Consider the following 55,969-nt stretch of genomic DNA (forward strand, 5'->3'; position numbering starts at 1 on the left):
CGGCAGCGTTCTGGCAACGGGCACGAACCTTCTTCGCAGCCGCCGGGATCGTGGTCACCGGGGTGATGACTGATAACGGCAGCTGCTACCGGTCCGGGCTCTTCAAAGAATCGCTCGGGAAACATGTGACACATCGATTCACTCGTCCGTATCGTCCCCAAACAAACGGCAAGGTCGAACGCTTCAACCGCACACTGGCTGAGGAATGGGCATATGCCGACACCTATGGCACTGATGAAGCCAGGGCCGCAACCTACGACGCCTGGCTTCATCACTACAATCATCACAGACCCCATACCGGCATCGGTGGTCTTACTCCATCAGAACGCGTTCACAACCTCACGGGGAACTACAACTAGCGCGATCGAAAATAGGTAGATAGGCTATCAAACATTCTAACTAGGTAATGTCGTCGAAAGGGGAGGCGCTGTGGAAGAGGTCGTACTTCTTGACGACTCTGGGTTGGCTATCGGATCGGCGCCGAAAGACCGTGTCCACACTCGTGAGACTCCGCTTCATTTGGCGTTCAGCTGTTATGTCCTGGATCGGGCCGGGAGGCTCCTGCTGTCACGACGGGCGGTGACAAAGCAGACGTGGCCCGGCGTGTGGACCAACAGCTTTTGCGGGCATCCCGCACCGGGCGAAGCCCTTGAGGCAGCGGTTCAGCGTCGCGCCGAGACCGAACTCGGATTTGACGTGACCGGTATCGAGATGGCTTTGCCGGACTTTCGCTACCGCGCAGTCGACCACAGCGGAGTCGTCGAAAACGAACTGTGCCCGGTACTGATCGCTGCGACCTCTTGCGAGGTGACGCCGAATCCGGACGAGGTGGGCCAGGTTGCCTGGGTCGAGCTGGAGAATTTCGAGTCGGCATTGTCCCTCGTGCCCTTCGCCTTCAGCCCATGGTCGACGATGCAGTTTCCGAAGATTGCAGATCGGCTACGAGTTAGACGCCGAAGCTTGCTCGAATCGAGCGAGAGCCCGCCATCGTGACCTCCCCGGCCCAAGCGACGCTGAGCGGTTCGCTCCTGGCCCCCTTCCGTGAGGAACTGGGCTCGCAGCTGCGCGACCTCACGAGGGCAGCAGAGCCCTACGGCCCAGCATTCACCGAGCTTTGGATTCTCACAGAGCAGCAGATTCTCGGTGGGAAACTGATCCGACCACAACTCTTCCTTGATGCGTACGGGGCGCTCGAGCAGCCTGCGGACCCTGTCCTGACAGAGCGCGACATCGTGAAGCTCGCGGTGGCCATCGAGCTCCTCCATTTCTCTTACCTTCTGCACGATGACGTCATTGATGGCGATCTGAAGCGCCGTGGTCACCCGAACTTGGTTGCGGTGCTTAGCGACAGACTCGAGGCACGCGGCGTGCCTCGCCGTCATCGCGATATGGGGCATCTCGACGCACTGCACTGGGGTCGTACCGGCGCGATTCTCATGGGGGACCTTCTGCTGTCCGCGGTGCACCAGATCTTTGCTCGGATCTGCGCTCCGGAACACATTCGTATCGCGCTCCTCGACCTCCTCGACCACACCATTCGAGAGACGGTGGCGGGCGAATACCTCGATGTCGGCCTCAGCGACGGTGCGATCCAGCCCCACCTGCCCACGGTTTTGAGCATGTCCGCCTATAAGACCGCCTCCTATACCTTCCAACTTCCGTTGAGGGCGGCGGCGATAGTGGCGCAGCAGCCGTCGGAGCTTGAACGTGAGACGGCTGCCATCGGACACCACCTCGGATTGGCCTACCAACTGCAAGACGATCTGCTCTCGGTTTTTGGTCAGCCCCAGGATCACGGAAAGGACGCCTTTTCCGACCTGCGCGAAGGGAAACAAACGGCCATCATCTGCTACGCACGCCACACATCCTGCTGGCCGCAGATCGAACAGGACTTTGGTGACCCGCATTTAGCGGTGGAGCAGGGCGAGAACCTGCGGGAACTGCTCAGCGAATGCGGCGCGAGGGAGTTTGTTGAAGGGCTCATCGCAGTCGAGATCGCAGGAGTTGAACACAAGATTGCTGCGGACGGGCCGCACAGCTTGCCTGAGGAACTTCGCGACGTCATCCATCGATACGGCGAAGGTCTGAAGGGGCGAGCCGCATGAAAAGTGCGCTACGGATGTTCACGGCGGTAGCGAGCAAAGTCGCTGATCAGGTCATCACGGACTACTCCACGTCCTTCGGAGCTGCGACCCGGCTGCTCGGAGCGCGGCACCGTCAACATATCCGCAATGTCTACGCACTCGTTCGAGTCGCCGACGAAATTGTCGACGGCGTCGCTGCCGAAGCCGGTCTTTCCATCGATGATCAAATGGCGACGCTCCAGCGATACATCGACGAGGTGGAGAGAGCACTAGCATCGGGGTACTCGCCCGATCTCGTGATTCACGCCTTTGCGACGACGGCTCGCCAATGCGATATTTCCACCGAACTGACCACGCCATTCTTCGAATCCATGGCATCCGACATCATCCGCAACAGCAACCCCGACGGTGGGGCGAGCCTCAGTCGGGAAGAGCATGCCGAATATGTCTACGGATCCGCGGAGGTCGTTGGGCTGATGTGCCTGCGCGTCTTCACCCGAGGCATACCCATGGCGCCAGAGACCCGAGCTCGCCTCGAGCGCGGCGCACGCCAACTTGGCGCAGCGTTCCAAAACGTCAACTTCCTGCGGGATCTGGCTGACGACAGCGAGCGGCTTGGGCGCCACTATCTCACCCACGATGCAGAATTAACGGACGAGACTCGTAGCCAGTGGGTCGCAACGATTCGCGCGCAACTCTCCGACGCCGAGGCCGTCATACCGATGCTGCCGCGAGATTGCCGGGCCGCGGTGCGCACGGCGCACGCCATCTTTTCCGATCTCACCGACCGGATCGCACACGTTCCCGCAGCCGAGCTGTATCAGCGCCGTATCCGGGTACCAAATCCTCGCAAAACTGTGATGGCTGGAAGCGCCATCCTCGCGACCGCTGTGGAGCGTCGATCATGACAAGAACAGTAATTATCGGAGCCGGTCTCGGCGGACTGGCGACCGCAGCGCTCTTGGCACGTGAAGGGCGCGAAGTCGTCGTGCTAGAGAAAAACGCGGACATTGGCGGCCGAATCGGAAACCTTGAGACAGCTGGCTTCCGATTCGATACCGGGCCCTCGTGGTACCTCATGCCCGAAGTGATGGAGCACTTTTTCAATCTCCTTGGCACCTCGACAGATCACGAGCTTCGACTCCGCCCACTGCAGCCGGCATACCAGGTTGTCAGCGAACCGGGCGCATCGCGCGTTCCGCCGGTGACGATCCCGCGCGGAGTCGAGCACGTCGCGCGCACTTTTGAAGCGTTGGAGCGTGGCGGCGGCGCCAAACTCCGCCGCTATCTGTCATCGGCCCGCCGTACCTATGACATGGCGCTGCGCTACTTCTTGTACAACCCCTTCACGCGGTATCGCACGCTAATTTCTCCGGAGATTCTGCGCGGCAGTCCGACTCTGGTGCGACTGCTGGGTCAGTCGCTCGAACGCTACATCAATTCCCGGTTCTCGCACCCGGTGCTGCGCCAAATCCTCGGATTTCACGCGGTCTTCATTGGCACGAGCCCGATGGCAGCGCCGGCAATGTACCACCTCATGAGTTACATGGATCTGGACCAGGGAGTGTTTTATCCCGAAGGGGGCTTCACCACTCTCACGGATCGGATAGCCCACCATGCTCGTGCCGCCGGCGCGAGAATCGTGACGGGGGCGGAAGTTACCGGAATTGATACCGTTCCGGGCCGTGGCCGCAAGCACCGCGTCCGCCAGGTTCGGTGGTGCGATGAGGCGGGGGAGATCCACCATGAACCGGCTGATGTCGTCGTCTCCAATGCAGACCTCCACCACACCGAAACACAACTGCTCAAACCGCAGCAGCAAACCTATCCCGAACGTTGGTGGCGGCGACGCACGAGCGGCCCAAGCGCGGTCATCGCGTACCTGGGAGTGCGCGGCGAGCTGCCTCAGCTGCAGCACCACAACCTGTTCTTTACGCGAGACTGGCACACCAACTTCGAAGCGATCTTCGGCAACAACCAGCGTTTTGTCGACCCGGCATCGCTCTATGTCTGTAAGGCGAGCGCCACCGACCCTAGCGTCGCGCCCCCAGGCCACGAGAACCTCTTCATCCTGATTCCTGGGCCACCGGATCTCACGGTCGGGAGCGGCGGAGCCGATGGTGGTGGCGATGAGCAGGTAGAGCTCATTGCCGATCGCGCGATCGACCAGATCGCCCAGTGGTCCGACATCCCCGACCTGCGGGAGCGTATCGTGATGCGGCAAACCCTCGGGCCGTGCGACTACCAGCGAGACTTCCACTCGTGGCAGGGCAGCATGCTCGGCCCGGCACATATCTTGAGTCAGAGCGCGATGTTCCGTGCCCAGAACCAGTCTACGAAGGTCGACGGCCTGTATTACGTCGGCGCCACAACCGCGCCCGGGATTGGGGTGCCGATGTGCTTGATTAGCGCGGAAGTCGTACTGAAGCGCATCCGCGGTGATCACAGCGCTGGCCCGATCCCGGTGGTGGAGGACTGATGCCCGGCCTGTATCTCGCCGCGTTGCTCGTCAGCATTGCGGGCATGGCGCTCATTGACCGACGCTTCCGACTGTTTTTCTGGCGTGACCCCATCGCCGCCACGATCGTCACGGTTATTGGGGTTGGACTGTTCGTCGTGTGGGATCTGGTGGGCATTTCTCACGGCATCTTCGTGCGCGGTCAAGGAGCCATCGCAACGGGGGCGCTCTTAGCTCCCGAGCTCCCGATCGAAGAGCCCGTATTTCTGGTGCTGCTCGTCATGTGCATCATGATTGCGTTCACCGGCAGCGCGCGGATGCTGGCCTACGTCCGTCGCCGGAGGGGGCCATGACGTATCCAGCTCTCGCGATGCTCGGCCTCGCTGTCGCGATCCTGATTGCCCTTCTTGCTTGGGGATACGTGAGGCTGCGTGGAAGGCGCCTGCCCTCAAACGCCGCTGCCGCAATGATTGCAGCCTTCGTTATCGTCGCAGCGCTCACGGCGATCTTCGATAACCTCATGATCCGGCTCGATCTGTTTTCCTATCCACCTGAACTGCTGGCGGGCTGGCGGATCGGGCTCGCCCCTATCGAGGACTTTTCCTACCCATTGGCAGGCGTCATTGCTCTGCCGGTCATCTGGAGCGCGATCGAGCGGGCAAGTGCGCAGCGGCGCGCGGATTTCCAGCAGGTGGTGTGGGCCTCACGTCCGGTGAGCTGGATCAATACTGCCTTCCCCTTCGGCGCGACCTATCTGCTCACGACACGGGAGATCGATTGGGTTCTCGTCGTCGGGGTGCTGTACTTCCTCATTCCCTACAATCTGGCGATGTATGGCATCAACGATGTCTTTGACTACGCCTCGGACATCGCGAACCCGCGGAAAGGTGGCATCGAGGGTGCGCTGCTCGCGCCGCGATTGCACCGGCCGCTGCTCATCGCCGTTGCGATCACGAATATTCCGTTACTTGTGTGGCTCGCGACCGCCGGAGGTCCGGCTGCGTGGGGCGCGGTGGCCGTGAGCGCATTCGCGGTCGTCGCTTATTCCGCCCCAAGGCTGCGGTTCAAGGAACGTCCGGTCCTCGACTCGGTCACCTCAAGTGCGCACTTCGTGAGTCCAGCCGTCGTCGGCTTGGCGCTCGCGGACGCGCAGGTGGGGCTGGGCGCACTCGTGACGTTGGTGGCCTTCTTCCTGTGGGGCATGGCGGCGCACGCGTTTGGAGCGATTCAGGATGTTTTGCCCGATCGGAAGGCGGGCATCGGCTCGATTGCTACCGCGCTCGGGGCCCGGCGTACCGCGAGGTTCGCGCTGACGCTCTGGGTGATTGCAGGCCTCGCAATGCTTCTGACGCCGTGGCCAGGACCACTGGCAGCGGTGCTGGCTGTGCCGTATGTGCTTAATGGCGCGTCCTACTGGAACGTCACAGACGAGTCATCCGCGCGCGTGAATGTCGCCTGGCGACGCTTCATCTGGATGAACTATGTCTCGGGCTTCCTCTCCACGCTCATTCTCATCCTTGTATGGACGTCGAGCTAACCGACGCCCTGTCGCGCGCAGAGTACTCATCGCCCTTTTGGTCGGTGGTTGGTTACTGGCCCGGCTGGCGCGGAAGTATCCGCTGCTTCGCCGCCCCTTGGCCATCATGTACGCAGGCCTTGCGCTCGGTTACCTCATTTGGCGTATCGCGTACACGATCCCCACGGCGGCGACGTCCAATATCGTCTTTGGCTGGCTGCTTTTGGCGGTCGAACTCATCGGCATCGTTCAGACTTTGGGCTTCGCGGTGCTGTTCTGGACGCCCGCGCCTAAGCGCCTTGGGACACCTTTGACGTCGCACCCGAGCGTGGACGTACTCATCATGACCTACAACGAACCGATTGACATTCACCATGGCGAACTCGCCCGGGGTGAACTCAATAATGGGAAGTCCGCGCTCGGCCTTGGCGGCAACGTGGTGGATCGTATCCGGCTTGCCCTTGCAGTAGACGTTAGCGGGGGCAAAGTCCGTGACGTTTCCGCCGAGATCGATGCTCACCTTGGACTCCGCGGCCGGGGCGGGAGCCTCGGTCGTTTCTTCCGGGCTTGCTCTCCGTCGCGTCCTCAGTTTCCTCGGGGGAGCTATCCGTGGTCTCGGTCGCGGCCGGGGACGTTACAGGAGAGCTAGGAGACTCGGCGGGAGTATCCGACGAGCAAGCGGCCAGCGACAGGCCGAGGGTCAAGCACGGCAAGAGCGGTGACGCGGCGAGTGTTTTTCATATCTCCGGTTTGGCGCGACCTGCCCACCCCCGCGCGCCGTATCTCCATCATCACAGGCACTAGGGCTGAGGTGGCCGGGCGGCAAAGCTCTGGCCAGCGTCTCCAGTTCGTGCCATACTTCAACGTGCGCACACTCGTGCGCACGTGATTTGAGAGGTCCAACCATGGCAGCCATGCAGCTCCGACGCGAATTCGCGTCGCGCGAGCCACGCCTGGCTTTTGCCTACCTACTCAAGCAAGGACTTGGCGACCAACGCTAAGCCTTGGGGTAGTGGACCACCATTCTTATCGACTTATAGCTTCGCGAATTCCGTCGACGACGACGGTGGTCGCTGCCCCTGTGTCACCACAACAGGAGGAAGAAACATGAGCATGTTCCCGGTGCCCCTGTCGGGCACCGACAACACGATGATGTGGGCGAAGGAAGCCGACATTGAGCCCCAGACCCAAGACCAGCTGCGAAACGTCGCTCGCCTGCCCTGGACGCATGGCGTGCGCGTCATGCCCGATGTCCATTTCGGGCTCGGCGCGACGGTCGGCTCCGTGATCGCCATGAACCAAGCGGTCGCCCCGGCGGCGGTTGGCGTCGATATCGGCTGCGGCATGACAGCCGTGCGCACCAATCTGCGCCCGGACCAGCTGCCCGATTCGCTTGCCAAGCTGCGCCAAGGAATCGAGCGGGCGGTGCCAGTGGGATTCAGTTCTCACCGCGACGAGCCCCGCACGGTGGGCAAGCATCGCGAGCTCGGCGACCGCTACCGCGCTGCGATGGCGAGCTTTGCCGACCTCAAGGTGCACGAGATCGCTTCGATTCGGCGTGGCAAGGCGGAAGCCAAGGCGATGGCCCAGGTTGGGACGCTCGGCGGCGGTAACCACTTCATCGAGTTGTGTGCCGGTGACGATGGCAGAGTGTGGATCACCCTGCACTCCGGCTCGCGGGGGACCGGCAACCAGCTGGCCCGCGTCCACATCGAAGCGGCGCAGGAACTTGCCCATAACCAGAACCTCGTCGACCGGGACCTCGCGGTCTTCCTTGCAGGAACGCCCCAGATGGAGGCCTACCTGCACGATCTGTACTGGGCGCAATCCTACGCGCTGCTCAACCGGGACGTCATGCTCCAGGCGGTCTGCGACGAACTCTCGCATCAGATCGACGGCATCGCCTTTGAGGACCCGATCCGCTGCCACCACAACTATGTGGCAGTAGAGCACTACGACGGCGAGGAGCTCATCGTCACCCGCAAGGGTGCGATTCGGGCGGGCGCCGGAGATATGGGAGTCATCCCAGGCTCGATGGGGACGGGCTCCTATATCGTGCGAGGCCTCGGCAATCCCGAGTCCTACCAGTCGGCCTCCCATGGTGCTGGGCGCAAGATGTCACGGAATGCGGCGCGCAAGCGCTACACCGCGGCCGATCTTGCTGCTCAGACCGAAGGTATCGAGTGCCGGAAGGACGCCGGCGTCGTGGACGAGATTCCGGCCGCATATAAGGACATCAACGACGTGATCGACGCGCAGCGTGACCTCGTTGACGTCGTCGCGCGGCTGCAGACGGTCCTCTGCGTCAAGGGCTAGCTCAAGCGCTGGGATCGGGCGTGATCCAAAAGATATCACGCCCGGTCCCTTTTTCTATGGGTAAAACCATAGAAAAAGGTTTATGCTTGAGACTGACATAGCTACCCGGTCACCTTTCGTTGATCAAAGGAGATAGCGATGAAGATCGCACTCGGTGCACCTTGCAATGGAACCATCCTAAAAGACGCCATCAAGTCCTACCTCGAAAACGACCCACGAGTGGAAAGCGTCATCGACCTTTCTGCCGAGGACGTCACCTATCCAGCCGTTTCCATCGATGCCGCGCAGCGGGTCGTCTCCGGAGAGGTCGATCGCGCCATCCTCGTGTGCGGTACGGGACTCGGCACCGCGATCGCCGCGAACAAAGTCGCCGGGGCACGCGCGGCTACCGCCCATGACCTCGTTACCGTCCGCGGCGCAGTCGAGAACTACGACGCGCAGATCCTGTGCATGGGCCAAAACATCATCGCCCCCATCTACGCGACGGCGCTCGTCGATGCGTGGCTCGATGTCAGGCACGATGCGGCAGGCTTCTACGGCCCCAAGGTCGCGGAGATCTCGGCGTTTGAGGCGCAGCGCCAGTAGGCGAGATCGTCATGAGTGACTCGCACTCGATTCTGACGCCATCACAGATGGCGCGGGCGGCCGAAGACGCCGCTTTCGGCAAAGCCACGAGCCACCCGCTCAAGTCCTTCCTCCTCGCGCTCACCGCGGGTGGATACATCGCCCTCGGGTTCGTCTTTTACATCACGAGCCAAGTCGGTGCGGCAGCGATGCCCTACGGCATGGCCAAGGTCGTCGGTGGAATCGTCTTCGCCACCGGCCTCACGCTCGTCGTCCTCACCGGTGCCGAACTGTTCACCTCCTCGACCCTCACCCTCACGGCTCGAGCCTCCGGGCGGATCACCACCTGGCAGCTCGTGCGTAACTGGCTGGTCGTCTACCTCGGTAACTTCATCGGCGCCCTGACAATCGTTGCCCTCATCTACGCCGGAAAGGTCTGGCAGCAGGCCGATGGCGGGTGGGCCAAGGTCGTCCTGGAGGTGTCGTTGAAAAAGGTTCACCACGATTTCTTGACTGCCTTCGTCCTTGGCATCTTGTGCAACCTCATGGTGTGCCTGGCGATCTGGGCGGCTTACTCGGGCCGGACGACGATGGACAAGGTCATCGCCGTGACGATGCCCATCGCCCTGTTCGTCGCGACCGGTTTTGAGCACTCCGTCGCGAACATGTTCATGATCCCCCTCGGCCTCATCATCTACCAGGGTGCGCCCAGCAGCTTCTGGGAGTCCTCCGGCCTGAACCCCGCCTACTATGCGGACCTCAGCTGGTCGGCCTTCTTCCTCAACAACCTTGCGCCCGTCACCCTCGGCAACATCGTCGGCGGTGGCCTCATGATCGGTATCCTGTACTGGACGATCTTCCACTTCCTGGACAAGCCGGGAAAGTCCCTGCCCGCGACCCCCCTTCCCTGTCCCACTGCCTAACCCTGCGCGATCCGGCCCTAATCGAAAAGGAACCCAATGATGGATGCCATCGGATCTGATTTCCCCCTCTGGCTGCGAGCCCAGCACCTTTTGAACTTTATCCTCATGGGTATGCTCATCCGTTCTGGAGTTGAGATGCTCTCCTCCCTGCCCCGACTGTGGTGGCGAAACGACTGTGCGCCCGGCACCGAATGGCTGAAGTTCACGAAACGAGAACTGCCGAAGGAGGAAGGCGTCTACACCTCCCTCATGGACGAAAAATCCGTCCACCCCGCGCTCTCACTGCCCGGTCGTGAAAATATCGGTCTGGGCCGACACTGGCATGGCGTCTCGGTCATGCTTTGGGTACTCAACGGACTGATCTACGTCATCTTGCTCTTTGCGACCGGCCTGTGGCGGCGCATCATCCCGACTTCCTGGGACGTCTTTCCCGAGGCATTCGAATCGCTCAAGATGTACCTCAGCCTTCAGGTCCCCGACCTCAGTCACTTCTCGCCCTATGATTCGCTGCAAATGCTGGGCTACACCTTCGTGATCTTCATCCTTGCCCCGTTCATGATGATCACGGGCGTGGCCATGGCGCCGGCGATCCGCGCGCGTTTTCCCCGCTTCGTCAAGATGCTCGGCGGTCACCAGGGTGCCCGCTCCCTACACTTCATCGGGCTCGTGATGTTCACCGGGTTCATCATCGTGCACGTCGCCCTCGTCTTCTTGGTTCACCGCGAGCACAACGTCATCCACATGGTCTTTGGTGGGGGAGAGGTCGCGACCGCGCGCGTCGCGCAGGCCACGGTCATCATCGTCTCGACGATCGTCGCGGTGACGGTCTTTTGGATTGCGCTGTCCTACTGGTCGCTCGCAGACCGGGCCCGCGCCCAGCGCTTCACTGCGGGCTTCACCGAGATCGGGCGCAAGATCTTCCTAAATAAGTTGCGCCCGCTCGGGAAGAAAAATGCCGTGTACACGGCAGAGGATATTTCCGAGTTCCACTGGACTAACGGCCTGCCGCCGACCGACGAAGAGTCTCCGGAGTGGCTCGCCGCGCGCGAACGCAACTGGGACGGTCTGACGATCACCGTGCGCGACGATATTAACGGCGTGGAAAAGCAGCTGAGCGTCGAGGACCTGAAGAAGCTGCCCAAGCACTCCTATATTGCGACCCACACCTGCATGCAGGGCTGGTCGGCGACGAGCGAGTGGGCTGGGGTGCGCCTGACCGATCTCATGGCAATCCTCGGGCCGCGGCCGGAGGGCGCACGCTACCTCCTCGCCGAGTCCTACGGCCTGGCGCAAAAGATGTATGACAACCGGCCACGCGAACCGTTCTATGCCGCGATCGATCTGGAGACCATGGAGGAAGAGGAATCGATCCTCGCCTACGAGCGCAACGGCAAGCCGCTGGATGACCACCTCGGGGCGCCGGCGCGACTGCGGGTGGAGTCCAACCATGGCTACAAGCACGTGAAGTGGGTATCGCGCATCATGTGGATTCATGATTACGCTGAGTACGGCGATGGCCGCGGCGGCACTCGCGAAGACTCGGCGCTGCAGGCGTTCAACGGAAGGATCTAGTGCGTATGCCACGGATTGAATCAACGTGTTTCCTCGTCGAAGGCGTCACGAGCGATGACGACACGAAAAAGGCGCTGCAATCGCTCTACGACATTTTCGCGGCTCACGATATGGGCCAGGCGACCTTCGAGATCGTCAGCGGCGAGCCGACCCGACTGTGGATCAAACACAAGGAAAGCGCCGAGCCGGATCCGGAACTCATCGGCGAGGCGCTTGCAGGCGCGGGCCACTACCGGCTGATCGGGCGCGAAAGCTAGCAACCGGCAAGGCGGCGGGCAGGAGACGTCCTGCCCGCCGTTTTTTCTGCTAGGTGGCACGTCACATTTTTGATGGCGCCTTAGGTGCGCACTATGGTCTCGCGGATTTCGATAGCGCACGCTTATCGCAAACAGCGCATTCGCCTAGATCGGGCGCCCGAAAAGCGCGTAATGCCGCGCCTGGGGCAGGGGTGTTGAACCCTATTTTCGAAACGATATGGTTGCTTAATGGTGGTGACGCCCATAAAGTTAGGCTCGGCTAAGCTAACCAGCGCAGCCGTGGTGGAAGGGATCAGGACCTTCCGCTGCTAGACCTACTGGAGTCTTTCACTATGTCACTTCGTCGCTTCAAGACGATCGCCGCCGCTGCGGCCTCGGGCGCTCTCGCCCTGAGTCTCGCCGCCTGCGGTGGATCCGGTCCCACCACCGCGACTTCCACCGCACCGAGCGGCTCCGCCAGCGCGAGCACCATCGAGGTGGAATCTAACCTCGGCAAGCACTCGATCACCGCGCCACCGCAAAACGTCGTCGCCTTGGATAACCGCACCTTCTCGCTGCTCGACTCCTGGGGAGTCAAGGTCAAGGCCGGCGCGGTCAAGCTCATGCGCCCGGACCTGTCCTACAAGAAGGACGGCACGACCGATATCGGCAACCACCGCGAGCCGAACCTCGAACTCATCGTCGCCGCGCAGCCGGACGTCGTGATTTCCGGCCAGCGCTTCACCCAGTTCAACGACGAGATCAAGAAGCTCCTCCCGAACGCCCAGGTCGTGGATCTCTCGCCGCGCGATGGCGAGGACTTCGCGGCCGAGCTCAAGCGCCAGGTCACCGAGATGGGCCGGATTTTTGCGAAGGAGGCCGAGGCGACCAAGCTCGTCGAGGACTTTGACGCGGCCGTCGCGCGCGCCAAGGCCGCATACGACCCGGGCCAGAAGGTCCTCGGTGTCATCACCTCCGGTGGCGAGATCAATTTCGCGGCTCCGACGCAGGGCCGCAGCGTGGGCCCGGCCTTCGACGTCCTGGGATTGACCCCGGCGCTGAAGGTTGATGGCTCCTCGACCAACCACGAGGGCGATGACGTCTCCGTCGAGGCCATTGCCGATGCCAACCCGGACTGGATCCTCGTGCTCGACCGTGACGCGGCCGTCGCCGCCAACAATGGGGAGACCTACAAGCCGGCCAACGAACTGCTCAAGAGCTCTGCGGCGCTGCAAAACGTCACCGCCGTGAAGAAGGACCAGATCGTCTACATGCCGCAGTACACCTACATCGATGAGGGGCTCACGACGTACACCGAGTTCTTCAACGCGATCGCCGACGCCATGGAGAAGGCGAAGGCGTGAGCCTAGCGACCGCGCCTGCGCAGGCTCCCGGGAGATCCCGGGGGCCTGCCCGGCCGTGGCCGCTCATCGGCGCGGTGGTGCTGACGCTCGGCCTCATCGCGCTGTCCCTGTCCGTTGGGGTCTATGACATCCTCGGCTCCGATGATGGCGCGCAGATGTTTGCCATCACGCGCATCCCGCGCACTGTCACGCTCGTGCTGTCCGGCGCCGTGATGGCGATGTGTGGGCTCGTCATGCAGATGATTACGCAAAACCGGTTCGTCGAGCCGACGACGACCGGGACGACCGAGTGGGCGGGACTCGGACTGTTGATTGTGCTCATCGTCGCGCCGGGTGCCTCACTGCTGACCAAGATGATCGTCGCCGTGGCGGCGGCCTTCATCGGCACGCTCGTCTTTTTCGTCTTCCTGCAGCGGGTGACGCTGAAGTCCTCCGTCATCGTGCCGATCGTTGGGATGATGCTCGCCGCGGTCGTCGGGGCGCTGTCGACGTATATCGCGCTCGAAACCAACATGCTGCAGTCGATGGGCGTATGGTTCCAAGGCTCGTTCACCTCCGCGATTAAGGGCCAGTACGAGCCCATGTGGGCGGTCCTCATCGTCGTCGTCATCGTCTTCATCGCGGCCGACCGCTTCACCGCTGCCGGGTTGGGCGAGGAGTTCGCGACCAATATCGGGCTGAACTACCGCATGGTCGTGCTGCTGGGTACCGGACTCATCGCACTCGCGACGGGCATCGTTACCGTCGTCGTCGGCCAGCTGCCGTTCCTCGGCCTCATCGTGCCGAACGTCGTCTCGCTGTTTCGCGGCGATAACCTGCGCTCGAACCTGCCGTGGGTGGCGTTTACCGGGATTTGGATCGTCACGATCTGCGACATCATCGCGCGCGTGGTCATCATGCCTTTCGAGGTTCCGGTCTCGATCATTCTCGCGTTCGTGGGCGCGGTGGTCTTCGTCGTCTTGCTGCTAAGGATTCGTCGCCGTGGCTAGTGTGAAATTCGCCGAACCGGCAAGGAGCGAGGTTGAACGCGTGACGCCCCCGATCGCCCCCGAGCTGTACGCCAGCCACGATCCGGGCCGGGAGCGCTCCTCCGGTCCGTTGCCGAACCGGCTGGTCACCTCGCGCTACTTCGCGATCCTCGGGGTGCTCATCGTTCTTGCGATCGCGGGCGCCGGCCTGACGCTGGCCTATGACAACCCGATGCCGGTTGGCTCCGAGGGCTTCTGGACGATCGCGCAGTTGCGAGTCAAGACGCTCGTCGTCATCGCGATCGTCACGGCAGCGCAGTCGATCGCGACCGTGAGTTTCCAAACCGTCACGCACAACCGGATTCTGACGCCCGGCATTATGGGCTTCGAATCGCTCTACCGGCTCATCCAGACCGCGGCGGTCTTCTTCCTTGGCGCCGCGGGGATCACGTTTGTCACGGGGCTGACGCAATTCCTGGCGCAGATCGCGCTGATGGTCGGCTTTGCTGCGCTGCTGTACGGCTGGCTCTTTGGCGGTAAGCGGGGAAACCTGCAGGTCACGCTGCTCATCGGCATCGTCATCGGTGGGGGACTGGGGGCGCTCGCCACCTTCCTGCAACGCCTACTGACCCCGAGCGAGTTCGATCTGCTGACCGCGCGGCTCATCGGATCGGTCGCGCAGGCTCGCGACGAGTACATCGTTCCCTCGATCATCATCGTCGCGCTCGCCGGTGGCGCGCTGTGGTGGCATTCGCGCCAGCTGAACGTGCTCTCGCTCGGCAAGGATGCGGCGGTCAACCTCGGCATCAATCACCGTCGCCAAACGCTTTATGTCCTCGTCTTGACCGCCGTGCTCATGGCAGTCTCGACCGCGCTTATCGGCCCGATGACCTTCCTCGGCTTTCTCGTGGCGATGATCGCCTACCAGCTCGCCGACACCTACGATCACCGCTATATCTTCCCGATGGCCTGGCTCGTCGGCTTTGTGCTCATGACGAGCGCCCACTTCGTGCTGCGCCACCTGTTCTATGCGCAGGGATCCGTCGGGATCATCATCGAACTCGTCGGCGGTGCATTCTTCCTGTTCTACATTCTTCGCAAGGGGAGGCTCTGACTTGATCACGCTCGATACCGTCACCCGGAACTACTCCGATGAGGTCTGCATCGGCCCGGTCGATCTCACGATCCCGCAGGGCGGTATTACCGCGCTGGTGGGACCCAATGGCGCCGGCAAGTCGACGATGCTCACGATGATCGGGCGCCTCATGGGAATGGATGAGGGGGCAATCGAAGTCGCCGGCAAGGACGTCTCGTGCACGTCGTCGAAGGAGCTCGCGCGGATCGTGTCGATCCTGCGGCAAGAAAACTCCTACGTCACGAGGCTGACCGTTCGTCAGCTCGTCGGCTTTGGTCGCTTCCCCTACAGCCAGGGGCGACTCACGCGCGAGGACGAGCAGATCATCTCGCGCTCGATCGACTTCCTTGAGCTCGGAGCGTTAGAAAACCGCTACCTCGATGAGCTCTCCGGTGGCCAGCGCCAGCGTGCCTACGTCGCGATGATTCTCGCGCAAGACACCGACTATGTCCTGCTCGATGAGCCGCTGAACAACCTCGATATGCAGCACTCGGTCCTCATGATGAAGCACCTGAAGCGCGCCGCGACCGAACTCAATCGCACCATCCTCATCGTCCTGCACGACATCAACTTCGCGGCCGCGTACTCCGATTGGATTTGTGCGATGAAGGAGGGCAAGGTCGTCGAGTTCGGCACCCCGGAAGCCATCATGCGTGAGGACGTCTTGACCCGAGTCTTCAACACCAAGGTCGATATCCTGCAGGGACCGAAGGGCCCGATGGCGTACTACTACTAAGAGGATCTCTCGTGCTCCTGGGAGACGTCCAGCTGAACCGTCCGACGCTCGAAGACGTGCCGAAGGTCCACGCAATCTACAGCGACCCGCGAACCTGGCGGCACTACCCGCGGGCGGGGCATCGCGAGCACGGTTGCCGCCTATGCGGTTCAGCGGGCGCTCGCGGCCGATCCCGATCGCCCAGTCGCCTCGCTCCTTGAGTACAATATCGGCTCCGCAAGAGTCGCCGAACGCGCGGGCCTGAAGGTGCGCTACCGCGGGCCCGACATCGGCAACCCCAACGGTCCAGCGGTCCGCCTCATCTATGCCGATCGCGGGCTGAGCCCAGGCCAGCTGGGAGCCGTCCTGGCTAATGGCGATCTTTCGCTGCTAAGGTAAGGCCATGCGCTTAGCCCAGGTCACGACGACGCCGGAAGCATCCGGCGTCTCGTTGCTGTCCTAGCACGCACCCAACCAGGCCCCGGAGCGATCCGGGGCTTTGCTGTAACTGAGCTACGGATCGACTCCTCACTACCTCAAGGACGATCCCATGTCAGAAAAGCTCAATTACCGCGACCTCAATCTCGACCTCGATATTTATGCGACTCACCCGCTCGCCGGTAGCGGGTTGCCGCTCTGGCTTCCCGCCGGCGCTGCTATTCGCGAGGAACTTCAGCGTCTTGCCAAGGAGGTCGCCCACGCCGACGGCTGTCTCGATGTCTTTACCCCGGTCCTTGGCAAGCGCTCGCTGTACGAACAATCTGGACATCTCGCGAAATTCGCCGACGATATGTTTGCGCCCATGCCCCTTGGCGAGGACGAGGTCATTTTGCGTCCCGCAAACTGTCCCCACCACGCGCTGGTCTATGCCTCCCGCCAGCACTCATACCGAGACTTGCCGATTCGCTTGAACGAGCTTGCTCCCATGTTCCGTGCCGAACGCTCCGGTGTCGTCTCCGGCCTCAGCCGGGTCCGGCAGATCAACCTCGACGACACCCACGTCTTTTGCCGCCCCGACCAGGTCGAAGACGAAGTGCGGCGCGCGCTCGCGGCCGCCATTCGCGCCCAAGAGATCCTCAGCCTGCCGATCGACTATGTCCGAATCTCGTTGCGTGACGATGGTGATGGTTGGCTCGGATCTCGCGAACAGTGGGAGATGAGCCAAGATGCGCTATGCGCCGCGGCCGCCGACATCCTCGAGGGCAGTGACGTGCCGTATCTCGAGGTCGCTGGCGAGGCTGCGTTCTACGGCCCGAAGCTGGATCTGCAAGTGCGAGACGGCCGCGGCCACGAGGAGACCATCGCGACGGTCCAGCTGGATTTCAACCAGCCCGAACGCTTCGACCTGACCTATCAGGGAGCCGACGGTAGCGCGCAGCGAGTCGTCATGATTCACCGAGGCACCGTGGGAGCGATGGAACGCGTCGTCGCCGCGCTCCTAGAGCGCTACCAAGGTCGGCTGCCGCTCTGGCTCGCCCCCATCCAGGTCAAAGTGCTGCCGGTAGGTGAGGCTCACGACGCACGAGCCCGAGAGGTCGTCGACTCACTACGGGCCGTGGGCCTGCGAGTCGAAGTCAAGCACGAGGGCAGCCTCGGCAAGCGTATCCGCGAAGCCTACCGACGCCGGGCCGCACTCATCGCTGTGGTGGGGGATAAGGAGATAGCGAGCGGAGGGGTTCACATCACCGATCCGAACGACGGATCTAAGCACGAGGTGAGCCTCGACGAGCTGATGCAGCGCGCGGTTGCGGCGCATCGTGATCGGATCGCCGTGCAGTGGTGAACTCGCCCGAGAACTTCGCCTTCGATAGCGTGACAAGCCAGAACCAAGAACGGAGGACGTGATGAGGCTATGGTCGCTGCATCCCAGCCTGCTCGACCGCCAGGGTTTGCTTGCCCTCTGGCGCGAGGGGCTGCTCGCCCAAAAAGTCCTCGCCGGCCAGACGCGTGGCTACCGCAACCATCCGCAGCTCGAACGGTTTCGCGACTGTCCCGAACCACTCAACGCGATCGCGACGTACCTGCATTTCGTGGCCGATGAGGCCGATCGGCGGGGCTACCACTTCGCGCGCGAACGGCTCCACCTGCCCGCCAACGAAATCCGCTTGACGGTAACCGACGGCCAACTCGCTTACGAGTGGCAGCACCTGTTAGCCAAGCTCACTGCTCGCAGCCCCGAGCTCTGGCAGCGTGTGTCAGCTTTGGAGCCTCGACCGCACGACATGTTTGACATCGTTGCCGGCCCGATCGCCTCCTGGGAGCGCCCAGCTTAGGCTGTGCCTATGCCCACCAGTGATACCCGTCCCTGCCCCTGCGGAGGCGAACGCTACGCCGAGTGCTGTGAACCCCTGCACGATGGTGCCCGCGCCGCCGAGACCGCCGAAGAGCTCATGCGCTCGCGTTACAGCGCCTACGCCAGGCGCGACCCCAACTACGTTTATCGCACCTGGCATCCGCGCACCCGGCCCGCCACGATTGACGAGGACGGCCCCACGTTCACGGGCCTTGAGATCCTCTCGACGAGCGATGGGGGAGCCGACGATGAGGAGGGCCTCGTGGAGTTCCGCGCGCACTTCACCGACCGCGGCCTACCCGGTGAGCTCCACGAGCTCTCGCACTTCGTTCGCCGGGGGCGCAACTGGGTGTATCTGGATGCCCATCCCATAAGGTAAACGTATGAGAGGTTTCGGTTTCTTAAGTTTTGGCCATTATGGCGGCCATGGCGGTCCGGACGCACGTGCAGCGCTGCACGAGGCGATTGAACTGTCCGTCGCAGCAGACGAGATTGGCGTCAATGGCGCCTATTTCCGCGTCCATCACTTCGCGCGACAGGCGGCCTCGCCCATGCCACTATTGGCGGCGATCGCAGCGCGCACCGAGCGCATCGAGGTCGGCACCGGCGTGATCGACTTGCGATACGAAAACCCGCTCTACCTCGCCGAAGAAGCTGCCGCTCTCGATCTCATCGCTGACCGTCGCGTCGCCCTTGGTGTGTCCCGAGGGTCTCCGGAGCCTGCGCTGCGGGGCTGGGAAGCATTCGGCTACACCGGTTCCACCGATCCCCGTGGCGCCGATATTGCGCGCCCAAAGTTCGATCTGTTCCTGCGCGCGATCAAGGGACAAGGTCTCGCCGACGCGGACCCGGCACAGTTTGGCCGGGTAGGAAAGCTGCGTATCGAACCGCATTCGCCAGGCCTGGCCGAACGCATCTGGTGGGGCGCCGGCACGCGCGAAACCGCCGAATGGGCAGCCGAGCAAGGCGTGAATCTCATGAGCTCCACGCTGCTGACCGAAGCCACCGGCGACGCCTTCGCAGACTTGCAAGCCGAGCAGATCGAGCGCTTCCGCACCGCATTCAAGGCGGCCGGCCACAAGCGCACGCCGCGAGTGTCGGTGAGTCGCTCCGTCTTCCCGGTCATGAACGAAACCGACCAGCGCTACTTTGGAGTGCGCGGCCAGGGCTCAAGTGACCAGATCGGTATCATCGACGGCTTTAAGTCCACCTTTGGTAAGACGCACGCCGCCGAACCCGACCAGCTGATCGAAGAACTGCAGGCCGACGCGGCCGTCATGAGCGCCGATACCCTCATGCTCACGATCCCGAACCAGCTCGGGGTCGATTACAACCTGCACATCCTGCAGTCCTTCGCCGAGCACGTGGCTCCGGCGCTGGGCTGGAAGCCGAACACCGAGGGGCCAGTCGAGGGATACGCAATCAACTGAACGTCTCTTTATGACGGAGGGTCGTTTACTGGGAAGTCATAGATCGTGACGATCTCGTCGTGTTGTTCCGCCCTCTCTAGGCAATTCGAGCTCCTGTGTTACGCTGTAACACAGGAGGGTTCATGGCTACTACAACCGTCACCCTGCGTCTTGCAGAGTCAGAGAAGCAAGTGCTCGCTGACTATGCAAAGACCTTCGGCATGAGCATTTCTGAGTTTGTGCGCACCGCGGCGCTCTCTCGCATCGAAGATGAGCTGGATCTGGTCGCGTGGGAAGATGCAAAGCGCGAATTCGACGCTGACCCCCAAACGTTGACAGCCGACGAGGTTGCGGCGAAATACCTGTAAATGTGGCGACTGTTCTATTCTCAACGAGCTGACAAACAGCTAAGCAAGCTGGATCCAGGTGTCCGCCGCGTCATCGTGGCATGGCTAAATAAGAACATCGACGGCTGCGACAACCCGCGCTCGCAGGGTAAGAGCCTTACTGCGGGTTTGTCGGGAAAATGGCGTTATCGCGTGGGCGATTACCGGGTGCTCTGTGAGATTCGCGAGTCTGAACTTATCGTGCTCGCGATCGAAATCGGGCATCGACGCGACATCTACAAGTGATGTTGTTGTACTTCAAGCAATCCCGAACTAGCTCGGGATCGATTGCAACCCGCACATTCTGCAGTCCTTCGCCGAGCGCGTGGCTCCGCCCCCGGGTTGGAAGCCGAACACCGAGGGTCCAGTCGAGGGATACGCGATGTGAACCCCTCTCGTGTTTCGAAGCTAAGATCAGCCCATGATCGCGTTGTCTCGCGGGCGTGATCGCCTCATCACCCTCGCCTGGCGAGGCGAGGAAGAGCTACTGTCTCCTCGCGTGCGTCGTGACTCGGAGCTTTTCCGTCAGTTTCTGGCGGATGACTTTCGCGAGATCGGACGGTCCGGTAGAAGGTGGAACCGAGACGAGATCATCGCCGAACTGGTGACTGAAGAAAGCTCGCTGACCGATGCTGTCCTGAGTGAGCCTGAGGCTCAGGTGATCGCCCACGGCATCGTGCTGCTCTCCTACCGCCTGCAGCTCGGACAGCAGCACAGCCGGCATTCATCGCTGTGGCGAGTCAGCGAGAACAGCGCTCAGTGCATCTTCCATCAGGGCACGCCTGCCTCAGACTGCTAGGCCGCCAAAAACACCTAGCGTGGCAACGAGGTCCTAGTTAGTCTTCGTAGGTGACCCTTCCCTCCGTTGCTCCCGTGATCCGAGCATGCAACCTCACCAAGACCTACGGCGATTTCACTGCGGTCGACGGCATCGATTTCGATGTCGCCGCCGGCGAATCTTTTGGCCTGCTTGGCCCTAATGGTGCCGGCAAGTCGACGACGATGCGCATGATCGGCGGCACACTGCAGCGCAGCGGTGGTGACCTAACCGTCATGGGCCTCGACCCGGAGACCCACGGGCCCGAGGTGCGCGCTCACCTCGGCGTCATTCCCCAGCAGGACAACCTCGATGAGGAGCTGCGGGTGGGGGAGAACATCGTGATCTATGGCCGCTACTTCGGCCTGCCGTATTCCTACCTGAAGCCGCGAGCCGAGGAGTTGCTGGACTTTGCGCAGCTGACCGACCGCAAGAACAAGAAGGTCTCCGAGTTGTCGGGCGGCATGAAGCGGCGCCTGACGATCGCCCGGTCGCTCATTAATGAGCCTCGCATGCTGCTGCTGGATGAGCCGACGACGGGCCTGGATCCGCAAGCGCGCCATATCCTGTGGGATCGCCTCTTTCGGCTCAAGGAAGAGGGCGTCACCCTTATCGTGACGACCCACTTCATGGACGAGGCCGAGCAGCTGTGCGACCGGCTGATCGTCATCGACCGCGGAGCCATCATGGCAGAAGGCTCCCCGCGTGAACTGATCCGCGCCTACGCCTCGCGCGAAGTCGCCGAACTGCGCTTCGGTGCGGGCCGCTCCGAGCAGATCATCGACCAGGTCGCCGGCATCGGCGAGCGCATCGAAGTACTGCCCGACCGCATCCTCATCTACGCCGACTCCGGTGACGATGTCCTCGAGGCGGTCTCGGCTCGCGGCCTGTCGCCCACGACATCGCTCGTGCGCCGCTCATCTCTCGAAGACGTCTTCTTGCGCCTGACCGGTCGGAGCCTCATTGACTGACACCGTGTACACGGGCCGGCCGCATTCCGCGATGGAGGCCGCGCGCCGCGCAAAGAGATTCGGCTGGTGGTACTTCACCGAGCACTACCTGCGGCAAATGCGTCGCTATGGTTGGCCGATCATCGTCTCCGACATCGGGCAGCCGCTGCTCTACCTCATCGCGATGGGGATCGGTCTTGGCAAACTCGTGGACGCCTCCTCCGGCACCGTCGAGAGCGTCGCGTACCTGACGTTCGTCGCGCCCGCGCTGCTCGTGTCGATTTCCGTACAATCCAGCGCTACCGAACTGACCTATCCCGTGATGTCGGGCTTTAACTGGCAGCGGTACTATTTTGCGCCGCACGCCGGGCCGTTGGCCGCTTGGCACGTCTCGTTTGGTCACCTGCTCGCGGTCGCGTTCCGCTTCGTGCTCCAGGCGGCGATCACGACGAGCCTCATGTGGCTCTTCGGCTACAACTTCGCCGCGACCTGGCCGCTGCTGCTCATCATTGGTCCGCTTGCTGGGCTCGCCTTCGGTGCGCCCCTGCAGGCCTATGCCGCGACGCTGAAGACCGAGGGAACCGAGTTCTCCACAATCCAGCGCTTCGTTGTCATGCCGCTGTTCCTGTTCTCCGGCACGTTCTTCCCGCTGTCGGTCATGCCGGCCTATCTGCAGTGGATCGGGTGGCTCTCGCCGATTTGGCATGGCGCCGAACTCGCGCGCTTCGCCGCCTACGGTAAGGAAATTTCCGGCTGGCTGCTCGCCGTCCACGTGGCGTTCTTGGCGGCCTGCATTGGCGTGGGGATTGTTGCCGCCGCCCGCTCGTATTCGAAACGACTCACCTCATGACGACGCCAACGAACCTCATCGTAAAACGACTGCAGCGCCCGCGCCCCCTGCGGGGGCTCTATTCCGGAAACGCCCGTGCCGTGCTGGAGCGCGGTTTCAAGGTCATCATGACCTCCAACTGGTTCATCTTGATCTCCGGATTCTTCGAGCCCGTGTTCTACCTGCTAGCCATGGGCTACGGACTGGGCTCGCTCGTCGGCACGGTCGATGGTCCCGGGGGAGTGCAGGTGCCTTACGTCGCCTATATCGCTCCGGCGCTCCTGGCCACGAGCGCGATGAATGGCGCGATATTCGACTCGACGTGGAACGTGTTCTTCAAACTCCACTACGCCAAGCTCTATCAGGCGATGGTCTCCACCTCGCTCGGGCCGCTCGACGGCGCCATCGGTGAAATCGTCATGGCACTGTTTCGCGGCTTCCTCTATTCGATCGGGTTCATGGGCGTGCTGTACGCGATGGGTATCGTTAGCGGCTTCTGGCCGCTGCTGATGATCCCCGCAGCGGTGCTGGTGGCCTTTGGGTTTGCCAGCTTCGGCATGGGCATCACCTCGTTCATGAAAACGTTCCAGCAGATGGATCTCATCAACTTCATCCTGCTGCCGATGTTCCTGCTGTCCGCAACGCTCTACCCGATTTCGGTCTACCCCGAGGGCGTGCAAACGGTCATCAAGCTGCTCCCGCTGTGGCACGGTGTCGAGCTCATGCGCCAGCTCTCGGTTGGCGCCTTTACTGCCCAAACGCCCCTGCACATCGGCTATTTCGTCATCATGACTCTCGCTGGCCTCGTGCTGACGACCTTCAGGCTTCGCCGACTTTTCCTACGCTAGGGGTATGGAAGCAAGCAAACTGATCCTCGTGCGCCACGCGAAATCCGATTGGGACCTCGTCGTGCCCGACATCGATCGGCCGCTGGCATCCAGGGGACGCCGGCAGGCTCCCCACACGGGGACGTGGCTCGCCGAGCAGGCGTTCGACGTCGACCTTGTCGCTCTCTCGCCAGCGCTGCGTGCGCAAGAAACGTGGAGACTCATCGCTACTCAGTGGGACATGCCAGCTCCGGTGCGCACCTGCGAAGAGCTCTACACGTTCTCGGGTGCGAGCCTTAAGCGCGCCATCGCAGGCATCGCCGAGGCGGGCTCGGTCCTTGTCGTTGGTCACAACCCGGCGCTGGAAGATCTTGCGACGCAGCTGACGGGGCAAGCTGTACGGATGGTGACCTCGGCCGTCGCGGTCATCGAATATGCCTCAAGTGACCGCTGGCTTAATGACGGGACACTTCAATTCTGTGGCCGCCCGGGCGAGTAGCAGTCACGCCAGATGCGCGAGGCGTTAACCTGCCGTTAACCTTTCGGTCATACATCGTTTGGCAATGTGGTGAATCCATTAAGCGATGAGGACGAACTTCCTGGCACCACCTCGGCGCGCTGCGTTAGTGTGCAAGAGACGACCAGCGGACCTTGCCAAGGAGTGACATGGCTAGTCGATCGCCCCGGCCGTTTTCGGCTGAAAAGGCGACCCAGATCGACGACGAGGGTTCCAACAGAGTTTGGAACCTATCGTTCGCGCTCATCGGTATCCTCACAGCGATCCTTTTCGTGTGGTGGGGCCTGGGGTACATCGGGGTGGAAGCAAGCCCCCCCATGCTGCTGCTCGCCACCGCCTTCGGCGTCTTCATGGCGTTCAATATCGGCGGTAACGATGTTGCCAACTCCTTCGGAACCTCCGTCGGCGCCGGAACACTCACGATCAAGCAGGCGCTGTTGGTGGCCGCGGTCTTCGAGGTCGGCGGTGCCGTTATTGCCGGCGGCTCCGTTACTGACACGGTGCGTAGCGGCATCGTGGACCTGTCGGTCATTGACGTAGCGCCGCACGATTTCATGCTCATCATGATGGCGGCGCTATTTGCTGCCGCCGTCTGGCTCATGTTTGCCTCGAAAATGGGCTACCCGGTCTCCACAACGCACTCGATCATTGGTGGCATCGTCGGGTCTGCGGTAGCCCTAGGGTTTGTCACCGGCCAGGACAATCCGCTTGAAATGGTGCAGTGGAGCCAGGTCGGCCAGATTGCCATCTCCTGGGTGCTCTCGCCTGCGCTGGGTGGCCTCGTGTCCTACCTGCTTTACCGGTGGGTGAAGAAGTCAATCCTGCAGTACAACGACGAAGCCGACGAGGCGCTCGCGCGGCTGCGGCAGGCGCGTAAGGATCACCGCAATCGACACAAGCAGGCCTTCGAGCGCCTGACGGAAATTCAGCAGGTGGCCTACACCGGCGCCCTCGCGCGCGACGCGGCTGTCGTGCGTCACGACGATTACGACATCGAGGATCTCGAGTCCGACTACTACCGTGAGCTGGAGCAGCTCGACCGTGAAGCCAAGAGCATCGACGCTCATCGCGCACTAGAAACCTGGGTGCCGGTTCTTGCGGCGGTCGGCGCGCTCGTCCTTGCGGCCATGCTGCTGTTCAAGGGACTGGAAAACATCGAGCTCGAGATTTCCTCGATGAACTACGTCCTCATCATGGGGATGGTCGGGGCCGCCGTGTGGATGGCGGTGCTGATCTTCGTGCGCTCGATGAAGCGCAAATCGCTCTCGCGCACGACGTTCCTCATCTTCTCCTGGATGCAGGTCTTCACCGCTGCGGGATTCGCCTTCTCGCACGGCTCGAATGACATCGCAAATGCGCTCGGCCCGTTCGCCGCAATCCTGGATGTCCTGCGCACTGGTCAGATTGAGTCAACTGCGGCCGTGCCGACGCCGGCTCTCGTGACCTTCGGCGTTGCGCTCGTCGTCGGACTGTGGTTTATCGGCCGAAACGTCATCCGCACCGTGGGGACGTCGCTGACCAAGATGCACCCCTCTTCCGGTTTTTCGGCCGAGCTGTCTGCGGCAGTGGTGGTCATGCTGGCATCGGTGCTGGGACTGCCCGTCTCCTCCACACACATCTTGATCGGAGCTGTCTTGGGCATCGGTCTGGCAAACAAGGCGACCAACTGGCGCCTCATGAAGCCGATCGGTATGGCCTGGGTCGTGACGCTTCCGGCGGCGGCAGCTGTTTCTGCACTCACCTTGGTATTGCTACGAATCCTCTTTTAACGAGGATTTTCCGACGAATGTTGGAACCAGCTACGGGCACGCGCGAATTGCGGGTAAGGTGACCACGTGATCGCAGCGGTTCATACCATGATTTATTCCGCCGACCCGCCCGCGACCCTGGCGTTCTTTCGAGACGTGCTTGAAATGCCGTTCGTTGTCGAAGGCGACGACTGGTTGATCTTCTCTACCGGCCCAAGCGAACTCGGTGTCCACCCGGGTCAGCCCTCCGAGGGCGACGGGCATCAAATCTGCTTCATGTGCGACGACATCCACCTGCCCATCGCCGAGCCGACCTCGAAGGGTGCCACCTTCATTGGGGAGGTTCGCGAGGCATCCTATGGGCGGGTGGCGATGGTCGACGTCCCAGGATCGCGCCCAATGGTGATCTACGAGCCACACCACAGCTGGCATACGGGCTGGACGACTAACAGCAGTTTCCACGGGTCATAGCGCGGCACGACGCTAGCGCATTTATACCCCCTGGGGTATCGTGAGGGGTGTTGAGCTACCCCAAGGAGAAGTCATGCTGTTGGAACGTCTCTACGATGAGGATCTCGCGCAGGCAAGCTACTTCATTGGCTGCCAAGCCAAGGGCGAGGCCCTTGTCATTGATCCCCGCCGCGATATCGCGGACTACCTCGAGCTCGCTGAAAGCAATGGCATGCGCATCACGCATGTCACCGAAACCCACATCCATGCCGACTATTTGTCCGGCACTCGTGAGCTCGCCGCGGCGACCGGTGCGCAGGTGCTGGTTTCGGGGGAGGGCGGTGAGGACTGGCAGTACGAGTTCGAGGGCACCCGGATTTTCGATGGCGATGAGATTTCCATCGGCAACCTCACGCTCAAGGCTGTCCACACCCCGGGGCACACTCCCGAACACCTATCGTTCCTTCTTACCGACGGCGCGTTCGCTGATGAGCCGGCCTACTTCTTTACGGGTGACTTCGTCTTTGCTGGAGACCTCGGTCGTCCCGATTTGCTGGATGAAGCTGCCGGGGGCATCGACACGAGGTTTGCCGGCGCCCGGCAGGTCTTTGCCTCGCTGCAGCGCTCGTTTGTGACCCTGCCTGACTACGTGCAGGTCTATCCCGCCCACGGGTCAGGCTCCGCTTGCGGCAAGGCGCTCGGCTCCGTGCCCTTCACCACCGTCGGCTACGAAAAGACGTTCGCCTGGTGGGCGCACTACGTGAAGAAGGGCGACGAAGCGGGTTTCGTTGCCGAGCTGCTCGAGGGACAACCCGATGCCCACGCCTATTTTGGCCGGATGAAGCGGCAGAACCGGTCTGGTCCTGCAATCCTCGGACAGCGTGCGCCACTTCGGGAGTTTGGTTCTCGAGAGGCCGCCGACGCGCTGGAGGACGGCAGCCATGTCTTAGTCGACACGCGAAGCGCCGATGCCGTGCATCAGGCAACGGTGAAAGGCTCCCTCAATATCCCGGCCACAAAACCTGCCACCTACGCAGGCTGGGCCTTCGACCCGGAAGCCGATGACGCAGCGCTCATTCTCCTTGCCGCCGACCAGGAGGAGGCCCAGCGGTTGTGGAACCACACGGTGCGAGTCGGAGTGGATAACGTCGCAGGATATGTGACAAGCCTTGCGGGACTGCCACAGGTGACGCCTGAGGTTCTTGACCCCGAGGACCTGGACAGCGCTTCTTATGACCTGCTGTTGGATGTGCGAAATAAAACGGAATACGCCGCAGGGCATATTCCCGGCGCCAAGCAGCTCAGTGCCGCGCGGGTGTTGTGGCAGACGGCGGAACTCTCGCGCACCGGCCGCATTGTGACCTACTGTCAAACCGGCGTGCGTAACGCAGTCGCTGCCGCGGCCCTGCGCCGGGCGGGCTTTGACGTGACTGAGTTGAAGGGCAGCTACCGTGCCTGGGAGGCATTGAAAGACTGAAGGAGGGTGCGGGCGGCGCGCCAACCGCGCTCGACGGCCACCTCGTCGCTCCCGCGCAGCATGAGCGTGAGGGTTCCGCAGTAGGCGACCTCGATGAGCTCGGCGAGATCGGCGGCGTTATCACCCGCGATCGGCTGGGCGAGCTCGCATAGCCGTCCGGTCAAGAGCGCGTCTTCGGCGGCCAGGACCTCATCGAGGTCGGCGCCGGGGTGTGGGTAGGTTGCCGTCGTGGCGCAAAAGGCGCACCAGCGTTCACGCAGGTACTCGCGCTGATACGTCGCGAGCGCGGGAAAGATCGCGAGGAGCTTGTCCTCTGGGGTGGGCGCCGCAATGATCGCTTCGCTCCACGCGCGATCCCAGACCTCCAGCCGCCGCTGCAGTGCCGCGACGATGAGTCCATCCTTGGAACCAAAATGGGCATAAAGGCTCGCGGGTGATGCCGCTGCCTCCTGCAAAATCTCCTCGACCCGGGTAGAGACGGGGCCGTTGATGAACAGAATGGAATCGGCCGCATCCAACAGGCGCGTGCTTACAGGGTCCCGGCTCGTCATACCTCAACCATAAACGCGCCCGGACCTCGCTTAAAGGCCCGGGCGCGTAACGGGTGCGCGGTTACGGTTGCAGCGACACCCGCGTCGCGGAGCCGAAGATTCCGCCCTTCAGATCGATGGCGACAGGCTTGGCGTCGGTCGGGATATCGAAGAGCATGACACCTTCAGCCGTGTTTCCGGGGTTGATCTCGGTGAACAGCAGGTGCGATTCGTCCAGGTAGATGGATGAGGAAGAGGTCGAGTGCTGGCGGTCGGAATCATCGATGAGCTTTTGTTCGCCTTCGACGAAGTACTCCGCCTCGTTGGAGGTGTTCTTCACGCTTGCGAAGACCTTGACGAATTGTCCTTGGGCCTTTTCTTCAAAGCCGGAGGGCCCGACCTTGCTGATGCCCGGCTCGATCTTGGTAATCGTGATCTCGAAGGCGCCGGTCGTGATCGTATCGCCGATTCCGGGTGCGGCCTCGGCTTCGGCGGGCTCGTCGGTCGTTTCCTGCGAGTTATCCGACGAGCCCGCCTCACCACCCGCGCTCGTTTCCGCCGGGGCGGTCGTGCTCGCGGGAGTCGTGGCGGCCTCGTTTGTACCGGTCAGCTGGCTGCCGATGATCGCGAGGACAATGACGGCGAGGATCGCCGTGAGGATCTTGTGCCGCGCGAACCAGTTCTGCTTCTTCGGTTCGGTCGCGGGGGCGGGGGCTTGTGGCGTGCTCATGGAGCGCTCCTTTGGTTTCGCAGGAATTGACGCTTCTCATCATTGGCTGCCGACAACGCTGGGGGATCAGCCGAGTGGACATAACCGGTTGGCCAATCGGCCGATGGGGCTCGCCGCACCTCGCGATACCCTCTCGGTATGTCGATGGTTGCCGAGTTGCCTGCCCGCTCCCGCACGAATGCGGTGATGTGGTCCGTTGCCGTGACCGCGGGCACCGTCGTGACGACCGTTCTTGCGGTGAGCGCGGCGCAGGGCCGGTGGGAAGCAACCGCCTGGCCTGCGAGTATCCAGTGGCTCGCGACGATCAGCTTCGTGTGTGCCTTCGCCCTCGTCTTCGTGCTGCCGGTCATGGTGTGGTGGCGGCACCGCAGCGATCGCGTGGTCTGGCTTATCGGCCTGTTCCAGCTCGTGCTTCCCGTTGGCCCGGTGATGGCTTTTGTGCTGCCCGCATATCTGCGCCGCACGAGCCGCTCCGATGGCCTGAAGGCCGCAGCGCTTCACGTTGTTGGAACGCTTGGCTGGATCGTGCGTGATTCGCTTGGCACCCTGCACGGATCGTCGGTGATCCGGATGCTCGCCACATCATCGCCTGATTTCGCGCCGACGGATCCGGTGCCGTTCTCGCTCGCCTCCGCAGTCCTGATCTTCGCGCTCTTCACGTTCACCCCGATCGCACTCGGACACAACGCCGCGACCACCCGAGAGCTTGCCGCGCGCTCGGGCGAACTGCGCCAAGAGCGGGCTCACGCCGAGCGGGTGGTATCCGAACTTGAGCTGAAGGATGAACGCGAAGCGATCGCCCGCGAGGTTCATGACGCGATCGGTCATCGGCTGTCCATGATCCACCTGTACGCAAGCGGTTTGGAACTGGCAGCTAAGGACGCGGATCCGGAGCTCGCGGACAATGCGACGCTGGTACGGACCGAGACGCAGAAAACGGTCGACGATTTGCGCTCGCTCGTGCGCCTGATGCGACAGCCCGGCTCCTTCGCTGCCAACTCGGCAGCCACCGCGCCTCGCTCCCTTTCAGACATTGCGCACCTGGCCGATGACTTGCTGGCCGCGTCACAGCAGTGCAGTTCCTCGGTCAGCATCTCGGACCCGGACAAGGCAAGCGCCACCCTCGTGCGCGCCGCCTACCGGATCGTGCAAGAACTCCTCACCAACGCCGCACGCCACGCACCCGGCTCCCGAGTCTGGCTGAGCGTCAAGGGCGGGCCGGGCCAGGGCGTGACAATCGACGTCACGAATGATGTCGTCAAGAGCGCCGCGCCCGCAGGTCCCGGCTCGGGCCTGCGCGGGGTGGCCGAACGCGCCGAGCTACTGGGCGGCTGGGCCACCATGGACCGAGGCGACAAGCGCTTTGCGGTGCGGGTATTCCTGCCGTGGCAGGGGTAGCCTATGCGGTATGCGTGCCCCGATCCGAGTCCTCATTGTCGACGACGATCCGGCCGTCTGCAGCGGCCTCGCCTTCATCTTGAAACACGCCGCCCGCGACGAGATCGAGGTCGTTGCCACCGCTCATAACGGGGCCGAGGCAATTACCGCCGTCCAGTCTCACCGCGTCGACGTTGTCCTCATGGATATCCAAATGCCGCAGATGGATGGCATCACCGCAACCACGAACATTCGAGCCCTGCCCGATCCGCCGCAGGTCCTCATTCTCACGACGGTGGAAACCGCTGACGAGCCCGTGCGGGCCGCGGCCGCCGGTGCCATCGGCTTCTTGCTGAAATCCGAGGATCCGGAGCGCTACATCCAGGGCATTCGGGACGTCGCGGCTGGCGAGGGGACCCTGTCCCCGCGCACGTCCCGGCAACTCATGCACTACATCGGTGCGGACGAAACGGGCGCCCGGCGCCAGGCCGCCCAGCGTGCCCTGGCTCAGTTGACCGACCGCGAACTGGACGTCGCCAAACTCGTCGCCGGCGGACTCTCGAACGCCGAGATTGCGGGCGAGCTCTACCTCAGCGCCTCGACGGTCAAGACGCACCTGTCGGCAATCCAGGACAAGCTCCAGGTCGATAACCGCGTCCTCATCGCCGTCGAGGTCACGCGCGCGCTAGGGTAGGCGCTCGCGGACGTAGACCTCTTTGTTCACCCGCGCGATGAGCTCGCCGCTCGCGGAGCGAATGTCGGTGGTAAACCAGCGCAGGTGCTTCGCGCCATCGCGCGTTTCCTCCCGGATCTCGGCCAGGGTCTGCTCGCTGAGGCGAAACTCCGCGTAGACGTTGCCCCTGCCCTTGGCAATGAATTCGATCTGCGCCGACTTATCCCACACCTGGTAGCCGCGCCCAAGGTTGCGAGCCAGCATCATGACCCACCAGGGATCCGTCATCGACAGCAGCGAGGCGCCATACAGCGTCCCGAGGTAGTTCGCGGTGAGCTTGCGCAGCGCGAGCCGCACCCTGACGTGGCGAAAGTCCTCGGAGATATGGCGAATCGAGATCGAGGCGCCCGCAAACGGCGGCCACAGGTTCATCACGCGCCGGGTGATCGAGGGGCGCTTAATCAACTCGTCGAGGTCCTGATAGGTGGGAAAGCGCATTAGACGTATCCCTTGACGAGGTCATCGAGGCCGGTGGGGGAAAGCAGGTAGGGCGGGATTTCCAGCACGGTGCGTGCCCCGGTTTCGCCGGCGGCAGCCAGCCGCGCCGCCGCTCGGCCATAGGCGACCTGGCATGCGGCGGTGAAATCCGGGTTGCGCCCGAGCTCCAGCGAAAACTCGACGGCGCTGTGGGAACCGTTGAGGTCGCCGGAGGTAATGACGTGGCCACCGTGCGGCATTCCGGTGTGGCGCGCGTCGAACTCGGCGTCGTCGATGAAGCTCACGCGCGTGTCGTACCCGACGAAGTAATCGGGCAGCGTCCGAATCTCGCGCTCGATCCGATCTTCTTCACCCGGGTCTGCGACGACGTACACATCGCGAATGTGCGCGTCAGTGGCGCGTAGCTCGGCGGCCTCGCCCCGCTTCGCGGCTTCGATCGCTTCGCCGCTGGGAATCGTGTACTGCACGGCCTTGCGCACCCCGGCGATCCGCCGCACCGCATCCGAGTGCCCCTGCGAGACGCCCGTGCCCCAAAACGTGTGCTGCTGGGGCGCGGGAAATAGCGCCCCGGCGAGGACTCGGTTGAGGGAGAACAGCCCGGGGTCCCAGCCCGTTGCCACGACCGCGAGCCTGCCGCCGCGGCGGGCCGCCGCATCCATCGCAGCGCGGTGGGCGGGAATGAGGTGGTGGTTGTCGTAGGTGTCGACCGTCGTGAAATGCTCGGCGAAGCCGGGCGCCTGCTCGGGGATATCGGTGGCCGAGCCCAGGCACAAGAACAGCACGTCGATCTCATCGGCGTGGGCGGGCGCATCCGCCGCCGGGATCACCCGGCTCGCGGTCTCCAGGGAGTCTCGGCGCGAGAAGATCGCGACGAGTTCCATGTCCCGCTGGGCGCCAACGATGGCTTCCACGCTGCGACCGAGATTGCCGTATCCGGCGATTGCGACGCGGATCGTTTCCTGCTGTGTCATTGCCTGCTCCTCAATCCGTGGGTTCCTTGGGTGTCACCCTACGCGCCAGGGCCGCTGCCGCACAGCACTGTCCGCCGCGGCCCAAGCCTCGGGCGCGGCGGACAGCTCGAGCGGGTTAAGCCTTGGCTACAACCGCAACGAACTCGCGGTTGAAGGCCGGCAGATCGTCGGGCGTGCGGGAGGAGACGAGGCCGCCATCGACGACGACCTCCTCATCGACCCAGGAGGCTCCGGCGTTCTTCAGGTCCGTCTTGAGCGAGGCATAGCTCGTCATCTTCTTGCCGTCGACGGCCTCGGCGTCGGTGAGGATCCATCCGCCATGGCAGATCACGCCGATCGGCTTGGCATCCGAGACGAAGCCGCGCACGAAATCGACCGCAGCTTCATCCATCCGCAGGTGGTCCGCGTTCACGACGCCGCCCGGCAGCATGAGCGCGTCATAATCGGTGGCGTTGGCATCGGAGGTGACGATATCGACGCTCGCTTTGTGCCCCTTCTTGCCCTCGAGTTCGCCCGATTCGGGGGCGATGAGGACGGCCTTTCCGCCGGCCTCAACGACGGCGTCCCACGGGCTCGTCAGTTCGGAGTCTTCGTAGCCGTCGGTCAGGAGGAAGGCGATCGTTTTTCCGGTCAGGTCAGTCATGGCGGCTCCTTATTTCTTGTGCCACTTGTCGTCGTCGCCCTTCGTGTATGTCTGCTTGACGGCAGACCAGGCGACCTTGTGCGCGACTTCTTCGCGGGAGTCATCCCCGTCGCGATCGTCGGGGGAGGAGTATTGATCGAAGGCGCTGTTGTAGGCCTCGCGGTAAATGGTCTGGGCGTGCGCCGGTAGGACGTTCTGCACGCCATCGGGCAGTTCCGTGTTCTTCTCATACGGCATAGCTCCACCGTAGACGGCCACCGCTGGCCTCGCCTGGTGGGAGCCGGCGCTCAAGGCTGGATCCTGTGCGCGGATTCTTGGCCGCAGCTGTCCACCGACTGGACTGGCCAAGATGCGGGAATAATCGCCGTAAACTGGCGGCGTGGGTGAGCGAATGCGGGGAGCCGAGTTGCGGCGCGGGCTACGTGGGGGACTGCCGATTGGGCTCGGCTATTTCGCGGTCTCGCTCGCGATCGGGCTGTATTGGGCGCAAGGCCAGCTGCCGCCGCTATCTTCGGCGATCTTTTCTGCGACGTCGATGTCCTCGACGAGCCAGTTCGCGGGGATCACGATCATCGCGGCCAGGGGTGGCCTCGTTGAGCTTGCCGCGACGACACTCATCGTGAACCTGCGCTATTTGCTCATGAGCGTGTCGCTGGCCCAGCGCCTGCCGGCCAAGGTCTCCACGGGCACGCGGCTCCTCATGGCCGCGGGCGTGACGGACGAGATCTACGCGCTCAATATTTCCCGCACGCCAATCACCGCTGCGTACTTCCTTGGCTCTATGGTGTTGCCGATCCTGGGCTGGACGGGCGGCACGCTCACGGGCGCCTACGTCGGTGAGGTGATTCCTGCCAGCGTGCAAAGCGCCGCGGGCATCTTGCTGTACGCGATGTTCATTGCGATCGTCGTGCCGCCGGCTCGAAAGTCCGGGGACGTCCGCGTCGTCATGGCGATCGCTGCCGCCGCTTCGATTGCGCTCGCCTTCCTCCCCGGTCTGCGTGAGTTGGAGGTCGGCTGGCGCATCATTATCGCGACGTGCGTGGCCGCAGCCATTGGCGCGAGCATCCGGCCTGTATCGGAGGGGCGCGCATGAGCTATCTCGCCCTCGCGATCGCCGTCACCGGGGGAGTGACTTACCTGCTGCGTGCCACCCCGCTTGTGCTCATGCGCAAGCAGATCGATTCGGCGTGGATTCGATCATTCCTGTTTTACGTGCCGTGGGCGGTGCTGACGGCGATGACGATTCCCGCGATTTTCTTCGCGACGCAATCCCCGCTGTCAGCGAGCCTCGGACTCATCGTCGCGGTGAGTCTCGCGCTCGCTCGACGCTCCCTGATCACCGTGGCGCTCGGCGCTGCCGCCGCCGTGTGGCTGGTGGAGTTGGTTATCGGCTGACGGGGGTTCTTTGCGGCCGAACGGCATAACGTGCATGACGGCCACGAGGATCGCGCCCCAGATCGCTCCGAGGAGCAGGGAGAAGATTGTGTTGACGACCCACGCGAGGAAGCCGCCGACGCCCGCGATCCCGGAGACGTAGCCCTCCATGTGGTGGACGAAGCCGTGCGGGGGCGTGAAGCCTAGATCGTTCAGTCCGACCAAGATGATGTGGCCGCCCACCCAGATCATGGCGAACGTGCCGATAATGCCGATCGTCGTGAGTAGCTTCGGCATAGCGGCGACGAGGAAGTGGCCAAACTTCTGGGTGCGAGGCGACTCGCGCTTCGTCAGCGCCAGGCCGATATCGTCCATTTTCACGATGAGGGCGACGACGCCGTAGACGAGGAAAGTAATGAAGATGGCGACGGCGATGAGGATGAAGGTGCGGGCCACGAAGCGTTCGTTTGCCACCTCGTTCAGCGCGATGACCATGATCTCGGCGGACAGGATCAAATCCGTCAGGACCGCCGATTTCACCATCTGGTCCTCGGCCTCGGGCCCGCGCGCGATCACCGGAGTGGCGTGATCGTCGCCGTGCCCCGAAATCTTCTCCCAGACCTTTTCCATCCCCTCAAAGCACAGGTAGGAGCCGCCGAGCATGAGGATCGGGGTCAGGGCCCATGGCGCAAACTGCGAGAGCAGGAGGGCGATGGGCAGGATGATGAGGAGCTTATTGCGCAGCGAGCCGATCGTGATGCGCTTGATGATCGGCAGCTCTCGCTCGGGTTTGATGCCCTCGAGGTATTGCGGGGTGACCGCCGTATCGTCGACGACGACGCCCGCAGCTTTGGCGCTTGCACGGCCCGCGGCGGCCGCAACGTCGTCGATGCTCGCGGCCGCGGCACGCGCGAGGGTGGCAATGTCATCTAGAAGCGCAACGAGTCCGCCGCTCATGGGATACCCCTTATCGGTCCTCAGGAAGGCGACGAAAATGCCGCTTAGGGACACTGTATGCGGTGAGCGTTCACTGCGCCCACCTACCGCCGCGGTGCGGTGACTGTTACCGTGGCCACATGGCTACAACTGCTTTCAAAGGTGACCCCGTCCAGACCTCTGGCGAGCTTCCCGCCGTCGGCTCTCCTGCCCCCGCTTTCGAGGTCGTCGGCACCGACCTCCAATCGATTACGCTCTCAGACTTCGCCGGCAAGCGCGTCGTGCTCAACATCTTCCCGTCGGTCGATACCGGGGTGTGCGCTGCCTCGGTCCGCACGTTTAACGAGCGCGCGGCCGGCCTCGATAACGCGGTCGTGCTGTGCGTTTCGGCGGACCTGCCGTTCGCGCTCGGGCGCTTCTGTGGCGCCGAAGGGATCGACAACGTCGTGACGGGCTCGACCTTCCGCTCCTCCTTTGCTAAGGACTATGGCGTCGAGCAGGTCGATGGCCCGCTCGCCGGGCTGTGTGCCCGCGCCGTCGTCGTGGTCGATGAGGACGGGATCGTGCGCTACACCAATCTCAGCGAAGAAATCGGTGAAGAACCCGATTATGACGCGGCACTTGCGGCGCTGAACTAACTCACGCGAAGACTCCCGGGATGGGAGTCGAGCACGCGGCGCACGAACCGCTGCCGTCGGGGGCGATCGACAGGTCGATCCTGCCCAGACGGTAGCGGTTTCGTTCGATCACGAGGTGATCGCAGGCCGGGCAGAACGTGGACTGGCCGCGCGGGTCATAGACGTTACCGGTGTAGACGAAACGCTCGCCGCCATCCATCGCGATCTGGCGTGCGCGGGACAATGTCGCCGGTGACGTGGGCGGAACGTCTCGCATCCGGTGGTCGGGGTGGAAGGCCGAAAAGTGGTGCGGGATGTCTGGCCCAAGGTGCTCCACGATCCAGCGCGACATGGTGGCGAACTCCGTATCAGAATCATTGTGGCCTTCGATGACGAGGGTCGTGATCTCCAGGTGGCATGAGGTCGCTGCCACGTGCTCGAGCGTCTCCAAAACGGTGGCGAGGCGGCCACCGGTGATCTTGCGGTAGAAGTCGTCGGTGAAGCCCTTGAGGTCAATGTTGGTGGCATCCATCGCGGCGAAGAACTCCTCGCGCGGTGGGTCACAGACGTAGCCGGCGGTCACGGCGACGGGACGGATTCCGCGTTCGCGGCAGGCGGCTGCCGTGTCGATCGCGTATTCGGCGAAGATGACGGGATCGTTGTAGGTAAACGCGACAGCGGTGCAGCCGTGCGCGAGCGCAGCCTCGGCGATGTCGCTCGGGCTTGCCACGGAGGCGAGGGAATCAAAGTGCCGTGAGGTCGAGATCGTCCAGTTTTGGCAGAACTTGCAGCCAAGGTTGCACCCGGCGGTCCCGAAGGACAGGATTCGGCTGCCCGGCAGGAAGTGGTTGAGCGGCTTTTTCTCGATGGGGTCGATCGCAAAGCCGGAGGAGCGGCCGTAGGTATCTAGGACCAGCTGGCCGCTGACGTTCATTCGGACGAAGCAGTACCCGCGCTGGCCTTCCCGCAATGTGCAATACCGTGGGCAAACCTCGCATCGGACGCGCCCATCATCCGATCTCGACCACCATCTCGCCGACGCACTCATCGCTCACTGGCTTTCAGCTCATGGGAGGTCACCGTATACGTTGAGACCTCGATGTCGTCGTGCCACGACTCGGGATCCAAACCGGCTTTGGCCAAAAGGTGGCGCAGGAAAACTTCGGGTTGCGGCAGTTGGTGCCACACCTGGGGAAGGAACGTCGCGCGATGCGGCCCGTAGGAGAGTATGACGCCGTCAACACCCGGGCGCAGCGCTGCGCACGCTTCGGTCGCACTTTCAAACGTGCAAGGCGGGCTCGGTGGCGACAGGACCGAGACATCAATATCGAGCGTGGCGAGCTCATCCTTGGACAGCGGGGGAAAGCGCGGATCAGAAAATGCGGCCGCCACGGCATGGGCGGCGATGTCCTCGGAAAGCTCTCGTACCGCCACGAGGCCGCCCATGCACCCGCGCAATCGACCCAAGGCGCTGAGCGTCACGAAACTCGTCCCGAGTCCCTCCGGAATGCTTCCTACCACGTCGATCTCGGGCGCAGATAGCTGGCGTGCAATGGCGTTATACGCCAGCGCCGGAAGGGCGGAGTCTGCCGGCGAGGACGAGAACGCCATCGCGACATAACCGACGGCGCGGGAGGAGTCACCGGATGTATCGGCCGAAGTACCGGCGGCGAGCACACTGCCGCGAAGTCCGACTCGCCGGCCATAGGCCAACAGTCCGCTCACCGGGTAACAACCACACGCCTGAAACCCAGTGATGGTGCCGGACATCTCGAGGATCTGACCGATCGTCGCCGCATCAACCTGGTGTGTGTCGGCTTCGGGAAGGTAATGTGACAGGTCCGTTGAGATGATGATCGCCGTGTCGTCCTCGGCGAGGATCTCCTCGATGACATCGGCGACAAACGTGGGATCGGTCCGTCCCACCGCGATCGGTAACACCCGCGTATCGGTGCCAAAGCGACGCTGAATAAAGGGCAGATGGACCTCGATCGAATGCTCCTGGGCGTGGACGACAGGCGCCTCGATGACATCGGTCATTGCTGCGATCCGCTGCGTCAACTCGGTATCGGTAGGCAGCTCACCTAGCGGCGTTCGCTGCGCGCTCGCCCCGGTGAGCGTCATCGCGTCGATCCCCACTCGATGACATGGACCAAGCACCGCGATCCGGGAGGTGGCAGGGTCAAGCTGGCGATAAGCGAAGGCGGCAATCTCGCCGGAATACATGTGGCCGGCGTGCGGCGCGATCACCACGCGCGAGTAGGCATCGGGCTCGGGGGCAGCCGCGAGCATTCGATCAACCGAGTCGGCGAGCTCGCGAGCGTCAGCTGGATAAAACAACCCCGCGACCGCGGGTGGGCGTACGTGCGACATTGCGGATCCCTCCACATCCCACGCTACCCTCGCCGTCAAGCAAGCGGCAGCCTCGCGATCGTCTCGTATCGCGGCCGACCAGCCGGGCCCTCACCAAGGTAGGAAGCAATGAGCTCGACTTCGCTGACCTCCCATGGATCCGTCGCGAACGTGTCAAGGATCCGGAGCCAGCGGGTGGCTTCGATCGGGTTTTTAAGTCGGGCGACACTGAGATGCGGCACGAATTTCTTGCCATCGGGGCTCGCCCCGCTGCGATTCGCGGCGTTACGGGCGGTGACTGACAACGCTCCCAGATATCCCGTCAGCTCCGCGATCCGTAGCCATAACACCTTGGCCCGGGAAGGATTCGGAAAACACCCCGCACCATGGATGGCGATCATCGGCGCCTCGTGCCGCGCAAAGCCGTCCCGCAGGCGCTCGACGAGCTCATCGGTGCGGGCGTGCGGCACCGAATTCATGAACGCCAACGTGATGTGCCACTGCTCTTCGTTGATCCAGGGCATATCGGGCCGGGCGGCCAAGAACTCAGAAATCTCGGAAACGATCGAGTGGGGCGGCCTAATACCAACAAACATGCGTTGACCCATGGTGAAAGCCTAGGGGGCCGGGCGGTGGTGGGCCAGGAGATAAACCTAAGCTGGGAGGGTGCAGCGACTAACCCGCGACCAATGGCTCAGCCACCAACAGGCGCACCACCGCGTTATCGACGAGCTGACATCGGAGCATCTGCACCGGCGCTCGCGCGGCGAGAAACACCCGGTGATGGATTTCTTGTTTGAGTACTACGGGTTTACGCCGGGCAAAATGCGCCGCTGGCATCCAGGTGCCGGTGTCCTCCTACAAGGGTGCAACGAGCGCGAGAACTGGCCGCTGTACCAAACCAGCCAGGAGGGCGCCCAGCTGGATCTTGCCGCGTATCGGTCGAAGCGCAAGGGAGCTCTCGCCTTCATCGGCCAGCTCCTTGCCAATATCGATTCCCGTCCCGCGCAGTTTTCCTGTTTCGGTCTGCACGAGTGGGCGATGGTCTACCGCCAGGGCGAACACCGCCACCCGCTCCCGCTTCGCTTAGGCCAAGCCGGCACCGACGCTGTCGTTGATGCCCACGAGCTGCGGTGTACCCACGCCGATGCCTACCGCTTTTTTACCGCGGCTGCGGCACCAAAGAACCTTGGCCGGCCCACGTATCACGACCAGCTCGAAACCGAACAGCCGGGCTGCATCCACGCCGGTTCCATGGACCTGTATCGCTGGGCCTTCAAACTCTCGCCGGGCATCTCATCAGACCTGCTCGTTGAGTGCTTCCAGCACGCCATCAAAGCACGAGAGTTAGACATGGCCTCCTCCCCGTACGACACGACGTCGCTCGGCCTACCGAACATCGCGATCGAGACCCCCGAGGGCAAAGCCGAGCACGTCTCCCGGCAGCGGGCGCTTGCGGATCGAGCACGCGAGCTCCGAACGAAACTGCGCCTTGAGATTGGGGTCCTTTCCGGCAGTGGAGAACATTTGTCGGAAATCTGCTAGTGGCGGGAAATTTCGTAGCAAAACGTATACTTTGTGCTAATCAGGAGATGTGAGTCACAAGAATCGCTAGATTGTGTGACGAGCGTGCCATTAGTGTGAGCGAAATCCGCGCCCCCACCCGGGAGTGCCACATGCGGTACCCATGTCGGAAGGACCTTCATGAAGAAGAAAACCTCCGTAGCGGTGCTGTCCGCATCGCTCGCACTCACCCTTTCCCCGAGCCTGGCAAGTGCCGGATCCGATATCGCTCGCGACACCGTGCAGCGCACCTTGGCCGACAACACTCGCCACGATTCCTTCATCATCAAATACAAGGATGGCTCCCGCCAGGCGAACTCTCCCGTCCGGCAGCAGACGGCCAGGCAGTCGTCGTGCTGGACAAGGCGCTCGATGACTCCAAGACCAAGGACTTCGTGGCCGAGCTCGAATCGGATCCCGCGATCGAATACGTCGAGCCGGACCTCATGATGCGCGCGACGGCGACCCCGCCGAACGATACCCGCTGGGACAAGATGTGGGATCTGAAAGCCGAAGGCGCGGGGCTCGATCTCCTGCGCGCCTGGGACGTGACGAGGGGGCGGGGCGCTCGCGTCGCGGTCCTCGATACCGGCATCACCCGACACCCGGATTTGGACGCCAACGTCATCTCCGGCTTCGACTCCGTCTCCGATGCGGGCGCCACGATCGTCTCGTCTCACCCACGCGCCAATGGCGCCATCCTCCTCTTGACGAACAAAGCGATGCTCCAAGCCGAAGCGGATCGGCTCGCCGAGGAGCTCCAAGGCGTGAGGGACGTCGAGTACGTCGAAGTCGAAGGAATTGCGCAGCCGAACTAGCGCAGGCTGGGCCCCACCTCGACGGGGAGACGCTCATCAGCCGCCCAGGCCGAAAACGAGCCGGGATAGAGCTTCGGCGTTCCCAGCCCTAGGTGTTGCATCACCAAAATGTTGTGGCAGCCGGTCACTCCCGAGCCGCAGTAGGACACGACCGGGGCGGGAGACTCAGCCGTAATGCCGGCCCGCGCGAACGTTGCTCTCAGTTCGTCATCGTCCTTCAAATGGCCCGATTCGCTCACGTGGTCGCGGCACGGCACCGAGGCAGCGCTAGGAATGTGGCCGGCCCGCGCATCGACATCGTCATCGCCCTCGAACCGGCTTGTGGGCCGAGCATCGATCAGAATCGTGGCATCGTCTTTGGCAGCCGCGAGCACCTGCTGAGTGCTGACGATCGCGTCGCCCGGCCACGGTCGCGGCGCGAAATAGGCGGGCCCATGCGTGGGCCATCCGGTTTCAAGTTCGACATCGACGTCGGCCAGGCCACCATCGAGCACCGCGGCTTCGAAGCCGAGGGTGCGCAGCATCCATACGAGTCGCGCCGCAAAGATGCCGCCCTCGGAATCATAGGCGATGACGGGTTTCGAGCCGTCGATCCCCACCTTGGACAGGGCCCGCGCAAAATGCTCGGGGGTGGGCAGGGGATGCCGGCCATCGGTCGGCGCGCCATGCCCGGCCAGGTCCTTATCCAGATCCAAGAAGACTGCGCCCGGGATGTGCCCGGAGGCATACCCTTCATAGCCCTTCCTATCGAGATGCCAACGCACATCGGCGAACGTTAGCGAATCGACATTGTCGCGACACCAGGCCCAGGTAACGAACGGGTCAACCATGGGTTAACTCTACCGCCGTGAGCGCGGCGGCGGGGCAACGCCCAACCTGCGACATTCGGTGTCGGCAAGAACAGCGAGGGTGTGCGGATCGCGGGAGCGGTAGCCCTCCGCGGCATTGGGAATCGCCGCGATGACGCGTAGCGGCGCATTGGCGAGCGCGCGAAATGCGAGCAGCTCCGTGCCATAGGGCTCGGCGGCGAGCTGAGCTACTCGCATGGTGCGCATGAGGAACCGGATGCGCAGCGGTAGCCAGAACGCGAGCACCATACCCACCGGGATGAGGAAGGCCGCCCACCCAAGGACGACGGCGGCGTGTTCGATGGCCGCGACCTGCTCGTCGGTTGCGTCAATCACCCCACTCATGTCCGTCGCGATGGCATCAAAGGGGGAGCGGATGGAGCCGCCGACATAGGGGATCTCGCCGACGGAGTCCGCCGCGGATCCAACGTTGGCGCGAAGATTGCCCATCGTTGACCCGACCTGCCGGGAGGGGGCAGCGATGTGGTTGACCGTCGTGGTGACATACGTCGAGAGGTGCCACCACACGATGATCCAGATCGCGACGGACAGGTCCGCCACGAGTTGGAAGGCGAGACGAAGTGAAGGACGCGCATAAACCCGCATGGCCTTACGATATGGTCATGCCTCGCGTCGTGCATACTGCCCAGGCCCTCGTCGATATCGTCGCGGAGGTTCCCCATCTGCCCAACCGTGGAGATAACGTCAACGCCGCCACGGTCAACCGTTATGCCGGGGGCGCGGTGACGATCCTGCTCGCGGCGGCGCGGCTCGGCGCCAACTGCGCGCATGCGGGCGCGATCGGATCTGGCCCCAATGGCGACCTGATTCGCCAGGTGCTCGCCGCCGAGGGGATCGACTATGGCGATGATCCGGTCGGCGGTAAGGATACGGGCGAATGTTTCGTCATGGTGGAGCCATCAGCGGAACGCACGTTCGTCACGACCTATGGCGCCGAGCGTGACATTTCCGCCGCGTCCCTGTCACGCACGACGGTGCAGCCCGCTGATTTCGTGTGCGTCTCCGGCTACAGCCTGTATGACCCGACGAAGGACCCCCTGCTGAGCTACCTCGAGCAGCTGCCGAGTAAGGCACGCGTCGTGCTCGACCCGGGAGCCCCATTCGCGGGTTTTGCTCCCGAGCTTCGCGAGCGGATGTGTGCGATGACCTCGGTGTGGACCTCGAACGCGGATGAGGCCCGCGACTTTTCGGGCGCCGATGACCTATCCCGCGCAATGGTAGCGATTGCTGATCGGCTACCCGATGATGCGGTGGTCGTGGTGCGCGACGGCGAAGCCGGCTGCCAGGTGTTGGTGGATGGCGAGATCGTCGACTGCCCGGGATATCCGCGCACCCCAGTTGATACCAATGGCGCAGGCGATACCCACACCGGCGCGATGCTCGGCCTGGTTGCGCGGGGCATGTCCTGGGTGGATGCGGCGCAGTCGGCGAACGGAGCAGGCGCTATCAAGGTCACGCGTCGGGGTCCCTCCAGCGCCCCGAACCTTGCAGAAGTCGGCGGCTTTTTAGCGCAGGAAGGCGAGGAGTCGCTGGCGGCTAAGGTCGCAGCGTTGGGTTAATCCCCGAGGCGCACGACGCAGCCGTGCGGATCACCCATCGGGAACAGCTCGATGTCGTCGCTCGGAAGGTCACGCTTGGCCAAGGCTCCCTGCAACAGCCCCAGGTGGACATTGCAGATGACCTGCGTGTTTTCCGCCGCTGCCGCCAGCAGCGGGCAGGCTCGCAATAGGACGCGCGAGCCCTTCTCATCCATGGTGGCTTCGGGTTCAAATCCCATCGTCGCGAGCTTGTCTGTGACGACATCGAGGCGCGTTGAGGCTGTCTCGATCTCGTCATCCTCACGCTCCGCCCATGCTCGCCCCGCGGCTTGAGCATCGAGTGCGACCCTATCCGAGTGGCGTGACAGGTAGTTGGCGAGCGCGAGGGCAAGGCCGGCAAACTCCGGCGCAATAGGTCCGGGGCGCAAGGCCCCAACCCCCGCCTTGGTAAGTCGGTAGATATAGCGGGGGCGTCCGCGGCCGGTCGCCGGCGCGATCTCGCGCCGAATTAAGTCGTGCTCGACGAGAGTTTCCAGATGCGCGCGAGTGGTGTTGGGATGTCCCCCGAGCTGCTGTGCGAGGTGGGGGATGGTGGCGTCATCGCCGGCGGCAGCGGCGGCTTGTAAGACCCGAAGCTGGACGGGCGAGATTTGGGATTGTGGCAGCGCAGGCTCGTAGGGGCCCGGATGTCGTGACTCCGTCTCGAATTCCATGCACCATCGCCTCACCCTCACTGTGCTGTGAGCACTGTTCGGCGCTCATTATCCCATGGTTTTGAGGATTTCGGCAGTGCCTTGGAGTGTCACTTGTGGGGGATACAGGCCCATGCAGTGCAGAGCCGCACGATGATTGTCCTCGCTCGAACCGGCGCAGGCATCGGATACGACAGTGAGATAGGCACCGGCGTCCGCGGCCGGAATCACGGTCGACAGGACGCAACAATCGGTGGAGACTCCCGCGACGACCAGGTGCGGGGTTTCTCCGGTGATGGCACGCAGGTTGGCGCCCCATTTGCCGAAGGTCGGCTCATCGATCCGGTGCCCGGGGGCGTCGACAAAGGGCGGCAGCAGGTCGAGTTTTTCGTCGGTCGGTGGGACATCAGCGAATGGCCACGCCGCCATATAGTCCCGCCACGACCCGGTTGGGTCCTGAGGCGGAATCCATCGGGTGATGATGGTGCGGTCACCGAACGCTTCGATGAGGGAGAGGATATTCGGCTCCGTGGCACCCCACATGGGCGAGGCCCAGTCCGAGCCGGGATCAGCAAATATGACCTGCGGGTCGATGACGAGCAGCCACGGAGCCGAATTCATGTTTACTCCCGTCCTTCTTGGCGTGCCACCTTGGAGCGGCGCGCGAGATAGGTAATAAGGAAGGACAGCACGAGGGCAGCGAAGACGCCGAGGTTTGCCCAGGCCCAGTCACCATCGCGGCCGCCGAGGCCGAGGGGGCCGAGCAGGTAGCCCTGCCAGTTATTCCATGCCGCTTCTTCGGCGAAGTTATTAATGACCAGACCCCAGCCAAGGATCGAGGCTCCGATCATCGTGCCGATAGAGACCCAATCCCAAGCGCCGTAGCGGCCGTTCGGATCAAAGAGCGCCTGCTCATCGTAATCGCGCTTACGCAGCGCAATGTCAGCGATCATGATGCCCGCCCACGATGCGATCGGGACGCCGAGGGTAATAAGGAAGGACTGGAAGGGACCAAGGAAGGACTGAGCGAAGAAGACGACCCAGATCGTGCCGAGCGTCAGGATGACGCCGTCGATCAACGCGGCGGCGGGCCGCGGGATATTGACTCCGAGCGACAGTAGCGTCAGGCCGGAAGAATAGATACCGAGCACCGCTCCGGAAACCAGCGCGAGGACTGCGGTCAGTAGGAAGGGCAGGAGAACCCACACGGGCAGAATTGTCGCGAGCGTTCCGATCGGATCCTGCTCGATTCCGGCCTGCAGGTCGGGGCGTGAGCCAATGAGGAGCAGCCCGAAGAAGACGAGCAGGATGGGGGCAACCGCGCCACCGAGGGTGTTCCATGCGACGATCTTGGATCCGGAGGCATCGCGGGACTGGTAGCGCGACCAGTCTGCGGCGATATTGATCCAGCCAAGGCCGAACCCGGTCATCACCATGACGAGGGCGCCGATCACCGAGGTCATGCCGCCTGATTGGATCGACATGACCTGCGAGAAATCAACTTCCTTCAGGGTCAGCGCGATGTACAGGATCGTCACGGCACCGGTCAGCCACGTGAGGATCGACTGCATCTTCATGATCGTGTGGTACCCGGCGACGGATGCCAGCACGATGAGTGCCGCGATCGCGATGCACGCGAGGATCTTCGTGGTGGTGCCGCTGGACCAGCCGAGCTCGGCGAAGACCGTGGCCGTGGCGAGGGTAGCCATGATCGCAAGGAAGGTTTCCCAGCCGATAGAGATAAGCCAGGAGAAGACGCCCGGAACCTTTTGACCGGTGACACCGAACGCGGCTCTCGACAACACCATCGTGGGCGCCGAGCCACGCTTGCCGGCGATCGCGATAATGCCGCACAGCATGAAAGAAATCGTCACGCCGATGACGGTGACGATGAGAGCTTGGGTAAAGGAGACACCGAAGCCGTAGACGAAGGCCGCGTAGCTCATCCCGAACACGGAAACGTTCGCTGCGAACCAGGGCCAGAAAAGATCGGACGGCTTTGCGGTGCGCTCCTCTTCGGAGATCACCTCGATGCCGTTGTGCTCGATGAGCGAAGCGCGGGTTTGCGCGTCCAGCGTGCTGCCGGAATCTGACATGGAATCCATAAGAACACCATGCCAGGAAAACGAGCGCAACGGCTCTCGGCGCGCATAACGAAGCGAACAAGGTGCCGACTGATCAGTCTGCATGGGTGAAGTTTGCCCGTTAGCCTGGAATGAAACCCGTGAGTCAAGGAGGACCCCGTGCACGAGGATTTTGATGTCATCGTCGTAGGAGCCGGCACCGGCATGTATGCCGCACTTGCGGCCCATAATGCCGGGCTGCGCGTGTTGCTGGTCGAGAAATCCGAATATTTGGGCGGTTCTACGGCCATGTCGGGTGGCGGAATCTGGGCACCTGGCAACCGAGTGTTGAGGGCGGCTGGGCTCGCCGATACCAAGGAGCGGGTCCTCGGCTACCTCGACGAGGTTGTCGGCGACAGCGCGCCGCGCAGCCGGCGAGTAGCGTTCGTTGACCACACCGCTCCCGCCCTCGACCTCCTCATGGACTACACCATGCTGTCGTGGGCGCACATGCGGGGATATGCCGACTACTTCTCCGACCTGCCCGGCGGCAGCGCCATTGGACGCTCTATCGAAGCGGATCCAGTCGACGCCACTCTGCTTGGACCCCACCGTCACCTGCTGCGCCCGACCTCCTTCGGTGCTCCCGTCCCGCTTCCCATCACGGCGCGCGACTACAAGTGGCTGAACCTCATGACTCGAAAACCCAAGGGACTGCTCACCGCCGTCAAACGCGCAGGGCAGGGGATCGGCGGCTCAATGCTCAAGCGCGAATATGTGGCGGGCGGACAGGCGCTCGCGGTCGGACTCATCGCCGCGGTGATCGATAAGGGGATCGAGTACTGGACGAATACTCCACTCCTAGAGCTCACCACCGATAACGGCCGGGTCACCGGAGTCATCGTCGAGCACGACGGCCAGCGCCAGGAGATCGGCGCGAGGCGCGGAGTGATCATCGCGTCCGGAGGCTTTGACCACAACCTCGCATTGCGGCAGCGCTATCAAAGTGAGGAACTCGAAAACTGGTCGATCGCGAACCCCGCTAATACCGGCGAATGCCTGCAGCTGGCCGAAGAGGTCGGCGCCCAGCTGACGAACCTCGATCAGGCGTGGTGGTTCCCCGTCGTGCGACCCCTGCCCGGCCAGAGCGCTGGCCCCATGCTCGCCGAGCGCTCCCTGCCCGGATCGATCATGGTCGACAAAACCGGCAAGCGATTCATGAACGAAGCCCAGGAATACATGAGCGCGGGCCAGATCATGCTCGGGCTGGATGGCAGCGAGTCCAAACTCCCCGTCACGATGATCTTCGACCAGGACTACCGAAACTCCTACGTCTTTTCCGGCTCCGTCATGCCCCGCCAGGACCTCCCAGCACAGTGGTACGACGCCGGCATCGCGTTCAAGGCCGAGACCATCGATGCCCTCGCCGCAGCAACGGGCCTGGCAGACCTGCCGGCAACCATCCACCGTTTCAACCTGCTTGCGTCTGCCGGAACCGATGACGATTTCGGGCGCGGCTCGACCTACTACGACCGCTATTACGGCGATCCGACCCAGGAACCCAACCCCAACTTGCGGCCCCTACGAAACGGGCCCTTCTACGCCGTCTCGATCGTGCCCTCGGATCTCGGAACCTGCGGCGGCATCGCGGCCGACGAGCATGCGCGCGCCCTGCGGGCCGACGGAAACCCGATCCCCGGCCTCTACGCTGTCGGCAATGCGGCGGCCAATGCCTTCGGCAATTCCTACCCCGGAGCCGGGGCCACCATCGGTCAGGGCATCGTCTTTGGCTACATCGCAGCGCAGCACATGTCCGCTTTGTGAGTTTTACCGATAGCATCACCTCGGTAGATGTGTTGTCCAGCACACAGCAAGGAGAAGGAATGTCCAACGAGGGTCAGACCATCGAGCAACACCTCGATCAGGCGGCGGCGAGCCTAGAAACCCACCACAGTGATGCGCTGCCAAAGCCGGGCAGCGCGGCGCGCGTCCTGACCGAGGTCGTCAGGGGCATCAGCCCCGATGATCTGCGGGCCAGCACACCGCAAGAGATTGCCGATTTTATCGCCCTCTTCCTCTCTCGGGCGGCCACCCGCGAGGCCGGCACCTCCATCGTCGCCTTTGGCACGGGCTCCTCACCCGAGACGGGCCGGCCGCTGACGGCCCTGGACATCGTCACCGACGACATGCCCTTCCTCGTCGATTCGCTCTCCAACGAGATCGAACGCCACGGCCTCATCATCCACATGGTCATCCACCCGCAGATGAAGGTTCGGCGCGACGGCGCCGGGTACCTCCTGGACGTCGTCGATACCGAACCCCACCTCGATGCCGAAGCCCTCGAAGGGCACGAGATTCACGACGACGAGGTCGAACCCGGCCTGGGGATTGAAGAATCGTGGATGCGCTTCCTCATCGAGGACCCGGCTTCGAGCGCCGAACAGGACCAGCTCGAAGCCGACCTGCGGCGCATCCTGCGCCAGACGCGCACCGTCTTTGAAGACTGGGACGCGATGCACGAGCGGGCCCACGGCCTCGCCGAACAACTGCGCGCCCACCCACCGGCCGGCATCAGCGCCGAGACCGCGACGGACGCGGCCAACCTGCTCGACTGGCTCACCGAGCACAACTTCACCTTCCTTGGCGTGCGCAGCTACCGGCTGCTCGATTCGAGCGATGAGACGGTTCGCTTGCAGGCAATCGCCGGCACCGGACTTGGCCTGCTGCGCGATAGCGACGGCGAGGCTCCCGTCAAGGAGCTGCCCGAGGCGGCCGCTCGCAAGGCGCGCGAGAAGGAACTGATCTTCTTTACGAAGATCAACCGGCCCTCCACGATCCACAAGCCCGTGCCGCTGGACTACATCGGCATCAAGACCTTCGATGACGCTGGCGAGGTCACCGGCGAGCATCGCATCATCGGCCTGCTCACGCCCGCTTCCTATCAAGCCTCCGTCCTCGACGTGCCGCTCATTGCGCCGAAGGTCGCCACAGTCCTCGCCGACACCGGCTACGACCCCGACGGCCACCTCGGCAAGGACCTGCTCGGCATCCTGGAGGACTATCCGCGCGATGAGCTCTTCCAAGTCTCGCCCGAACAGCTCACCGAGATCGCCACGACCGTCGTCCATCTGCCCGGCCGGCGCCGCACCCGCGCGTTCGTGCGCCGCGACCCGTACGGCCGCTATGCCTCGCTCATGGTTTTCATGCCGCGCGACCGCTATTCCGTCGCGGTGCGCAACCGCCTGACCGAGCTCATGCGCGATGCCTTCGGGGGCGATGACTGCGAGACGACGGCCCTCGTGACGACGGCCCCGCTCGCCCGCGTCCACTTCGTCGTGTGGGGCCGCAAGCGCTCGCTCGTGGCCGACGTCGACGGCGACACGCTGGCGAGCGAAATCGCCGCGATCACGCGCCTGCTCGACGAGGACGTCGCCGAGCTCGTCGCCGGCAGCGAGACCGGTCCCGCGACGCTGCGCATGCTGCGCGCCATGCCGCCGTCATATAAGGACGCGACGAGCGCCGAGACGGCATTGATCGACGCCGAGGAAATCGCGGCGCTCGGCGAGGACACCCGGGTGCGCCTCGTGGCAGGCGAAGACGGCCACCGGCTGCGGGTGTATGCCACGCGCTCCATACCGCTGTCGGAATCCCTGCCGCTGCTGTCCGACTTCGGCATCCAGGTCTCCGACGAACACTCCTACCATGCCGAACTCGACGGCCGCGAGGTCTTCCTGCACGACCTCGGCATTAGCGCCGAGTTTGCGGGCGACGACGGCGAGGCCCGGCGCCTGGAAGACGCCGTCGAAGCGGTGCTCTCCGGTCGAGCCGAGGCCGACCGCTTCAACGCGCTCGTCCTTTCGGCCCAGCTGCCGTGGCGCGACGTCGTCATCTTGCGCGCCCTTGCCTCCTACCTGCGCCAAACCAAGCCGGTGTACTCCACCGGCTACATCATCGACACGCTCACGACGAACGCCGCCCTCGCGCGCGACCTGCGGGACCTGTTCTATCTGCGCTTCGATCCCGCAAGCGAGTTCGGCGCCGAGGCGAGCGATGAGCGGCGCGCGGCGCTTTCCGCGGCGCGCAAGGACTTCCTGCGCGCGCTCGACGCCGTCTCCTCGATCGACCAGGACACGATCCTGCGTTCGCTGGCCGCTATCATCGCCGCGACGTTGCGCACGAACTTCTTCGCCGAGCAGGCCAGCGAGGCGCTCGCGTTCAAGATCGATCCGCACGCCGTGCCCGAGCTGCCCGCACCGCGGCCCAAGTACGAGATCTGGGTGCACGGCCCGCGCGTGCAGGGCGTGCACCTGCGCTTCGGTGAGGTCGCCCGCGGCGGCCTGCGCTGGTCGGACCGCAAGGAGGATTTCCGCACGGAGGTCCTCGGCCTGGTCAAGGCGCAGATGGTGAAGAACGCCGTCATCGTGCCGACGGGCTCCAAGGGCGGCTTCGTTGCCACCCAGCTGCCGGACCCGGCGCTCGACCGCCAGGCGTGGCTCGATGAGGGCACCGCGGCCTACGTCCAGTTCATCTCCGCGATGCTCTCGGTCACCGATAACCGCGTCGAGGGCGAGATCGTGCCGCCGGCCGGCGTCGTGCGCTACGACGGTGATGACCCCTACCTCGTCGTTGCCGCCGATAAGGGCACGGCGGCGTTTTCCGATACCGCGAACGCCGTCGCCCGGGAGCACGGTTTCTGGCTCGACGACGCCTTCGCTTCGGGCGGCTCGGCCGGATACGACCACAAGAAGATGGGCATTACCGCGCGCGGCGCGTGGGAATCGGTCAAGCGCCACTTCCGCGAGCTGGGCCATGACACCCAATCCGAGGACTTCACCGTCGTCGGGATCGGCGACATGTCGGGCGACGTGTTCGGCAACGGCATGCTGCTGAGCGAGCACATTCGCCTCATCGGTGCCTTCGATCACCGCCACGTCTTCATCGATCCGAACCCCGATGCCGCCACCTCCTACGCTGAGCGCAAGCGGCTGTTCACCACCCCGCGCTCCAGCTGGGACGACTACAACCGTGACCTGATTTCGGCCGGCGGCGGCGTCTTTGCTCGCACCGCCAAGTCCATCGACGTTACGCCCGAGATGCGCGAGGCCCTCGGCCTCGACGAGGACGTCACCGAGGTGACGCCCACCGCGCTCATTCAGGCCGTCTTGAAGGCACCCGTCGACCTGCTGTGGAACGGCGGCATCGGCACCTACGTGCGCGGCTCCAGCGAGACAGACGATCAGATTGGTGATCGCGCCAATGATCCAATCCGCATCACGGGCGACGACCTGCGCGTCCAGGTCGTCGGCGAGGGCGGCAACCTGGGCTTTTCCCAGCTCGGCCGCATCGAGGCCGCCCAGCACGGCGTGCACATTAATACGGACGCGATCGATAACTCGGGCGGCGTCGACTCCTCCGACCTCGAGGTCAACATCAAGATCCTGCTCGCGCCGATCGTCGAGCGCGGCGAGCTCACGATGGCGGAGCGAAACGAGCTGCTCGCCGAGATGACCGACGACGTCGCGCGCCTCGTGCTGCGGCAAAACTACGAGCAAAACGTCCTGCTCGGCAATGCCCGCTTCCAGGACGATCGGATGCTCGGCTCGCACATGCGCCTGATGGAAAAGCTGGAAGACTCCGGCGAGCTCGACCGCGCCCTGGAGTTCTTGCCGAGCGACGAGGAACTGCACGAGCGCCAGGAGGCGGGCCACGGCCTCGTCACCCCGGAATTCGCCGTGCTCGTGGCCTACGCCAAGATGAGCCTGAAGGACCAACTGCTCGCCACCGACTTGCCCGATGAAGAGTGGACGGCCGCGCTTGTCGCCGATCACTTCCCGCCGGTGCTCGCCGAGCGCTACAGCAAGGACATGGCCGAGCATTCGCTGCGCCGCGAGATCGTCGTGACCGAGCTGGCCAATTCGATCATCAACCGCGGCGGCATCACCTTCGTCACGCGCGCGATGGACGAGACCGGCGCGAGCGCGGACCAGGTCGCGCGGGCCTTCATCATCGCCCGCGAGGTCTTCGCGCTACGCGACTTCGTCGCCGGAGTCGAGGAGCGCGACGGCGTCGTGGCCACTGAAGTCTCCTCGGAAATGTACCTGACCTTCCGACGCCTGCTGGATCGTGCCGCGCGCTGGTTCCTGCATAACCGGCCAAGCGACATGGACGTGAACGCCGAAATCGAGCAGTACCGCGAGCGGATCGCAACGCTGCGGCAGGCGCGCGAGCGCATCCTGCCCGAATCCTTCCTCGCGGACATGAAGTCCAAGGCCGAGCGCTATCAGGCGGCCGGAGTTGGCAAGGACCTCGCGGGCATCGCCGCCACCCTGCTCGATCAGGCGATGTGGCTCGACGTCATCGAGATCGCCGACGAGACGGGGGAGGACCCGGAGGAAATCGCGCGGCTGCACTTCGGTCTCGCCGAGCGGCTGCGGCTACGCGACCTGCTGCACGAGGTCTCGGAACTACCGCAGACCGACTTGTGGGACGCCCTCGCGCGCTCCGCGATCCGCGCGGACGTCGCGGCGACGAATGCGATCATCACCCGAGCGGTCATCGAGGCAACGACGTCGAGCGAGAGCGACCCGCTCGCCTCGGCGACGGCGCGTCAGGAGCAGTGGGAAGAGCAACACAGCAAGATCCTGCAGCGCGTAGATACCGCGCTCGATGAGATTCACGCCATGGACCATCCGCAGATCGCGCCGTTGTCGGTGGGCCTGCGTCAGCTGCGTTCGCTGGTGCGTTCGTCCTAAGCAGATTGCATCCTGCCTCCCGATCGCGGGAGACTAGGGGTGCCGGGTGACCGGCACCCCGAACGCAGGAGGGACACATGTCCAGCTATCAGGTACCGCAAGGCTACGGCTCATACGACGGTTCTCGAGGTGAGCCTGGTCCGGGCAGCGAGCAGGACAAGACGCTGGGGATGCTCACCAACCTCTCGCCGCTGATCGCGATGGTCATCACGGTGAACTTTGCGAGCCTCATCGCCCCGTGGGTGATGTGGCTGCTGTACAAGGAAAAGTCGCCGTTTGTTCGGCGCTGCGCGGCCCACACCTTCAACTTCGACCTGTCGATGTGGGTCGTTGCGATCATCGGCTGGGCGATGATCTTGTCCATCATCCTGAGCCCGATTGGAATCGTGCTTGTCGGACTGTCGGGTCTCGCCCAGATCATTTTGCACATCGTGGGCGCGCTACAGGCCAACAAGGGGCTCGTCTACAACTACCCCATGCAGTTCTTTAAAGTCCTGAACTAGTCGTGATCGCCCACGATGCCGTCCACGAGGGCCGGTAGGGCGATCGCTGCGCTTTCACGCCACACGATGTCCATGTCGTGGGTGATGTCTGTGTCTCTCGGATTGATCTCGATGACGGGCATACCGCGCCCGGCCGCGAGCTTGGGTAGCCCTGCTGCGGGGTAGACGACGCCCGAGGTTCCGATGACGATCATGGCGTCGCAGGTCATCGCCGATTGGACGGCTGCGTCGATCGCCTTTGCCGGTAGGGCTTCGCCAAACCAGGTGACACCGGGCCGGATGTAGCCACCGCAGATCGGGCAGCGGGGTGGCGGGATCGAGGCCTGTGGCTCCGCTGGCCAGCTGAGCATGGGGGAGGCCGGTGCGCCGCATTCGAAGCACCGAAACTTATTGATCTCGCCGTGCAGATGCGAGATCGGCGTTGCACCACCACGTTCATGCAGATCGTCAATGTTTTGCGTGACGACCTCGATGGTGCCTTCACCGCGACGCTGCCACACTCGATGCCACCGTCCTAGGGCGCGGTGTCCGGCATTGGGGGAGCAGCGGGCGATCAGGGTTGCGAACCAGAGATGCCAGGCCCACACCGTCCCGGGATCGGAGTGCCAGCCCTCGATCGATACGAGCTGTTCTGGCTCATAGTGCTCCCACAAACCATCGATCGGATCACGAAATGTGGGAACGCCGGACTCAGCCGACATACCAGCGCCGGTGAGAACGCAGACGCGGTGCGCGTCGCGCAGGACGTCGAAAATGTCGTCAGGGATCTCGATCGGGGCCGAGTCAGGCCGATGTACGCCGCGCATACCTTTACTCTGCCACCAAAGGCCGCCGCTTTCAGGCGAGCCGACCTGTCTGCCGCACGCCCGCGCTCGAGTCGTCGCATAGGCCTTGTTACGCGTATGATGGCGAGCAATTGTTGACTAAGGGCCCGGAAACGCCAACATGGCGTCTCGAATGGGTCATGCAAGAGTTCGTGGATGGCAAAAATGCGGGAGGAAAGCCATGAAGTTTCATGTCGGTTTTGTGATCGGCGTCGCACTCGGCGTGGACATTTTCGCTAATCGCGTTATTCTTGCACAGTTAGCTACGGCCGATACCCACCACCAGGGGTATCGGCCGTACGCCAGGACCGAGGCGGAAACCCCGCGCCAACCATAAGGCAGACGTATGACCTACTATCTGATCCGACGGATCCTGAACTACATTCTGTTGTTGTTCATTGCGATCACGTTGGCCTACATCATGGCAAGCACGTTCTTGCGGCCAGAGGAGCTGTTCGCGAATCGACAGCCCCCGATGCCGCCCGACCAGCTGAGGGCTTACCTCGAGGGGTACAACATCTCCTCGCAAACCCCAGTGATGGAACGCTACTGGACGTGGCTGACCAACGTCGTCATGCATTGGGACTGGGGCTACTCTCCCCAGGGTGACTCCGTCAACGGCGAGATGGGTCGCCGGGCTTGGGTTTCGCTACGACTGGTGACCATTGGTGCCTTTGTCGGCATGGTGGGTGGCGTTGCCATCGGCGCGTGGACTGCGACGAAGCAGTACTCCTTTGCGGACCGCACCATCTCCATCATTTCGCTGATTCTCATCTCCACGCCGTCGATCGTTCTTGCCATCACGCTGCAGATCATGGCCGTGAATTTCAACCGGGCGACCGGAACCGAGTTCTTCGAATTCATTGGTGAATACGGACAGCACGGCGATTACTTCGGCGCAGCATTCTTCGACCGGTTGCAGCACCTGTTGCTGCCGACAATTTCGATGTCGGCAATGGGTCTTGCCTCCTACTCTCGCTACCAGCGCAACCTCATGCTCGATACCCTCGGCGCCGACTACGTGCGCACAGCCCGCGCTAAGGGCCTGATCAAGCGCAAGGCAGTGACCCGTCACGCGCTGCGCACCTCGCTGATCCCGATGGGCACGTACTTCGCCTTCGCGGTCACCGGTCTGATGCTGGGAGCCGCGATCACCGAAAGTGTGTTCGGTTGGCACGGCATGGGTATTTACGGTGTTGAGACGATTCAAAAGATGGACATCAACGGAACTGTCGCCGTGGTGGCATTCTCCGGGGCATGTACGCTCGCCGGTGCTTTCTTGTCCGACGTCCTCGTCGCGGTCATTGACCCGCGCGTGAGAGTGAGCTGAGGCTAATGCGTAACGACGACATGAACCGCAACGACGAATTCGATCGCGAAGAAGCTTCAGAGGTCCAAAAGGAAAACGTGGACTACGAGGAAACTCGTACGGACTCCGAGCGCGCTCGCGCTGCCGAGCGACACAGCCGCGTCATTCGTGGGCATGATGAAACCGCAGCCGGCCGAGCCGGGGCCGCCATCGAAGATACGGCGATGGGTCCCACCGCTGATTGGGCGGGGACTGTGGAAGAGGATGCGGCTCCGGCAGGGGATCGTCCTGAGACTGAACGAATGACTCGAGGCCAGCTGGTCCGGCGCCGGTTCTTCCGTAACCGCACCGCAATCGTCGGCATGGTCGGCTTCACCCTAGTCGTGCTTTTCGCACTCGTTGGCCCGTACATCGCAAAATACGACTTTGCCGAGATCGATTACGACGCCTTCTACCAACCGCCCAATGCCGACCACTGGTTCGGTGGCACCCAGGCCGGCCGCGACGTGTTCGCGATGACCGTTGAGGGTCTCCGTAAATCGCTGATCATCGGTCTTGCGGTAGCGGGTTTGCAAACGACTATTGCGGCCTTCGTCGGTGCGATGGCCGCCTACTTCAGCGGCTGGTTCGACAAGGTCGCGCTGTGGGTTATTGACCTGCTGCTCGTTGTGCCGTCCTTCCTCATCATCGCGATCTTCTCGCAGCAGGCCGGCGCGCGTCGTGGTTCGATCACACTGTTCATTGCGCTACTAGCACTCTTTGGCTGGATGCTCTCCGCCCGTG

At 63.2% G+C, this 55,969-nt stretch carries 60 protein-coding genes (1 of these 60 cut by a window edge); 43 read left to right on the forward strand and 17 right to left on the reverse strand.

Annotation, left to right across the window (positions count from 1 at the left end; genetic code table 11):
* The 7 genes from BLU67_RS00005 to BLU67_RS00035 all read left to right on the forward strand — a co-directional run.
* Positions 1 to 359, forward strand: a 359-nt coding sequence (locus tag BLU67_RS00005; RefSeq protein WP_143027277.1) for an integrase core domain-containing protein, incomplete at its 5' end; no start/stop codon positions are given.
* 70 nt (positions 360 to 429) lie between these two features.
* The gene (gene idi, locus BLU67_RS00010; protein ID WP_092560737.1) at positions 430 to 993 is read left to right on the forward strand and encodes an isopentenyl-diphosphate Delta-isomerase; all 564 of its coding nucleotides are present in this window, start codon (positions 430 to 432) and stop codon (positions 991 to 993) included.
* A complete protein-coding gene (locus BLU67_RS00015; protein ID WP_176780633.1) occupies positions 990 to 2,105 on the forward strand; it encodes a polyprenyl synthetase family protein in 1,116 nt (371 codons plus the stop codon). The genes idi and BLU67_RS00015 overlap by 4 nt, the downstream gene beginning before the upstream one ends.
* The gene (locus BLU67_RS00020; RefSeq protein WP_092560741.1) at positions 2,102 to 2,992 is read left to right on the forward strand and encodes a phytoene/squalene synthase family protein; all 891 of its coding nucleotides are present in this window, start codon (positions 2,102 to 2,104) and stop codon (positions 2,990 to 2,992) included. The genes BLU67_RS00015 and BLU67_RS00020 overlap by 4 nt, the downstream gene beginning before the upstream one ends.
* Positions 2,989 to 4,563, forward strand: a complete 1,575-nt coding sequence (crtI, locus tag BLU67_RS00025; protein WP_092560743.1) for a phytoene desaturase family protein — start codon at positions 2,989 to 2,991, stop codon at positions 4,561 to 4,563. The genes BLU67_RS00020 and crtI overlap by 4 nt, the downstream gene beginning before the upstream one ends.
* Positions 4,563 to 4,895: a lycopene cyclase domain-containing protein gene (locus tag BLU67_RS00030; RefSeq protein ID WP_092560745.1), complete on the forward strand. Its 333-nt coding sequence runs from the start codon at positions 4,563 to 4,565 to the stop codon at positions 4,893 to 4,895. The genes crtI and BLU67_RS00030 overlap by 1 nt, the downstream gene beginning before the upstream one ends.
* The gene (locus BLU67_RS00035) at positions 4,892 to 6,079 is read left to right on the forward strand and encodes a prenyltransferase (RefSeq protein WP_092560747.1); all 1,188 of its coding nucleotides are present in this window, start codon (positions 4,892 to 4,894) and stop codon (positions 6,077 to 6,079) included. The genes BLU67_RS00030 and BLU67_RS00035 overlap by 4 nt, the downstream gene beginning before the upstream one ends.
* A 52-nt stretch (positions 6,080 to 6,131) precedes the next feature.
* Here the strand turns inward: BLU67_RS00035 and BLU67_RS11995 are convergent, their stop codons facing one another.
* Positions 6,132 to 6,578 (reverse strand): hypothetical protein, encoded by a 447-nt coding sequence (locus BLU67_RS11995; protein WP_143027278.1) that lies wholly within the window; start codon positions 6,576 to 6,578, stop codon positions 6,132 to 6,134.
* A gap of 587 nt (positions 6,579 to 7,165) precedes the next feature.
* Here BLU67_RS11995 and BLU67_RS00045 point away from each other — a divergent pair.
* From BLU67_RS00045 to BLU67_RS00160, 23 genes are all read left to right on the forward strand, one after another.
* A complete protein-coding gene (locus BLU67_RS00045) occupies positions 7,166 to 8,374 on the forward strand; it encodes an RtcB family protein (RefSeq protein WP_092560751.1) in 1,209 nt (402 codons plus the stop codon).
* Positions 8,375 to 8,512: 138 nt separating this feature from the next.
* The gene (locus BLU67_RS00050; RefSeq protein ID WP_092560753.1) at positions 8,513 to 8,959 is read left to right on the forward strand and encodes an RpiB/LacA/LacB family sugar-phosphate isomerase; all 447 of its coding nucleotides are present in this window, start codon (positions 8,513 to 8,515) and stop codon (positions 8,957 to 8,959) included.
* An 11-nt stretch (positions 8,960 to 8,970) separates the two neighbouring features.
* Complete coding sequence (focA, locus tag BLU67_RS00055) at positions 8,971 to 9,861, forward strand: formate transporter FocA (RefSeq protein ID WP_092560755.1); 891 nt, start codon at positions 8,971 to 8,973, stop codon at positions 9,859 to 9,861.
* 39 nt (positions 9,862 to 9,900) lie between these two features.
* Positions 9,901 to 11,433 (forward strand): molybdopterin-dependent oxidoreductase, encoded by a 1,533-nt coding sequence (locus tag BLU67_RS00060; protein ID WP_092561164.1) that lies wholly within the window; start codon positions 9,901 to 9,903, stop codon positions 11,431 to 11,433.
* Positions 11,434 to 11,438: 5 nt separating this feature from the next.
* Complete coding sequence (locus tag BLU67_RS00065; protein WP_092560757.1) at positions 11,439 to 11,690, forward strand: hypothetical protein; 252 nt, start codon at positions 11,439 to 11,441, stop codon at positions 11,688 to 11,690.
* 332 nt (positions 11,691 to 12,022) lie between these two features.
* Positions 12,023 to 13,033: a siderophore ABC transporter substrate-binding protein gene (locus BLU67_RS00070; protein ID WP_092560759.1), complete on the forward strand. Its 1,011-nt coding sequence runs from the start codon at positions 12,023 to 12,025 to the stop codon at positions 13,031 to 13,033.
* Positions 13,030 to 14,022, forward strand: coding sequence for an ABC transporter permease (locus BLU67_RS00075; RefSeq protein ID WP_092560761.1), 993 nt, complete (start codon positions 13,030 to 13,032; stop codon positions 14,020 to 14,022). Before BLU67_RS00070 ends, BLU67_RS00075 begins: the two co-directional genes overlap by 4 nt.
* Positions 14,015 to 15,115, forward strand: a complete 1,101-nt coding sequence (locus tag BLU67_RS00080; protein ID WP_261976976.1) for an iron chelate uptake ABC transporter family permease subunit — start codon at positions 14,015 to 14,017, stop codon at positions 15,113 to 15,115. The genes BLU67_RS00075 and BLU67_RS00080 overlap by 8 nt, the downstream gene beginning before the upstream one ends.
* A 1-nt stretch (position 15,116) precedes the next feature.
* Positions 15,117 to 15,872: an iron ABC transporter ATP-binding protein gene (locus tag BLU67_RS00085; RefSeq protein ID WP_092560763.1), complete on the forward strand. Its 756-nt coding sequence runs from the start codon at positions 15,117 to 15,119 to the stop codon at positions 15,870 to 15,872.
* Between the two features lie 529 nt (positions 15,873 to 16,401).
* A complete protein-coding gene (gene thrS / locus BLU67_RS00095) occupies positions 16,402 to 17,634 on the forward strand; it encodes a threonine--tRNA ligase (protein WP_092560765.1) in 1,233 nt (410 codons plus the stop codon).
* Positions 17,635 to 17,695: 61 nt separating this feature from the next.
* Complete coding sequence (locus tag BLU67_RS00100; protein ID WP_092560767.1) at positions 17,696 to 18,124, forward strand: pyrimidine dimer DNA glycosylase/endonuclease V; 429 nt, start codon at positions 17,696 to 17,698, stop codon at positions 18,122 to 18,124.
* Positions 18,125 to 18,133: 9 nt separating this feature from the next.
* Positions 18,134 to 18,523 carry a YchJ family protein gene (locus BLU67_RS00105; RefSeq protein WP_092560769.1) on the forward strand — a complete coding sequence of 130 codons (390 nt, stop codon included), beginning with the start codon at positions 18,134 to 18,136 and terminating at the stop codon, positions 18,521 to 18,523.
* A gap of 4 nt (positions 18,524 to 18,527) precedes the next feature.
* On the forward strand, positions 18,528 to 19,574 hold the full coding sequence (locus BLU67_RS00110; RefSeq protein WP_092560771.1) for an LLM class flavin-dependent oxidoreductase: 1,047 nt from the start codon (positions 18,528 to 18,530) through the stop codon (positions 19,572 to 19,574).
* Positions 19,575 to 19,696: 122 nt separating this feature from the next.
* On the forward strand, positions 19,697 to 19,921 hold the full coding sequence (relB, locus tag BLU67_RS00115) for a type II toxin-antitoxin system RelB family antitoxin (protein ID WP_092560773.1): 225 nt from the start codon (positions 19,697 to 19,699) through the stop codon (positions 19,919 to 19,921).
* On the forward strand, positions 19,922 to 20,185 hold the full coding sequence (locus BLU67_RS00120; protein WP_092560775.1) for a type II toxin-antitoxin system RelE family toxin: 264 nt from the start codon (positions 19,922 to 19,924) through the stop codon (positions 20,183 to 20,185).
* Between the two features lie 175 nt (positions 20,186 to 20,360).
* Entirely contained in the window at positions 20,361 to 20,738 is a 378-nt protein-coding gene (locus BLU67_RS00125; RefSeq protein ID WP_092560777.1) for a nuclear transport factor 2 family protein, read from the forward strand.
* A gap of 50 nt (positions 20,739 to 20,788) precedes the next feature.
* A complete protein-coding gene (locus tag BLU67_RS00130) occupies positions 20,789 to 21,727 on the forward strand; it encodes an ABC transporter ATP-binding protein (protein ID WP_176780634.1) in 939 nt (312 codons plus the stop codon).
* On the forward strand, positions 21,720 to 22,556 hold the full coding sequence (locus BLU67_RS00135) for an ABC transporter permease (RefSeq protein WP_143027279.1): 837 nt from the start codon (positions 21,720 to 21,722) through the stop codon (positions 22,554 to 22,556). The genes BLU67_RS00130 and BLU67_RS00135 overlap by 8 nt, the downstream gene beginning before the upstream one ends.
* A complete protein-coding gene (locus BLU67_RS00140) occupies positions 22,553 to 23,383 on the forward strand; it encodes an ABC transporter permease (protein ID WP_092560781.1) in 831 nt (276 codons plus the stop codon). The genes BLU67_RS00135 and BLU67_RS00140 overlap by 4 nt, the downstream gene beginning before the upstream one ends.
* Before the next feature lie 4 nt (positions 23,384 to 23,387).
* On the forward strand, positions 23,388 to 23,861 hold the full coding sequence (locus tag BLU67_RS00145; protein ID WP_092560783.1) for a SixA phosphatase family protein: 474 nt from the start codon (positions 23,388 to 23,390) through the stop codon (positions 23,859 to 23,861).
* Between the two features lie 167 nt (positions 23,862 to 24,028).
* Positions 24,029 to 25,648 (forward strand): inorganic phosphate transporter, encoded by a 1,620-nt coding sequence (locus BLU67_RS00150; protein ID WP_092560785.1) that lies wholly within the window; start codon positions 24,029 to 24,031, stop codon positions 25,646 to 25,648.
* Between the two features lie 66 nt (positions 25,649 to 25,714).
* Entirely contained in the window at positions 25,715 to 26,098 is a 384-nt protein-coding gene (locus tag BLU67_RS00155; RefSeq protein WP_092560787.1) for a VOC family protein, read from the forward strand.
* Between the two features lie 73 nt (positions 26,099 to 26,171).
* Positions 26,172 to 27,554, forward strand: a complete 1,383-nt coding sequence (locus tag BLU67_RS00160; RefSeq protein ID WP_092560789.1) for an MBL fold metallo-hydrolase — start codon at positions 26,172 to 26,174, stop codon at positions 27,552 to 27,554.
* Here the strand turns inward: BLU67_RS00160 and BLU67_RS00165 are convergent.
* Both BLU67_RS00165 and BLU67_RS00170 read right to left on the reverse strand, forming a co-directional pair.
* Positions 27,524 to 28,105, reverse strand: coding sequence for a TetR/AcrR family transcriptional regulator (locus tag BLU67_RS00165; RefSeq protein WP_092560791.1), 582 nt, complete (start codon positions 28,103 to 28,105; stop codon positions 27,524 to 27,526). The genes BLU67_RS00160 and BLU67_RS00165 overlap by 31 nt on opposite strands.
* A gap of 61 nt (positions 28,106 to 28,166) precedes the next feature.
* Entirely contained in the window at positions 28,167 to 28,814 is a 648-nt protein-coding gene (locus tag BLU67_RS00170; RefSeq protein WP_092560793.1) for a DUF4352 domain-containing protein, read from the reverse strand.
* 138 nt (positions 28,815 to 28,952) lie between these two features.
* Between BLU67_RS00170 and BLU67_RS00175 the strand changes: the two genes are divergently transcribed.
* Complete coding sequence (locus BLU67_RS00175) at positions 28,953 to 30,212, forward strand: sensor histidine kinase (protein ID WP_092560795.1); 1,260 nt, start codon at positions 28,953 to 28,955, stop codon at positions 30,210 to 30,212.
* Between the two features lie 10 nt (positions 30,213 to 30,222).
* A complete protein-coding gene (locus BLU67_RS00180) occupies positions 30,223 to 30,885 on the forward strand; it encodes a response regulator (RefSeq protein ID WP_092560797.1) in 663 nt (220 codons plus the stop codon).
* On the opposite strand, the gene BLU67_RS00185 is transcribed toward BLU67_RS00180, so the two are convergent.
* From BLU67_RS00185 to chaB, 4 genes are all read right to left on the reverse strand, one after another.
* Positions 30,877 to 31,362, reverse strand: a complete 486-nt coding sequence (locus BLU67_RS00185; RefSeq protein ID WP_222842302.1) for a DUF4442 domain-containing protein — start codon at positions 31,360 to 31,362, stop codon at positions 30,877 to 30,879. The two genes, BLU67_RS00180 and BLU67_RS00185, sit on opposite strands and share 9 nt — an antisense overlap.
* Positions 31,362 to 32,333, reverse strand: a complete 972-nt coding sequence (locus BLU67_RS00190; RefSeq protein WP_092560799.1) for a diaminopimelate dehydrogenase — start codon at positions 32,331 to 32,333, stop codon at positions 31,362 to 31,364. The genes BLU67_RS00185 and BLU67_RS00190 overlap by 1 nt, the downstream gene beginning before the upstream one ends.
* A 115-nt stretch (positions 32,334 to 32,448) precedes the next feature.
* Positions 32,449 to 32,976 (reverse strand): type 1 glutamine amidotransferase domain-containing protein, encoded by a 528-nt coding sequence (locus tag BLU67_RS00195; protein ID WP_092560801.1) that lies wholly within the window; start codon positions 32,974 to 32,976, stop codon positions 32,449 to 32,451.
* Between the two features lie 9 nt (positions 32,977 to 32,985).
* Positions 32,986 to 33,213 (reverse strand): putative cation transport regulator ChaB, encoded by a 228-nt coding sequence (gene chaB / locus BLU67_RS00200; RefSeq protein ID WP_092560803.1) that lies wholly within the window; start codon positions 33,211 to 33,213, stop codon positions 32,986 to 32,988.
* A 142-nt stretch (positions 33,214 to 33,355) separates the two neighbouring features.
* On the opposite strand from chaB, the gene BLU67_RS00205 reads away from it, so the two are divergent.
* Complete coding sequence (locus tag BLU67_RS00205) at positions 33,356 to 34,069, forward strand: AzlC family ABC transporter permease (RefSeq protein WP_261976977.1); 714 nt, start codon at positions 33,356 to 33,358, stop codon at positions 34,067 to 34,069.
* Positions 34,066 to 34,371 (forward strand): AzlD domain-containing protein, encoded by a 306-nt coding sequence (locus tag BLU67_RS00210; protein ID WP_143027280.1) that lies wholly within the window; start codon positions 34,066 to 34,068, stop codon positions 34,369 to 34,371. The genes BLU67_RS00205 and BLU67_RS00210 overlap by 4 nt, the downstream gene beginning before the upstream one ends.
* Here the strand turns inward: BLU67_RS00210 and BLU67_RS00215 are convergent.
* Positions 34,255 to 35,307 (reverse strand): DUF808 domain-containing protein, encoded by a 1,053-nt coding sequence (locus BLU67_RS00215; RefSeq protein WP_092560807.1) that lies wholly within the window; start codon positions 35,305 to 35,307, stop codon positions 34,255 to 34,257. The two genes, BLU67_RS00210 and BLU67_RS00215, sit on opposite strands and share 117 nt — an antisense overlap.
* Before the next feature lie 119 nt (positions 35,308 to 35,426).
* Here BLU67_RS00215 and tpx point away from each other — a divergent pair, with 119 nt between their 5' ends.
* Positions 35,427 to 35,924 (forward strand): thiol peroxidase, encoded by a 498-nt coding sequence (gene tpx, locus BLU67_RS00220; RefSeq protein ID WP_092560809.1) that lies wholly within the window; start codon positions 35,427 to 35,429, stop codon positions 35,922 to 35,924.
* Position 35,925: 1 nt separating this feature from the next.
* Here the strand turns inward: tpx and amrS are convergent, their stop codons facing one another.
* From amrS to thpR, 3 genes are read right to left on the reverse strand one after another with little or no spacing between them, the layout of a single operon-like run.
* Positions 35,926 to 36,951: an AmmeMemoRadiSam system radical SAM enzyme gene (gene amrS / locus BLU67_RS00225; protein ID WP_092560811.1), complete on the reverse strand. Its 1,026-nt coding sequence runs from the start codon at positions 36,949 to 36,951 to the stop codon at positions 35,926 to 35,928.
* A complete protein-coding gene (gene amrB, locus BLU67_RS00230) occupies positions 36,948 to 38,276 on the reverse strand; it encodes an AmmeMemoRadiSam system protein B (RefSeq protein WP_092560813.1) in 1,329 nt (442 codons plus the stop codon). The genes amrS and amrB overlap by 4 nt, the downstream gene beginning before the upstream one ends.
* A gap of 35 nt (positions 38,277 to 38,311) precedes the next feature.
* Positions 38,312 to 38,863: an RNA 2',3'-cyclic phosphodiesterase gene (gene thpR / locus BLU67_RS00235; protein WP_092560815.1), complete on the reverse strand. Its 552-nt coding sequence runs from the start codon at positions 38,861 to 38,863 to the stop codon at positions 38,312 to 38,314.
* 58 nt (positions 38,864 to 38,921) lie between these two features.
* Between thpR and BLU67_RS00240 the strand changes: the two genes are divergently transcribed.
* Together BLU67_RS00240 and BLU67_RS00245 are read left to right on the forward strand one after the other, a co-directional pair.
* On the forward strand, positions 38,922 to 39,800 hold the full coding sequence (locus BLU67_RS00240) for a hypothetical protein (RefSeq protein WP_092560817.1): 879 nt from the start codon (positions 38,922 to 38,924) through the stop codon (positions 39,798 to 39,800).
* A gap of 371 nt (positions 39,801 to 40,171) precedes the next feature.
* Positions 40,172 to 40,636, forward strand: a complete 465-nt coding sequence (locus tag BLU67_RS00245) for a S8/S53 family peptidase (RefSeq protein ID WP_092560819.1) — start codon at positions 40,172 to 40,174, stop codon at positions 40,634 to 40,636.
* Here BLU67_RS00245 and BLU67_RS00250 read toward each other — a convergent pair.
* Together BLU67_RS00250 and BLU67_RS00255 are read right to left on the reverse strand one after the other, a co-directional pair.
* Positions 40,633 to 41,466 carry a sulfurtransferase gene (locus BLU67_RS00250; RefSeq protein ID WP_092560821.1) on the reverse strand — a complete coding sequence of 278 codons (834 nt, stop codon included), beginning with the start codon at positions 41,464 to 41,466 and terminating at the stop codon, positions 40,633 to 40,635. The genes BLU67_RS00245 and BLU67_RS00250 overlap by 4 nt on opposite strands.
* Positions 41,467 to 41,475: 9 nt before the next feature.
* Positions 41,476 to 42,090 (reverse strand): hypothetical protein, encoded by a 615-nt coding sequence (locus tag BLU67_RS00255; RefSeq protein ID WP_143027281.1) that lies wholly within the window; start codon positions 42,088 to 42,090, stop codon positions 41,476 to 41,478.
* A gap of 17 nt (positions 42,091 to 42,107) precedes the next feature.
* Between BLU67_RS00255 and BLU67_RS00260 the strand changes: the two genes are divergently transcribed.
* Positions 42,108 to 43,064 (forward strand): PfkB family carbohydrate kinase, encoded by a 957-nt coding sequence (locus BLU67_RS00260; protein WP_092561172.1) that lies wholly within the window; start codon positions 42,108 to 42,110, stop codon positions 43,062 to 43,064.
* Here BLU67_RS00260 and BLU67_RS00265 read toward each other — a convergent pair.
* Genes BLU67_RS00265 through BLU67_RS00275 form a run of 3 tightly spaced genes read right to left on the reverse strand, consistent with a single transcriptional unit; the run spans position 43,061 to position 45,831 of the window.
* Positions 43,061 to 43,756: a helix-turn-helix transcriptional regulator gene (locus BLU67_RS00265; protein WP_092560825.1), complete on the reverse strand. Its 696-nt coding sequence runs from the start codon at positions 43,754 to 43,756 to the stop codon at positions 43,061 to 43,063. The two genes, BLU67_RS00260 and BLU67_RS00265, sit on opposite strands and share 4 nt — an antisense overlap.
* Positions 43,757 to 43,804: 48 nt before the next feature.
* Positions 43,805 to 44,356, reverse strand: a complete 552-nt coding sequence (locus BLU67_RS00270) for a cysteine hydrolase family protein (RefSeq protein WP_092560827.1) — start codon at positions 44,354 to 44,356, stop codon at positions 43,805 to 43,807.
* A gap of 2 nt (positions 44,357 to 44,358) precedes the next feature.
* Positions 44,359 to 45,831 (reverse strand): purine-cytosine permease family protein, encoded by a 1,473-nt coding sequence (locus tag BLU67_RS00275; RefSeq protein ID WP_222842312.1) that lies wholly within the window; start codon positions 45,829 to 45,831, stop codon positions 44,359 to 44,361.
* Between the two features lie 147 nt (positions 45,832 to 45,978).
* On the opposite strand from BLU67_RS00275, the gene BLU67_RS00280 reads away from it, so the two are divergent.
* The 3 genes from BLU67_RS00280 (at position 45,979) to BLU67_RS00290 (ending at position 53,053) form a co-directional block, all read left to right on the forward strand.
* On the forward strand, positions 45,979 to 47,622 hold the full coding sequence (locus BLU67_RS00280; protein WP_222842303.1) for an FAD-dependent oxidoreductase: 1,644 nt from the start codon (positions 45,979 to 45,981) through the stop codon (positions 47,620 to 47,622).
* A 59-nt stretch (positions 47,623 to 47,681) separates the two neighbouring features.
* On the forward strand, positions 47,682 to 52,550 hold the full coding sequence (locus BLU67_RS00285) for an NAD-glutamate dehydrogenase (RefSeq protein WP_092560831.1): 4,869 nt from the start codon (positions 47,682 to 47,684) through the stop codon (positions 52,548 to 52,550).
* Between the two features lie 77 nt (positions 52,551 to 52,627).
* The gene (locus BLU67_RS00290; RefSeq protein WP_092560833.1) at positions 52,628 to 53,053 is read left to right on the forward strand and encodes a DUF4870 domain-containing protein; all 426 of its coding nucleotides are present in this window, start codon (positions 52,628 to 52,630) and stop codon (positions 53,051 to 53,053) included.
* Here the strand turns inward: BLU67_RS00290 and BLU67_RS00295 are convergent.
* On the reverse strand, positions 53,050 to 53,859 hold the full coding sequence (locus BLU67_RS00295; protein WP_176780635.1) for an SIR2 family NAD-dependent protein deacylase: 810 nt from the start codon (positions 53,857 to 53,859) through the stop codon (positions 53,050 to 53,052). The genes BLU67_RS00290 and BLU67_RS00295 overlap by 4 nt on opposite strands.
* Before the next feature lie 364 nt (positions 53,860 to 54,223).
* Here BLU67_RS00295 and BLU67_RS00300 point away from each other — a divergent pair, with 364 nt between their 5' ends.
* Together BLU67_RS00300 and BLU67_RS00305 are read left to right on the forward strand one after the other, a co-directional pair.
* On the forward strand, positions 54,224 to 55,207 hold the full coding sequence (locus BLU67_RS00300) for an ABC transporter permease (RefSeq protein WP_092560835.1): 984 nt from the start codon (positions 54,224 to 54,226) through the stop codon (positions 55,205 to 55,207).
* A gap of 5 nt (positions 55,208 to 55,212) precedes the next feature.
* Positions 55,213 to 55,969, forward strand: partial view of an ABC transporter permease gene (locus tag BLU67_RS00305; RefSeq protein WP_261976978.1) — the 5' portion only. The gene runs 380 nt beyond the window's last position; only the first 757 of its 1,137 coding nucleotides appear in the window; the start codon lies at positions 55,213 to 55,215; its stop codon lies off the right edge, out of view.

This window comes from Bowdeniella nasicola (assembly GCF_900107735.1).
GTDB classification, from domain to species: Bacteria; Actinomycetota; Actinomycetes; order Actinomycetales; family Actinomycetaceae; genus Bowdeniella; species Bowdeniella massiliensis.

Bases quoted from the DNA above. Each gene is read 5' to 3' on its own strand.
- BLU67_RS00020 (WP_092560741.1), top strand. From the start codon at position 2,102: ATGAAAAGTGCGCTACGGATGTTCACGGCGGTAGCGAGCAAAGTCGCT.
- crtI (WP_092560743.1), top strand. From the start codon at position 2,989: ATGACAAGAACAGTAATTATCGGAGCCGGTCTCGGCGGACTGGCGACC.
- BLU67_RS00030 (WP_092560745.1), top strand. From the start codon at position 4,563: ATGCCCGGCCTGTATCTCGCCGCGTTGCTCGTCAGCATTGCGGGCATG.
- BLU67_RS00035 (WP_092560747.1), top strand. From the start codon at position 4,892: ATGACGTATCCAGCTCTCGCGATGCTCGGCCTCGCTGTCGCGATCCTG.
- BLU67_RS00045 (WP_092560751.1), top strand. From the start codon at position 7,166: ATGAGCATGTTCCCGGTGCCCCTGTCGGGCACCGACAACACGATGATG.
- BLU67_RS00050 (WP_092560753.1), top strand. From the start codon at position 8,513: ATGAAGATCGCACTCGGTGCACCTTGCAATGGAACCATCCTAAAAGAC.
- focA (WP_092560755.1), top strand. From the start codon at position 8,971: ATGAGTGACTCGCACTCGATTCTGACGCCATCACAGATGGCGCGGGCG.
- BLU67_RS00060 (WP_092561164.1), top strand. From the start codon at position 9,901: ATGGATGCCATCGGATCTGATTTCCCCCTCTGGCTGCGAGCCCAGCAC.
- BLU67_RS00065 (WP_092560757.1), top strand. From the start codon at position 11,439: ATGCCACGGATTGAATCAACGTGTTTCCTCGTCGAAGGCGTCACGAGC.
- BLU67_RS00070 (WP_092560759.1), top strand. From the start codon at position 12,023: ATGTCACTTCGTCGCTTCAAGACGATCGCCGCCGCTGCGGCCTCGGGC.
- thrS (WP_092560765.1), top strand. From the start codon at position 16,402: ATGTCAGAAAAGCTCAATTACCGCGACCTCAATCTCGACCTCGATATT.
- BLU67_RS00100 (WP_092560767.1), top strand. From the start codon at position 17,696: ATGAGGCTATGGTCGCTGCATCCCAGCCTGCTCGACCGCCAGGGTTTG.
- BLU67_RS00105 (WP_092560769.1), top strand. From the start codon at position 18,134: ATGCCCACCAGTGATACCCGTCCCTGCCCCTGCGGAGGCGAACGCTAC.
- BLU67_RS00110 (WP_092560771.1), top strand. From the start codon at position 18,528: ATGAGAGGTTTCGGTTTCTTAAGTTTTGGCCATTATGGCGGCCATGGC.
- relB (WP_092560773.1), top strand. From the start codon at position 19,697: ATGGCTACTACAACCGTCACCCTGCGTCTTGCAGAGTCAGAGAAGCAA.
- BLU67_RS00120 (WP_092560775.1), top strand. From the start codon at position 19,922: ATGTGGCGACTGTTCTATTCTCAACGAGCTGACAAACAGCTAAGCAAG.
- BLU67_RS00125 (WP_092560777.1), top strand. From the start codon at position 20,361: ATGATCGCGTTGTCTCGCGGGCGTGATCGCCTCATCACCCTCGCCTGG.
- BLU67_RS00140 (WP_092560781.1), top strand. From the start codon at position 22,553: ATGACGACGCCAACGAACCTCATCGTAAAACGACTGCAGCGCCCGCGC.
- BLU67_RS00145 (WP_092560783.1), top strand. From the start codon at position 23,388: ATGGAAGCAAGCAAACTGATCCTCGTGCGCCACGCGAAATCCGATTGG.
- BLU67_RS00150 (WP_092560785.1), top strand. From the start codon at position 24,029: ATGGCTAGTCGATCGCCCCGGCCGTTTTCGGCTGAAAAGGCGACCCAG.
- BLU67_RS00160 (WP_092560789.1), top strand. From the start codon at position 26,172: ATGCTGTTGGAACGTCTCTACGATGAGGATCTCGCGCAGGCAAGCTAC.
- BLU67_RS00165 (WP_092560791.1), bottom strand. From the start codon at position 28,105: ATGACGAGCCGGGACCCTGTAAGCACGCGCCTGTTGGATGCGGCCGAT.
- BLU67_RS00170 (WP_092560793.1), bottom strand. From the start codon at position 28,814: ATGAGCACGCCACAAGCCCCCGCCCCCGCGACCGAACCGAAGAAGCAG.
- BLU67_RS00175 (WP_092560795.1), top strand. From the start codon at position 28,953: ATGTCGATGGTTGCCGAGTTGCCTGCCCGCTCCCGCACGAATGCGGTG.
- BLU67_RS00180 (WP_092560797.1), top strand. From the start codon at position 30,223: ATGCGTGCCCCGATCCGAGTCCTCATTGTCGACGACGATCCGGCCGTC.
- BLU67_RS00185 (WP_222842302.1), bottom strand. From the start codon at position 31,362: ATGCGCTTTCCCACCTATCAGGACCTCGACGAGTTGATTAAGCGCCCC.
- BLU67_RS00190 (WP_092560799.1), bottom strand. From the start codon at position 32,333: ATGACACAGCAGGAAACGATCCGCGTCGCAATCGCCGGATACGGCAAT.
- BLU67_RS00195 (WP_092560801.1), bottom strand. From the start codon at position 32,976: ATGACTGACCTGACCGGAAAAACGATCGCCTTCCTCCTGACCGACGGC.
- chaB (WP_092560803.1), bottom strand. From the start codon at position 33,213: ATGCCGTATGAGAAGAACACGGAACTGCCCGATGGCGTGCAGAACGTC.
- BLU67_RS00210 (WP_143027280.1), top strand. From the start codon at position 34,066: ATGAGCTATCTCGCCCTCGCGATCGCCGTCACCGGGGGAGTGACTTAC.
- BLU67_RS00215 (WP_092560807.1), bottom strand. From the start codon at position 35,307: ATGAGCGGCGGACTCGTTGCGCTTCTAGATGACATTGCCACCCTCGCG.
- tpx (WP_092560809.1), top strand. From the start codon at position 35,427: ATGGCTACAACTGCTTTCAAAGGTGACCCCGTCCAGACCTCTGGCGAG.
- amrS (WP_092560811.1), bottom strand. From the start codon at position 36,951: ATGAGTGCGTCGGCGAGATGGTGGTCGAGATCGGATGATGGGCGCGTC.
- amrB (WP_092560813.1), bottom strand. From the start codon at position 38,276: ATGTCGCACGTACGCCCACCCGCGGTCGCGGGGTTGTTTTATCCAGCT.
- thpR (WP_092560815.1), bottom strand. From the start codon at position 38,863: ATGGGTCAACGCATGTTTGTTGGTATTAGGCCGCCCCACTCGATCGTT.
- BLU67_RS00250 (WP_092560821.1), bottom strand. From the start codon at position 41,466: ATGGTTGACCCGTTCGTTACCTGGGCCTGGTGTCGCGACAATGTCGAT.
- BLU67_RS00255 (WP_143027281.1), bottom strand. From the start codon at position 42,090: ATGCGGGTTTATGCGCGTCCTTCACTTCGTCTCGCCTTCCAACTCGTG.
- BLU67_RS00260 (WP_092561172.1), top strand. From the start codon at position 42,108: ATGCCTCGCGTCGTGCATACTGCCCAGGCCCTCGTCGATATCGTCGCG.
- BLU67_RS00265 (WP_092560825.1), bottom strand. From the start codon at position 43,756: ATGGAATTCGAGACGGAGTCACGACATCCGGGCCCCTACGAGCCTGCG.
- BLU67_RS00270 (WP_092560827.1), bottom strand. From the start codon at position 44,356: ATGAATTCGGCTCCGTGGCTGCTCGTCATCGACCCGCAGGTCATATTT.
- BLU67_RS00275 (WP_222842312.1), bottom strand. From the start codon at position 45,831: ATGTCAGATTCCGGCAGCACGCTGGACGCGCAAACCCGCGCTTCGCTC.
- BLU67_RS00285 (WP_092560831.1), top strand. From the start codon at position 47,682: ATGTCCAACGAGGGTCAGACCATCGAGCAACACCTCGATCAGGCGGCG.
- BLU67_RS00290 (WP_092560833.1), top strand. From the start codon at position 52,628: ATGTCCAGCTATCAGGTACCGCAAGGCTACGGCTCATACGACGGTTCT.
- BLU67_RS00295 (WP_176780635.1), bottom strand. From the start codon at position 53,859: ATGCGCGGCGTACATCGGCCTGACTCGGCCCCGATCGAGATCCCTGAC.
- BLU67_RS00300 (WP_092560835.1), top strand. From the start codon at position 54,224: ATGACCTACTATCTGATCCGACGGATCCTGAACTACATTCTGTTGTTG.